Annotated in this window: 32 protein-coding genes, 3 tRNA genes and 1 pseudogene (2 of these 36 only partly in view); 6 read left to right on the top strand and 30 right to left on the bottom strand. The window is 59.2% G+C overall.

The features are described from left to right. Both IPI56_05145 and IPI56_05140 read right to left on the bottom strand, forming a co-directional pair. Positions 1–8,697: the 5' end (the start) of a hypothetical protein gene (locus tag IPI56_05145; protein MBK7545120.1), read on the bottom strand. The gene continues 26,904 nt to the left of window position 1, outside the view; the window shows 8,697 of its 35,601 coding nt (coding positions 1–8,697); its start codon is at positions 8,695–8,697; its stop codon lies beyond the left edge, outside the window. Between the two features lie 65 nt (positions 8,698–8,762). After that, complete coding sequence (locus IPI56_05140; protein ID MBK7545119.1) at positions 8,763–11,627, bottom strand: hypothetical protein; 2,865 nt, start codon at positions 11,625–11,627, stop codon at positions 8,763–8,765. A 426-nt stretch (positions 11,628–12,053) separates the two neighbouring features. Here IPI56_05140 and IPI56_05135 point away from each other — a divergent pair, with 426 nt between their 5' ends. Next, the gene (locus tag IPI56_05135) at positions 12,054–12,293 is read left to right on the top strand and encodes a hypothetical protein (protein ID MBK7545118.1); all 240 of its coding nucleotides are present in this window, start codon (positions 12,054–12,056) and stop codon (positions 12,291–12,293) included. A gap of 19 nt (positions 12,294–12,312) precedes the next feature. After that, on the top strand, positions 12,313–12,684 hold the full coding sequence (locus IPI56_05130; protein MBK7545117.1) for a hypothetical protein: 372 nt from the start codon (positions 12,313–12,315) through the stop codon (positions 12,682–12,684). Between the two features lie 25 nt (positions 12,685–12,709). On the opposite strand, the gene IPI56_05125 is transcribed toward IPI56_05130, so the two are convergent. The 13 genes from IPI56_05125 to IPI56_05065 all read right to left on the bottom strand — a co-directional run bounded on the left by IPI56_05125 (position 12,710) and on the right by IPI56_05065 (position 38,328). Then, positions 12,710–16,081, bottom strand: a complete 3,372-nt coding sequence (locus IPI56_05125; protein MBK7545116.1) for an efflux RND transporter permease subunit — start codon at positions 16,079–16,081, stop codon at positions 12,710–12,712. A gap of 5 nt (positions 16,082–16,086) precedes the next feature. Beyond that, positions 16,087–19,332, bottom strand: coding sequence for an efflux RND transporter permease subunit (locus tag IPI56_05120; GenBank protein MBK7545115.1), 3,246 nt, complete (start codon positions 19,330–19,332; stop codon positions 16,087–16,089). Positions 19,333–19,344: 12 nt separating this feature from the next. Beyond that, positions 19,345–21,240 carry a TolC family protein gene (locus IPI56_05115; GenBank protein ID MBK7545114.1) on the bottom strand — a complete coding sequence of 632 codons (1,896 nt, stop codon included), beginning with the start codon at positions 21,238–21,240 and terminating at the stop codon, positions 19,345–19,347. A gap of 34 nt (positions 21,241–21,274) precedes the next feature. Beyond that, positions 21,275–22,558, bottom strand: a complete 1,284-nt coding sequence (locus IPI56_05110; protein MBK7545113.1) for a hypothetical protein — start codon at positions 22,556–22,558, stop codon at positions 21,275–21,277. 27 nt (positions 22,559–22,585) lie between these two features. Continuing rightward, positions 22,586–24,547 carry a PorV/PorQ family protein gene (locus tag IPI56_05105; GenBank protein MBK7545112.1) on the bottom strand — a complete coding sequence of 654 codons (1,962 nt, stop codon included), beginning with the start codon at positions 24,545–24,547 and terminating at the stop codon, positions 22,586–22,588. Next, a complete protein-coding gene (locus tag IPI56_05100; GenBank protein MBK7545111.1) occupies positions 24,544–29,667 on the bottom strand; it encodes a hypothetical protein in 5,124 nt (1,707 codons plus the stop codon). The genes IPI56_05105 and IPI56_05100 overlap by 4 nt, the downstream gene beginning before the upstream one ends. 25 nt (positions 29,668–29,692) lie before the next feature. Continuing rightward, positions 29,693–31,219: a hypothetical protein gene (locus IPI56_05095; GenBank protein MBK7545110.1), complete on the bottom strand. Its 1,527-nt coding sequence runs from the start codon at positions 31,217–31,219 to the stop codon at positions 29,693–29,695. A 152-nt stretch (positions 31,220–31,371) separates the two neighbouring features. Next, complete coding sequence (locus tag IPI56_05090) at positions 31,372–32,763, bottom strand: sigma-54-dependent Fis family transcriptional regulator (GenBank protein MBK7545109.1); 1,392 nt, start codon at positions 32,761–32,763, stop codon at positions 31,372–31,374. Next, complete coding sequence (locus IPI56_05085) at positions 32,760–33,845, bottom strand: response regulator (protein MBK7545108.1); 1,086 nt, start codon at positions 33,843–33,845, stop codon at positions 32,760–32,762. Before IPI56_05085 ends, IPI56_05090 begins: the two co-directional genes overlap by 4 nt. Positions 33,846–33,849: 4 nt before the next feature. After that, positions 33,850–34,533 (bottom strand): response regulator transcription factor, encoded by a 684-nt coding sequence (locus IPI56_05080; protein ID MBK7545107.1) that lies wholly within the window; start codon positions 34,531–34,533, stop codon positions 33,850–33,852. Then, positions 34,533–35,624 carry a response regulator gene (locus IPI56_05075; protein ID MBK7545106.1) on the bottom strand — a complete coding sequence of 364 codons (1,092 nt, stop codon included), beginning with the start codon at positions 35,622–35,624 and terminating at the stop codon, positions 34,533–34,535. The genes IPI56_05080 and IPI56_05075 overlap by 1 nt, the downstream gene beginning before the upstream one ends. A 4-nt stretch (positions 35,625–35,628) precedes the next feature. Next, positions 35,629–37,080: a HAMP domain-containing histidine kinase gene (locus IPI56_05070; GenBank protein ID MBK7545105.1), complete on the bottom strand. Its 1,452-nt coding sequence runs from the start codon at positions 37,078–37,080 to the stop codon at positions 35,629–35,631. A gap of 87 nt (positions 37,081–37,167) precedes the next feature. After that, the gene (locus tag IPI56_05065; protein MBK7545104.1) at positions 37,168–38,328 is read right to left on the bottom strand and encodes an efflux RND transporter periplasmic adaptor subunit; all 1,161 of its coding nucleotides are present in this window, start codon (positions 38,326–38,328) and stop codon (positions 37,168–37,170) included. Between the two features lie 412 nt (positions 38,329–38,740). On the opposite strand from IPI56_05065, the gene IPI56_05060 reads away from it, so the two are divergent. Continuing rightward, positions 38,741–40,111 (top strand): hypothetical protein, encoded by a 1,371-nt coding sequence (locus tag IPI56_05060; protein MBK7545103.1) that lies wholly within the window; start codon positions 38,741–38,743, stop codon positions 40,109–40,111. 411 nt (positions 40,112–40,522) lie between these two features. Continuing rightward, the gene (locus IPI56_05055; protein MBK7545102.1) at positions 40,523–41,815 is read left to right on the top strand and encodes a hypothetical protein; all 1,293 of its coding nucleotides are present in this window, start codon (positions 40,523–40,525) and stop codon (positions 41,813–41,815) included. A 53-nt stretch (positions 41,816–41,868) separates the two neighbouring features. Here IPI56_05055 and rplA read toward each other — a convergent pair whose 3' ends face one another. From rplA to IPI56_04985, 14 genes and pseudogenes are all read right to left on the bottom strand, one after another. Then, positions 41,869–42,558 carry a 50S ribosomal protein L1 gene (gene rplA, locus IPI56_05050; protein MBK7545101.1) on the bottom strand — a complete coding sequence of 230 codons (690 nt, stop codon included), beginning with the start codon at positions 42,556–42,558 and terminating at the stop codon, positions 41,869–41,871. 75 nt (positions 42,559–42,633) lie between these two features. After that, positions 42,634–43,068 carry a 50S ribosomal protein L11 gene (rplK, locus tag IPI56_05045; protein MBK7545100.1) on the bottom strand — a complete coding sequence of 145 codons (435 nt, stop codon included), beginning with the start codon at positions 43,066–43,068 and terminating at the stop codon, positions 42,634–42,636. Then, entirely contained in the window at positions 43,068–43,598 is a 531-nt protein-coding gene (nusG, locus tag IPI56_05040) for a transcription termination/antitermination factor NusG (GenBank protein MBK7545099.1), read from the bottom strand. The genes rplK and nusG overlap by 1 nt, the downstream gene beginning before the upstream one ends. A 14-nt stretch (positions 43,599–43,612) precedes the next feature. Beyond that, complete coding sequence (secE, locus tag IPI56_05035) at positions 43,613–43,795, bottom strand: preprotein translocase subunit SecE (protein ID MBK7545098.1); 183 nt, start codon at positions 43,793–43,795, stop codon at positions 43,613–43,615. A gap of 307 nt (positions 43,796–44,102) precedes the next feature. Then, positions 44,103–44,177: transfer RNA gene (locus IPI56_05030), tRNA-Trp, on the bottom strand. Between the two features lie 140 nt (positions 44,178–44,317). Beyond that, complete coding sequence (gene rpmG, locus IPI56_05025; GenBank protein ID MBK7545097.1) at positions 44,318–44,473, bottom strand: 50S ribosomal protein L33; 156 nt, start codon at positions 44,471–44,473, stop codon at positions 44,318–44,320. Between the two features lie 4 nt (positions 44,474–44,477). Next, entirely contained in the window at positions 44,478–45,626 is a 1,149-nt protein-coding gene (locus tag IPI56_05020) for a hypothetical protein (GenBank protein MBK7545096.1), read from the bottom strand. A 6-nt stretch (positions 45,627–45,632) separates the two neighbouring features. Beyond that, positions 45,633–46,828, bottom strand: a pseudogene (tuf, locus tag IPI56_05015) (elongation factor Tu). Positions 46,829–46,848: 20 nt separating this feature from the next. Next, entirely contained in the window at positions 46,849–47,058 is a 210-nt protein-coding gene (locus IPI56_05010) for a PspC domain-containing protein (protein MBK7545095.1), read from the bottom strand. Between the two features lie 19 nt (positions 47,059–47,077). Further along, positions 47,078–47,150, bottom strand: a tRNA-Thr gene (locus IPI56_05005). 134 nt (positions 47,151–47,284) lie between these two features. After that, positions 47,285–47,355 (bottom strand) — tRNA-Gln (locus IPI56_05000). Between the two features lie 90 nt (positions 47,356–47,445). Then, the gene (gene tpx, locus IPI56_04995) at positions 47,446–47,967 is read right to left on the bottom strand and encodes a thiol peroxidase (GenBank protein ID MBK7545094.1); all 522 of its coding nucleotides are present in this window, start codon (positions 47,965–47,967) and stop codon (positions 47,446–47,448) included. A 61-nt stretch (positions 47,968–48,028) separates the two neighbouring features. Then, positions 48,029–49,516 carry a glutamate--tRNA ligase gene (locus IPI56_04990; GenBank protein MBK7545093.1) on the bottom strand — a complete coding sequence of 496 codons (1,488 nt, stop codon included), beginning with the start codon at positions 49,514–49,516 and terminating at the stop codon, positions 48,029–48,031. A gap of 1 nt (position 49,517) precedes the next feature. Then, positions 49,518–50,390, bottom strand: coding sequence for an ATP phosphoribosyltransferase (locus IPI56_04985; protein ID MBK7545092.1), 873 nt, complete (start codon positions 50,388–50,390; stop codon positions 49,518–49,520). 107 nt (positions 50,391–50,497) lie between these two features. On the opposite strand from IPI56_04985, the gene IPI56_04980 reads away from it, so the two are divergent. Together IPI56_04980 and IPI56_04975 are read left to right on the top strand one after the other, a co-directional pair. Beyond that, positions 50,498–51,238 (top strand): chlorite dismutase family protein, encoded by a 741-nt coding sequence (locus IPI56_04980; protein ID MBK7545091.1) that lies wholly within the window; start codon positions 50,498–50,500, stop codon positions 51,236–51,238. Next, positions 51,235–52,236, top strand: coding sequence for a zinc-binding dehydrogenase (locus tag IPI56_04975; GenBank protein ID MBK7545090.1), 1,002 nt, complete (start codon positions 51,235–51,237; stop codon positions 52,234–52,236). Before IPI56_04980 ends, IPI56_04975 begins: the two co-directional genes overlap by 4 nt. Positions 52,237–52,244: 8 nt before the next feature. Here IPI56_04975 and IPI56_04970 read toward each other — a convergent pair whose 3' ends face one another. Continuing rightward, positions 52,245–57,671, bottom strand: partial view of a hypothetical protein gene (locus IPI56_04970; GenBank protein ID MBK7545089.1) — the 3' end only. The gene runs 8,364 nt beyond the window's last position; the window shows 5,427 of its 13,791 coding nt (coding positions 8,365–13,791); its start codon lies off the right edge, out of view; the stop codon is at positions 52,245–52,247.

Here is a 57,671-nt window from a genome sequence, read left to right as displayed (position 1 = left end):
ATTGCCGTTGGTGGTTGACTCAAACCGTCCGCTGTACAACCCGGTTTGTGGATCGCGCTTCAAAGTGACAGACAGTTCCATCTCGGAGTCGGCGCCGTTGGTGCCGGCCAAACGGAATGTCAGCGTGATCGAGCCGTCGGCGTTCATTCGCACCAAACCGTCGGTTTCAGGTCGATCGACGCCCGCCAACTGGTTCAAAACAAAAGAGTCTGCCACGGACCGGCTGTACCCAGAGGCACCGATCACGCGGCCCACGTTGTCGTAGGCGTAATTAACAACCGACACCACGTGCGTGTAACGATCCTCTCCGGGCCGTAATGGGCGACCGGTCTCAATGTCCAGGGACGTCACGGTGTTGACCGCCGTCACCATGCGGGCCTGATTGTTGACCACTTTGAAGGTCTGATCCACTTCCGTGAACGTGCGCTGCGACGGGACGATCTCGTCCACCACGCCGTCCGGAACGACGCTCGTGTCGCTCCAAGCCATTTCTTTCGATTCGATGGTCCCGTGACCGGCCGAGGCCGTCAGATTGCCGAACCGATCGTATGTGAATTTTTGTGTGAAATTGGAAATGGTTTCCCCGCCATTGCTCTGTCGCGTGCGGCTCACCGAGGTGGTTTCCTGAAGCCGGGCCTGCCCGTAGATAATCACGTACTTTTGGTCGACGTGGTTTTCCTGGCTCGCGGTCTTGACCCGGACCTGCAACTGCCCGTCCGAGGACCGCACCGTCACCTTGTGCGTTTCCCCGTTCGCCCCCGGCACTTCAATCGTCATCCCACCCGCCGGCACCGATCCCGCCTCCACCGTCCGGCCGTTCGCCGTCAATCCCGTCACCACCGGTTTCCATTGGTTCGTTCCACCGTCAAAAGTCCACCGCATCACCACCTGGGCGTAGGCGTCCACCCCGTTCCCCAACGCGTGCACCGTCTCCACCGTCTCCCCGGACTGTACCCGCGTCACCGACTCCCGGTTTGCCGACAGCTTCCACAGCGTTCCGTCCGTCAGCTTCAACAGCATCCCCCCGTTCGCCATCTCGTAAGCCCGGTCGATCGACAACGGCATCGCCAATCCCGCCCCCGTGATCGATTTCGGCGTGATCTTCCCGCGCCCGTCCGAACCCACCACCACCGAAGAAACGATCGTCAACGCCCCTTGCGCCGCCCGCACATCCGTCGTCAAAACCAGCTTCTGCCCCGCCTTCGCCAAGGAAAGCGATCCACCCATCTCTTTAAACCACGCCCCGTTCTCCCCGTACGCCCTCGCCGACGCCGGCTTCGTCCCGTTCAGCATGAACCAACGCCCGTCCGTGGTTTGGAACGCCCGCGTCGCCCCCGCCGTGCCCCGGAACACGACTTCCTGGGCTTTCCCGCCGGCCACTTGAGCCGACACGTAGAGACGGTTTTCGATTTCCCCGTTCTCCCCTTTGACGCCGTGAATCTCAAATCCATTGCCCAAGGAAACAACACCGCCCTCGTTCTCCACCCGGACGCCGTCTTCCGTGAACCGGATCACCGTGCCTTCCGTAACCGCCGTGTACCCGGCGATTTCAACACCCAGGGCGAGGGTCAGTCGCGCCCCCACGCCTGTCAGCAGATATTCGCCGTCGCGACGCTCCACCAAACCGCGCACGGAATACCCGTCCGCGCCCTGGTGCAACACCATCGCGTCGGTGACGACGTTCGCCAATCCCGTTCGGGAAGAGGCCGACAGAGGGACGGGCAAGACGCCTTCCGCGCCGATCGACAAAACGCCGCTGAAATCCAGGCTGTCCGCCGTCGCGTTCAACATCCCGCGCACCCCGGCGTGCGAGGACAACAACGTCGCCGGCGTGAAATCCGAGCCCCCCGCCCCCGTTCGAACGAACAACGCGAGATTCCCGGAGATCCCTCCCCCAACGCGGCGTGTTCCCGCTTCGTCGTACATCGCCGTTTCTGGAAGACGATAAAGACCGCCCACCAGAAGCGTGGGATTCACCCGGCCGAAATCGACCAACGCGATGGCCTCAGGGCCGAAAAAGCGTTGCGTGTCCGCCGCCAGAGACAAACCGCTGTGTCCAGAGAGAAGCGAAATGGACCGATCTTCGTTCACCACCATGCCGCCGTTCCCGGCGACGTAACCGCCGAATTGCTCTCCCGCGTCCAAATCGAACCGTTGATCGCTTCCACCGAAAGGAATGGCCTGGTACCCGGTGCGGGCAAGGCTGTCTCCCGCGGGGGTGGTGGGACCCACCGCGGCGCTCGCCGCCGCGAAGGCCACCCGGACCCCGTTTTCCGACATTTCCATGGAAGCGATTCGTTTCCACTGGCCGTTGATTTGGATCGAACCACCGATAAATCGATTAAACGAAGAAGACTCTTCCGAAGGCCGCCAGGTTCCGTTCGACCACACTTCTGTGTAAGTTCGAATACGGCCGTTGGGCATGCGCACATCGATGGAACGACGGGACGCACCGTCCACGCCCCGGAGGGCGCCCTCGGTCCAGCGAACGGCCCCATCGGAATAAGCCCCCGGTTGGCCGGCAAACACCACTTCGGCCCGTCCTTTGGGATCAACACGGAAGGAGGTGACCACCAGGCCGCGCCGGGTACGCTCAAGACCCTCGATCGCCACCATGGCGGTACCGCCCAACGTTTCAAAAACATTTCCAAACATGCTGTTCCGGTCGTTTCCGCTGACTTCAAACGACACATTCCCGGCCACGCGCCAATCCATACCCACCGCGGGCCTCGTCAATTCCACCGTCACGTAACGGGAATTGCCCAAATGGATTCGTCCTGTGGCGCGCGTGCTCCAACGGGAACCGCCGCCAACGATTTGCACCCGGTATCGGCCGTCGCGCAAAACGCGGGTGTAGGACTCTTGTGCCGCCGCATCGAAAAGAGCGATTGCGCCACCTTCGCTGGGGATGGCTTCACGCTGGTATTCCGCGTCCGCCAAATCGCCGTTCACCAAAGTTTCACTCGGCTGCCCCGACGCCACGGGCGCCGGGCCGGTCGTGGCCGCGGGGGCCGCCGTCTCCACCGGGGTGTCGGTCGTGGCCGCGGGCGTCTCCGGCTCCGCCGATCCCGCAAAAGGATCGATGTTCAAAGATCCTTCCAACAAGAGCGAATCCAACAAATCCGTCCATCCCGTGGTTTCGCCTTCGGCGTCCGAAAATCCTTCCACACGGATAAGCCGTCCTTCGTCATCGTAAACGTTGCGCGTCACCTGGATCGTCCGGGTCACCTCGCCGCGGATCGTCTCCGAGGTCGTTCGGTTGGTCGACAGGACCAGCCGGGCTTCCCCGTTAATCACTTCGTAGATCTGGACCATGCGGCCCGTGGAGCTTCCCGTGGGGCTGATCACGGCCGGGGTCTCGCGGCCGTCCCGATCGACGTCCACCCATTCCAGCTCGCCGGGTTGGATCACCCCGTCCATGCGAGACTGGGCGACCTCTTCTTCGTCCACGCGGCCGTTGCCGTTGGCGTCCACCCAACCGTCGTGCCACACGTGTTCCGGATCCGACACGCCGACCTCTGAGGACTTGGTACCGCCCACCCCATGCGCCCCCGTCACTTTCCCATCGGCGCCGTAGGTGTAATGGGTCACGACAACGGACTCCGAGGTTCCTCCGTCGGCGTTTTTGGTGTGGCTGTCCGACAAACTGGCCATCAACTTCAGCTCGCCCATGTAGGCCGAATGAATTTGCGACACACGGCTCGTTGTAACGTTGTTGTAGCCGTCGTTGGCCGTCACTTCCAAAACACCGAAGGCCCCAATGGTCTTCCCCTTTTCGTTGTAGAAGTAGACCAGGGTCGACGTGGACACCGATTCGGAAACGCCGGGCACCGCCGGATCCGGCGACACTTGCCGCGATTTCTGCATTTGCAACTGAATTTGTCCCAAATGAACGCCGTAAACCTGGACCTGACTTCCCGTGTTGATGGGCAGGTACACCAATTTGTCCGTGTCCCCGTCTTGGTCTTCGTCGGTCCAAACCGGTGCCAATTGCGTCCTGGACGTGCCCACGCCGGTGGCGCCAAGTAAAGCGCCGTTTTGCGGGTCGTATTTATAGGTGATGGCTGTGTCGGATTCGCTCCACCCCGTGTCCGTCATTTCGGTGCGGGTGTGGGAAGTCTGCGTTTTGGGTTGCCCCAACCGCGTGTACGTCAAATCCGTGGTCGTGACCTGTTTCAGGATCTTGTTCGCCACGTCGGCCATCTCGTCCCGGTAATGAATCAATTGGCCGTTATCGTCGTAACGCATGTCGTCGCGCACGGAGACGATCGTCTTGTCCACCGTCGCGGGGACCTCGCGCGTGGCAAGACGCCCTTCTTGCATCATGTTCCACAACTCTTGGCCGGTGGTCTTACCGCTTGCCGTCGCTTTCTCGGTCAACAACGCGTCCAGAGCCTCCGCCGTCAAGGCTTCACCGTCCAAAATGTATTCCAGGGCCGTTCCCGTCCCCGCCGTGTGGACCGAGCTCGTCATCGCCACCATCCGCCCTGTCTTGTCGTATTTGATGTTGGACAAGGTCGTCTCCACCCGCGACCCGTCCGCGTTGAATGTGACCTCTTTGGAACCGATCAGGCGGTTCAGACTGTCGTACCGCAAATCCGACGTCGTCGCCACGTTCACGTCGTTGACGTCCACACGCCGGTAAACCGCGGTCAACACCCCTTGCGCCAACAGCTCGTCCACCGACACGTTGGTTTGCGCCTGCAGGAACGCCGCCAGCTCCAAGGGCGAAAGTTCCCGGCCGTTGTGTTGATAGAAAACCCGGACTTCGCTGCCGTGGCGGTGTGTGGTCGAATCCGAGCCCGCCAGGCGGCCCTGCTCATCGTAAGTAATGCCCGTCACATATACATCAACGTTCAACCCGTTTTTCCCGGTGCGGTCGACATAACCGATCATCTGCCCGAAATCGTTGTAAACGATGTCTTCCCGCGTCAATTGTTCCATGACGTCCAGGTCGATCCCGATCTTGTGCAGATCGGTCAACGATTTCACCATCTGGCCCAGGCCGTTGTACTCCAAACCGTGGACCGTGGAAAGACGCACCACCGTCCCTTCCCGCGCGGAAGTCGTGCCTTCCAAATACCGTGTGGCCTGGTTCAATTCGTTGTAGGTTTTCCGCGCCTGGACGACCGTGGACACGTCTTCCAATTCGGCCGACGCGCCCGGTTCCACGGGCGCCGGTCCCGATGCCACGCCGAAGGTCTTCGCGACGCTCATCAGGCCCAACTGCAAATTGCGTTCGTTGTAAGCCACACCCGAGGTCCGGGTGTAGGTGAAAGTTTGGTCCGTGGTCTTGAGGGATCCGCTTTTGAGCGCGCTCTTTTCGACCGCCGACAAGGACGACCAGGTCCTCTGCGCGCCCGCCAGGGCCACCAGCCGCCCCGAAAAACGAACTTCGTCGTAGCCCGTGGTTCGATCAAACCCGTCGTAACTGAACGCGTCGCTGATCAGCGTGTTGATCGTGTTCAATCGCGTTCCGTCCGTCAAGGTTCCGTTCTGCGACACGACCTGAAGGGTCGACGCCTGGCGGCTCAAATAATCGTAAGCGGCCTGGGCCTCCATCGTCGTGACCAGGGCCGGCGTCGCCGCGTTGCGCAGCGTGTCCTTGTAGCTCGTCGCCAGGGACCGGTTGTCGTAGGCGATGTTTTCCCGCACCGTCGTCACAGCCGCCTGCCCGTCCCGCGCCAAAACTTCGCTGTAGCCCGTCGCCCGGCTGTACCGGTCGAACCCCGAGGCGTTCCAGGTTTGCGTGAACGCCACACCGTTTTCCCGCCCCACCCGCTCGTACCCCGCCAGGGTCCCGTATTCGTTGTAACCCATCTTGGATTGATCGAACGAGGACGCCGTGTCCAGGTTCCAAACCACCTTCGCCTTGTTCAAGTCGAAGGCCACCCCGTTCAAGACCGTTTTCCCCTCCGACAACAACCGAACCCGGTCCGCCGCCGGCAAGTCGCTCCAGGCCACCAAAACCGCACCCACGTCGGGCACTTGCAGTCCCAAATCGTCAAAGGCCACTTGCTGTCCGTCGATCACGAACGTCAAGTTTTTCAACCACAACAACCGCTGTTCCGGATCCAGGGCCAGATCATCCCAGTTGCTGGGCAAAACCAGGGTCTCGATGCTCGCCCCTTCCGAGGCGTCTTCCTGGTGGTAGCTCCGCAAAACCCCCAACCGATTATAAAGTCCCCGGCTAAACTCGCTCACCGACCGGTGGTCCAAGCTCCCGTCTTTGTTCGTGGTGTGGGTTTCCTGCCGGTGGCTCACCGCCTGCCCCAGATCGTTGTACAGTGCTTCGGTGAAAAGAGTGTCGCGCGTCGTCGCCCGCAACAGCCCGCCGTCCGGATCATAAATCGAAATGGCCGCCACATCGCGGCGTTCCCGCACCTGCCCCCGAACGTCGTAAAGAATCGGCGATTGGGAAAGATCCGTCACCGTCCGAACCCCGATCGGATCCACCGCGATGTTGCGTTCCTCCACCCCCGACATCAAGCCGTTCACGTTGTAGACCGTGTCCAGCCGGTGGTTCGTCGTCACCGTCCCGAGGGGCTCCGCCGTCGTTTGGTCGAACGTCTTGATCCGCGCCCCCGCGTCGTAAGTGATGTTCTCCTGAACCCGCGTCGTCACGTTGTTTTGCGGGTCCGTCGAGCTCTCCGCGAAGGATTCCAACAACCCACGGTCCCCGTACACCCCCTCCCACGTCGCAAAACTGTTCTTCCCCCACACGTCCATCGTCCGCTGGGAGTAACCGTCCATTCGGTTCGAACGGTCGTAGGTCATGGTCCACCGGTCATTTTCTTGATAAGTGGAAAGAACTTGGCCGCCCGTCCCCAGGTCCGTGCTCCGCACTTTCTCCAAATACCGCGTCATACGCCCCAGCGCGTCATAGGCCCCGTCCCACTCCGTCGCGGTCTTCAAGTCCGGCTTGTCCGATCCCACCACGTTTTGCAGGTAGTGCAGCAGGTTCCCCGCCTTGTCGTACAGCATCGTCGTCCGTTCCGTGCTCGTCGTCACGTCCAACGGCGTCGTCGCGTCCGTCCCCAGCCGCCGACGTGTCTCGTTCATCCCCGTGATCAACCCCGCCCCGTTAAACCCCGCCGCCCGCCAATCCACCGTCTCCGTGATCGAGTCCAAATTGTTCGTGATCGTGTCACCGTAAGAAATCGTCCGGCCCCGCACGTCGTAGGCGATCCCCGCGCGGACCGTCGTGACTTCGTGTACGCCCGCGGCGCTTTCTTCTTTCTTCACCTCCACGGATCCCAACAACTGGTCGTTCGTGTTGTAACCGCTCGCCGTCCACGTCTTCGTCGATGCCAACCCCGGCTTGTCCGATGACTCTTCGCGTTCCACATGCCCGACGGCTCGACCGCGGTCATCGTAGGTCAGATCCGTCTTTTGCGTACGGGATGTGATCTCGTAAGTCACCGAGCCGTCCGCCAAATGCCCGCGCTGAATCGTGTCAATGGTTTCGCCCTTCGATTGTCCAAAACCGTTGTAAGCCAAAATGACCCGCTCTTTCTCCACCACCAACCCGCTGTCCGACCGGGCTACCGTTCGCTCTGTTTTCGCCCGCCCTTCCCGGTCGTGCGTCACCCACCGGTCCGTCTCCACCCGGCTTTCCAGAAGACCCGTTTGTTGCTTCACCTCATGCGAGAAAACCATCCGCCCGTTGCCGTTGTATTGCGCCCCCGATAATGTCGTGGTTTCAATGACGCCGGGGGCGGAATCGTCCCGCACCTCGTCCCGGAACCCCGTCATCTGGTGCAAATCGTTGTGGGTGATTTGGGAACGGACCGTTGATCGGTTGTGATCCAACGTCGTCGACACTTCCCGCAGGGTTTCCGTTTGTCCGACGGCCAATCCCCAGCCGTTGTAGACCATGTTGCTCCGCCGCGTGACCGTTACCGCTTCCCCGGCGCGGACCTCGCCGTTCATCACCCGCGCCCGCTCCGACCCCGTCAGCCCCACCCACGCCCGCTCCACCCCGCCCACATTCAGCGTCGTCCCGTCAAACGTCGCCTCCACATACCCCGTCGTCAATCCCGCCTCGTTAAACGTCCGCCCCGTCTGCACCACCGTCGTCCACTTGTTCATCGTCTCCATCAACCGCTCGCCCGTCTCCAACACCCGCTCCGCCCGCCCCGCCTCGTGCCGCAGATTCACAGACCCCGTCTCCCGCCCCATCAAATCGTACGTCGTCTCCCGCCGCTCCGTCCGCGTCATCAGTTCCGCCGACGCCGTGTCCTGCACCGTCTCCACGTACGTCCGCAGCAACCCCTGCCGGTCGTACGCCGCCCCGCTCCGCTCCACCACACGCGTGTTCGACTCCCCGCCCCCACGCGTCCGCGTCGTCTCCCGGTACCCCGTTTGATTGCCGAACGTGTCGTACGTCGCGTTCTCCACCGTCACCGTCGTCACCACGTCCGGCGCGTCACTGCTCCGCCGCGTCCGCTCGTACGCTTCCACCTGCGCCAACCCGTTGTACACCAGCCCCGTCCGCGCTTCCACGCTCCGCGGCCCCAACGTCCCGTTCCCGTGGTGGTCCTGCCGAATCTCCACATATCCCGCCGACCGGTTGAACGCGTCCACACTCCCGCTCCATTCCACCGCCGTCATCAAATCCGGGCTCTCCGCCTTCCGCTCCTCCGCCTCGTAAGCCACCATCTGCCCCAGCGGATGGAACTTGATGTCGTGCCGCACCGTTTCCGTCCATCCCCCAGCCACCCCAGTCCCGTCACGCGTCTCCGTCCGCTCCTTATATCCCGTCAAAGCCCCCTTCCCGTCAAAACCGCCTCCGTCCGGCCCGTCACCGTCACCTCATGCAAAGTCGCCTTCCCCTCGTCAAACACGAACGCCCCGTTCACCACCCCCGCCGCCTCCGCCGTCACCCGATGCGACGTCTGATTGAACGTCGCCAACCGGTTATAAGCATCGTACGTCGCCCCCGTCACTTCCAGGAAATTCACCAGATCCGGCGTCGCCGAAGACCCCGTCCGCTCCTTATACTGCCTCACCCCCACCCCGTCCTTCGTGTACCGCATCCCCCACGTCTCCGTCACCGTCGTCTCGTCCACCGCCTTCGTCACGCCCTCCTCAACCACCGTCCCCGCTCGCCGCGTCTCGTCACGCGACGTCTTCACCTGACCCAGCACGTTGTACGTCCCGCTCCACATACCCGTCTCCACCACCGCCGTCCCCAGTCGCTCCACACGCTCCCCGTACCGCGTCACGTCGCTCAACCCGTTGTATTTGATCCCCGTCCGGTGCGTCTGGCTTCCCACCGTCGCCCCTTCAGCGCTCGACACCTGCTCCATATGGTATTCCGACAGCCGGTTCTGCTGGTCGTACAGCATCCCCGTCCGCGTCACTTCCCCCACCACCCCCAACGAATTCAACGTCGCCTCGTGGCTCGCCGTCAGGTTCCCATCGACGTTGTAGCTCATCCGGTCCACCACACGCGACATCCAACTCGCCGGATTGTTGTTCTGAACCGTCTCCTCACGGTACGTCACCGCACGCCCAAACCCGTCCAGCACCGTCCCCGTCCGGATCGTCTCCGCCACGCTGTCCAGCTCGTCTTCCCCGTCCTTCCCCTCCGTCCGCCGCACCTCTTTGAAATCCCCCGCCACCGTCACCTGGCTCCGTTCCACCGTTTCCTTCAAATCCCGCAACAGCTCCCCCGTCACCCCGTCCGTCCCCCGCGTCCGCACCTCCGTCCGCCCGCCCACCACGTTCACGATGTTCATGCTCCGCGGATCCGTCGACCCCACCGCCCGCACGCTCCGCGCCTCGTCGCTCCGCATCACACGCGTGTCTTCCACCAAAACAATGTCCACCGCCCCACCGTCCGTCTCCACCCCTTTGATCCGCTTCGTCGTCGCGTTCCCGTCCTGCCGCCGCAACGCGTCGTAATGAATGTTCCGCACCTCCGACGTCACCACCAGCGCCCCGTAATTCACCACCTCGTCGTACCCCTGCAACTCGCCCAGCACATACCCCTTCCCCTCCCCCACCGCGTTCCATTCCTTTATGGAAGTTCGACCCTTCGAATCCGTCGCCTCCTCCCGGTAGCTCATCATGTTGTGTTTCGTGTCGAACACCCCGTTCGTGAACACGCGCGACTTCGTTTCCCCGTTCTCCGTCGTCTTCTCCGTGTACGCCAACAAATCGTCGTACACGTTGTATTCCCCACCGCTAAACTCCAACACCTGCGTGTGCCCAAACGCGTCCGTCGTCGTCTGCTTGTACGCCGCCGCTCGGTCAAATTTGTCGTACTCCCCGTCCCACACCACGTTCATCACTTTCCCTTGGAAATCCGTCGCCTCCCGGTCGTAATGAATCATGTTCTCAAACTCGTCATACCCCAGGTTCGTGAACACGTCCAACTCCACCTTCCCGTCCGGCCCCGTCGTCGTCTTCTTGTACCCCGTCAAATGGTGCGAACTTCGCCCCCAACTGTCCGTTTCCCCCGCTTCCTTCCGCGCGTCCCACCGCTCGTTCACTTCGTAATCCGTCGCCTCCCACGTCACGTGCGTGTCCAAACCTCGGCTCCGCGTCAATTCGTCGTACTTCAACAGGTTCTTGTCCCCGTCGTACTCGCCCCCCCACCACCACTTCTCCGTCTTCACCCCGTTCTCGTCAATCCGAAACTCGTCGAACTTCTTCATGTTCCCAGCACCGTCGTACTGGATGTCCCACCGGTGCAACTCCGTCTTCTCCCCCTGCGGCGTCACCGTCCACTCGTCCAACTTCTTCACCAACTGCGTCTTCGGCACCATCGCCTTCGCCCCATCGTGATAATCCATCTTCCGGTGCGTATAACTCGTCAGCCCCTTCACGTCCTTGTGCTCGATATCCATCGAAATCAACACGTGCGACCGGTTGTACCGCATGTTCGTGATGTTCTGCGTCACCAACTGACCGTGCGGATTCCGCGTCTTCGAATTGTAGATCCGGCTCGCCCGCCCATCGATCAGGTACGTCCGCTGGTACGTCCCGTCGTAGTTCTTCTTCACGTCCATCTTGAATTCCACCATCGCGCCAAACAACGACTTCATCTTCACCTTGATCGCTTCCATCACTTCCTTCACCGTCGCCGCCGCCAGATCCCCAGGCGTCAGAGCGCCTTCCAGACCGTCCATTTGCTGGTTCGCGACCAGCTCCCCGGCCGACCGCTTGTACTGCTCCCGGTACTTCTCCAACTCCTGGTACCCCCGGTTGTGCCGGTTTTGGTTCTCGATGTCCCGCCGCGCCTCTTGATTCGCCACCATCTTCTCCAGCGACTTCGGGTCCAGCCCCGGCTCCGTCGCCTCCCCCGTCAGCTTCCGACGGTCGTTCCACACGTTGTCGTGGAATTTGTAGGCGCTCCCTTTCTTGTCCGCGCCCACAAACTTCATCAATCGATCCAACAATCCAAGCTGCCCGGCAACAACCGGCCGCTTCGACACAGGCAAGAGGGGGAGGCTTGCCGTGCCGGCGCACACCGATTGCGTATAGAACACCACCACCGCCATCGCCACCGCCGCTCCGCGGCGCACGGATTCCAGGCTCGGTGTGTGTTTAACAAAATTCGGCGTACCATCGACGGGCTTGACCAACGCCCGCCAGAGGCGGCTAAGTGTGTTTTTCATAGTTTTCCCCCTGCGGCTCAGTGTCATTGCACTGTATATATAGCGGTTTTGGTCTTAAGATTCGGTTAAGTTCTGGTAAACAGCGTGTAAAACCGAGGTAAATTTCTTGCAAATAAAATATGTAGAAATTGTAACAAAGACAACGGATTCCATTTCTCCGTCGAGGTCCGATTTCATGAACCCCTTGGCCACCCTGTCCTTTCGTATGCGCCACTCTTGCCAAGAAAAAGCGCCCCCCAAGGGAGTCTTTCATTTCACATTCCAAGCGCGAGAAGCATTTCTCAACGACCTGAAAAGAAAACCTCTTTAAATTCCCCTTGACACGATTGGGTGCGTGTTATAGATTTACGCCATGTTCGGCGGCAGCGCCGATTCGTATTCATCCCGGGGCGTTAACTTCCCCGTCTATCGAGGAGGTTTCATATTATGAACAGTGAAAAACCGTTGAAATACATTCCTCTGGCGTTCAAGGGGCTGGGGCTTATCTCCGCCGTTCTGGGACTGGTGTTTTTCATCATCATTCTCGTCGGTGGCGGGACGCCGGACGCGCCCCGCGCAACGTCAATTCTGGCCCTGATCCTGGGGTTCTTTTACCTCTTGTTTTTCTGGACGATCGCGGAAGTGATTGGCTTGCTGATTCGCATCGAAGCCAACACCCGTAACTGATCCCAGGGACCGTTTGACCATGAGCGCCCGCCGTCCACCGTGGCTTTGGTGGGGGGCGGGCGCTCTCTTTTTAATCGCCATCGCGGGGTGGGTGTTTTGGGCCAGCCAACGGGAACGTCGCTTTAAGCCCCTGTCCGATCTCGGCTCCGCCAACCTTCCAACGGGATTTACACCGGGGGAACTCCCCCCCGCCACGGAGATCCCGCGATCCAAACCCGGGGCGGGGATTGATCCCCACCTCCAGCAAACCCTTCAAACCATCAACGAAATCAACCGGCTGAATCAAATCAACGCGGATTTGCGGCAAACCCCAAATCGCCCGGCCCCGCCGACGCCCCCGCTCCCCCCTCTTCCCGAACCGGCGGGGGGCGCATCAACCGAAACCCCTTAAGCAATTCCTGTGGTGTTGTGGGTGGTTAAACAACCCCAGCGGTAGAACCCGCCGGGAGGGGCGTGGCCGTCCGTCGACGGGCCAGCCACAATTCCATGTGATAATAGAGGCCCGGGATCATAAAGAGCGTCAGGAAGGTGGACACGGTGGCTCCCCCAATCACCGTCAAAGCCAAAGGGGCCCACAACTGGGAGGATTCACTCCGGGACAGAACCAGGGGGATCAGGTCCACGATGGTCGTGAGGGATGTGTTGAGAATGGGGGAAAGCCGAAGAAGGCTGGATCCCAGCACCGCCCGCTCCAACCGTTGGCCTTCTTGGCGCGCCTGATTCATCCGTTCGACGAGAATGATGGCCGCGTTAACCACGATTCCCCCCAACATAATCATGCCGATATAAACGCTCATGGTCACCGACGTCCGCGTGATCCAGAGCAGCGGAATGGAACCGATAAACGCCATGGGAATGGTCACCATAATCAATATGGCTTGGGCGTAGGATTCAAACAAACTCGCCAAAACGATAAACACCAAGGCCGCCATGATAAAAAAGGCAAAGCGGAACTCTTTTTCATTTTGAACCATGTCCGCGTAATCGCCCCCCACCTGGTAATAGTATCCCGTCGGAACGTCCAAATCCCGGATGGCCTTGATGCTGCGCTCGGCGGCGGTACTGAGGGCGGTTTTTTCCCGGTTGGCGCTGGCCTGGATGACCCTCTGTTTGTCCTTTCTCCAAACCTCACTTGGGGTTAGGGCGAATTCGAAATGGGATATTTGCTGGATTGGAATGATAGTTCCGTCGGGGGCCATGAGAGTGATGTAATGAATGTCCTCAAGAGACTTGCGAAACTGCTCTTTATCCCGAGCGATGATTTCAAGTTGCTGGGCGTCCTCAAAAAACCAGGAAGGCCTCAATCCTCGAATGCGGGCGTGAAGATCCTCGGCGATGTCTTTGAGCGTCAGATTAAAAAGCGCCGCGCGTTCTTTGTCAACCTTGACCTGCACTTCGGGCTGGCCGGGTTTGTAACGAAGCTTGACATCGGTGAGCCCCTTGACGGCTTGCAGTTTCTGAGAAATCGCGCTCGCCAAATCCCTCAACGTGTCGTATTGCGGGCCAAATACGTCAATAAAAAATTCCTTGGAGGCTTCGGGTTCCGAGAAGTAGATGAAAGAATCGTACTCTTGCCCGATGTCCGCGACTTTCGGGCGCAATCCTTGGATGATGTCCTGAACGGAGCGCGAGCGTTCGGACCGCGGTCGCAGAGTGACATACACTTTTGAGGACCACCCCTCGACACGGGCCGCGGCGGTCTTAACAGTTTCGGAGACCTCCGGGGTGTCGGACAAGACCTGTTCGACTTTGCGGACCACCTGGTCGGAAATATCCAATTTGGCTCCGGCGGGCAACTCGATGTAAATGATGAACTCGTTTTGTTCCGTCGTGCCAAGAAAATCCTTCTCCAAAACCGTGAGATACAGATATACCGAAACACCCGCCGCCAGGGCCATGCCGATGAAAATCCATTTTTGCCATCGGATCGCCGCCGAGCTCCAACGGAGAAAGGCCCGTTGCGGGCGCGCCCGCAGATAAGCCCATTCCGACTTTAACAATGGCCAAATCCGGCCGTACCAGGCGTGATGGGCGGACACCGCGTATTCCTTCCACAGGGGGAGCAAAGGGGTCCCATCGGCGGCGTTCAACACGGGCGCGGCGGGCGCGGGCCCCGCTGGAAACACGCGGCGCGCGTGGTGATGGCCCCAACGTCCCCACGCCCGACGGGTCGCCTCCGCGGCCCACGCCGTCGCGCGAAACACGAACGCCGGCGTCTTCCCCCTAAGCCAATTGATGATCAATGCCAATTTGGCCCTTTCCGTCTGTGATAAATACCCCTTGTGCGCCGGCAGGGCCAAGCGGGACGCCAAAAGGGGAACCAGGGTGACCGCCACCAGGAGGGAAGCGACCATGGAGAAAGCGATGGTGTAGGCCAGGCCGGAATAGAGGATTTTCACCTGTTTGTTGATGAACACGATCGGCAGGAACACGACCACCGTTGTCAAGGTTGACCCGATCAAGGAGGTGAACAACTCTTCCGTGCCTTCCACCGAAAGCACAACCCCGTCCTCTGATTTCCCTTCTTTGCGCGCGTGGCGCTTTTTATGGAGAATGTTTTCTAGAACGACGGTGGCGCCGTCCACCACGGTGCCGATGCCGAGGGCCAGCGCCGACAAGGTCATGATGTTGAGAGACAGCCCGATCGACAGCATGAAAGACAACGTGATCAACAGGGCGACCGGAGCCGACAAAAACACAACCAGGGTGTGGCGCCAATCCCGCAAAAAGAAAAATATAACCAATAACGTCAATACCATCCCCATGCTCAGACTGCTGGTGACGTTGTCCATCGCCTCTTTGATGAACACGGATTGGTCGGTGATGATGTCCATTTGGATCTGCGTACCAAGGATATCTTCTTGGACGGTGCGCGCCACTTTTCGGACCCGTTCGGCCACCCGGATCGTGTTCGAATTGTTCTCTTTCTGAACGTAGACCGAAACCGTGGGTTTGCGGTTCAAGCGCGCGTAACTCTGGGCGTCCAGGTAGAAATCTTTCACGTCGGCGACGTCCCGCAACTTAATTGAGGACCCCTCGCGGGTTCGCCGGACGTTCAAGTTTTTTAAATCCTCGATGGTTTTGTATTGCCCCATGGCCCGGACGAAGTGTTCGGCGGCGCCGTCCTCCCGCTTTCCCGTCAGCAGGTTGACGTTGTTCCGTCCGATGGTGTCGATCACCTCGCGGATCGGCAATTGGTAGGCCTCCAGCCGGTCCTGATAGAATTCGACCAGGATTTTCCGCTCCCGACCGCCCCCGACTTCCACGTTGGCCACCCCGTTGACCCGCATGAGCTTTGGTTTGATCTGGTTATCAACGATTTCCCGCAGGCGCTCGGGGGTGTTTTTATCGCTGGTGAGAGAGAGGATGATGACGGGGTAATCGTTCTCCGAGTAATGGGCGACGACAGGCTTTTCAATGTCTTTGGGCAATTTGTTTCGGATCTTGGCCACCCGCTCCTGAACCTCCAAGGCGGCGAAACTGAGGTCGGTGCCGGGCTCGTACGTGAGGGTGACGACGGACCGGTCTTTCCGGGAGACGGAGAGTACGGACCGGAGATGCTGGACGGTCGCCACCGCCTCCTCAATGATTTTGGTGACGAGGGTTTCGATGTCTTCGGGGGGCAGACCGCCCCGCACGCCCACGTAAATCGTGAGGGAGCCTGCCGCGGCGTTGGGAACGAGGTCGACGGGCAATTTCCACCAGGAAAACACGCCCAGGATCGCCAAACCCAGGAAGAACATCACGGTGGTGACGGGCCGACGGACGGCAAATGAGGGGAGGGACATGGGGGTTACTCGGCGACGGGTTCAGAACCTCTTTTTTCCCGCCACAGTTCGGAATGGTAATAAGCGAGAGGAAGAACGAACAAGCTCAGCAGGACGGATATTCCCAAACCGCCAAAGGTGACCACCGCCATGGGAGAGGCCAATTCCCCGCCTTCGGACAAGCCCAGAGCCAAGGGCAACACCGCCAACACCGTGGTCAGGGAGGACATCAAGACCGGCCGCAGTCGTGTCGAGCATCCTTCCACCACGGACTCCCAAAGGGCCACGCCTTCCCGTCGCCGCTGGTTCATAAAATCGATCAATATGATGCCGTAGTTTACCACGCTCCCGACCAACAAAATCATGCCCAAAAAGACCGGGGCGCTGAGGGGCGTTCCCGTCATGGCCAAGCTGATGGCCACACCCACAACCGAAAACGGTACCGTCACCATGATGATGAACGGGTGCCAAAGGGATTCAAATTCCGAGGCCATGATCATGTAAACCAGCGCCACAGCCAAGATCATCGCCACGACCAATCCCCCGAAAGATTCCTTGATCTGTCGGCTTTCGCCGGTCAAATCCACTTGATAATCCGCCACGCCTTGATACGTTGAAAGCAAAGCCTCGACGTCCTTGAAAACGTCCCGGGTTGACCTCTTGGCGATGTTGCCGCTCACCACGATGGCCCTTTGTTGATCCATGTGCTTGATTTCACTGGGCCCCTCCGCGGTGCGCAACAACGCCAACTCGGAAAGAGGGACAGCCATGCCGTCCCGCGACAGGACGGACAAACGGCCGATATCGTCCATGCTGGTCCGATCCTCGGTGCGCAGGCGGACGCGCACATCCACTTCCTGTCCTTTCTCTTTGTAATTCGTCGCCACAAACCCTTTGATGCCGATCAGCGCGGTTCGGGCGATCTCGGCGACCGAAAGTTGGTAGGAGGCGGCCCGCACCTTGTCGATTTCCACCCGCGTTTCCGTTGAGGGCAGGGCCAGGCTGGTTTTCACCCCGTAAACCCCCTTGATGCCACCCAGCCCGCGCATGATTTCCTCGGACATTTTCTTAAGAATGGTCAAATCGGGGCCTTTGATTTCCACCACGATCGGCGAAGAGGTTTCGAAAGCCGAAGCCAGAACGCTGTCCTGGAGAATGTACTGGACTTCCGCCCCGCTCAGATCCTGGGAGTCCAAGACGGTTTTGACTTCCTCAATGTATTCGTCGGTGGAACGGATTTTTCGATTGATGTTGACGATGGCCTGCCCCTCGTGGTCGCCCAGGGCTTCCACCGCCTCGCTGGCGTTGGAACCCACCGCGACGGTAGCCTCTTTGTAGCCCGGCACCTCTTTCAACAAGCCCTCCACTTTGCGCATCACCTCATCGGTCTTAACGAGTCGCGTCCCCACGGGCATCTTAATCTTCAAAATAAACTGCCCTTGGTCGACCTTGGGCATAAAAACCTTGTCTTGAATGGCCAGAAGGCCGAAACTCGCCAGCGCACCCAACAAAACGATTTGGACCGTCGTTTTGGGATGCCGCAAAACCCAAGCCAGGCTCCGTTGGTAAGCCATCATCCATCGACCAAAAGCTTGTTCCGACAAACCGCGGACAAACCAATCCGCAACCCGTCGAAAAATATTCGCGCGGGGGGGCGGCTCACTGAGCGGGGTTTCCCCCGCCGCCGGATTTCTCTTCATCAACCTCGTCAACCATTGGAAACCGATCGGGTGCGCCATCATCAGGGGCACGAGGGTGATGGAAATAAAGACCGAGGCGAACGACGCCGCGGTGACGATGAAGAACATGTCCTTAAAAACGAGTTGGGCCACCCCCTTCGCGAACAGGAGAGGAAGCAACACGGCCACGTTGGTAAGGGAAGAGGTGATCATGGACGGCGCCACTTCGTCCGTCCCGTCCATGGCCGCATCGGCGCCGCTTTTCCCCAGTTCGGTCTTGTGCCGGGCGATGTTCTCCGCGACGACGATCGAGTTATCGACCATATTCCCGATGCCCAGCCCCAACCCCGCCAAGGACAGCATGTTGATGGAAATGTCCTTCAAAAACATCCCGGTGAAAGTGATCAAGGTGGACGTGGGGATCGACATCGCGACAATGGCCGCAATGCTCCAACTGCGAAGGAAGAAATAAAGGACCAAGAAGGCCAAGAGGCCGCCCAAAATCCCGTCTTTCGTGACGCCGCTGATGGCCTGTTGGATGAAGACCGCCTCATCGTAGACGAGTTCCAACCGGACGCCCTTGGGCTCCAGCACCCCCGCCAATTCCCGCATGGCGAAACGAACCCTTTTGGCGGTGGCCAGGGTGTTGGCGTCGGCTTGCTTTTGGACGGCGATGGCCACGTTGTCGCTGCCGTTGTAGCGGGAGAAACTGCTTTTTTCCTTAAAGGTGTCCCTTACTTCCGACATGGATTCGAGATAAATGAGGCGTTGGTCTTTTACGGAATAATCCCGGTCCTTGTCCTCGCTGCGTCGCCCCCGCCAGCGCGGGCGGCTGTCCATTTCTTCGGGGCGCTCCACCCGCACCGGCAAACGGCGGATTTCGGCGATGTTTTGAAATTCCCCCATGGTGCGAATGAGATACTCGTAAAAACTGCCCTGGACCGTCCCCGCCGGATAGTTCAAATTGGAATCCTTGAGGGTGTCCACCAACATCGTCAAAGAAACATTTTGGGATTCCATCCGGGGCCGATCGACTTCCACCAAAATCTCCCGCTCCTCGCCGCCGGATATAACGGCCGATGCGACGCCGTCCACCTTTTCCACCCGTTGTTTTATGACTTGCTTGGCGATTTCGGTGAGTTGGCCCATGGTTTGATTTCCGCTCACCGAGTACACCATCATGGGCTGGGCGAAGGGGTTGATGCGGTTGATGATCGGATCGTCCGCTTCGGAAGGCAAGCGGTCTTTGATTTGGTCCAATTTTTCTCGGGCCGTGAGATGGGCGAACCCCATGTCGGTGCCCCAATCGAATTCCAGCGTGACCAACGACACCCCCTCTTTGGACAGCGACCGAGCGCGTTTGAGGTTGGGGACCGTGCCCACCGACTCTTCAATCACTTTCGTGATGAGGTTCTCGATTTCCTCGGGGGCGGCGTTGCCGTAGCGGGTGATGATCAGCAATTGGGGGAAGGAAATGGACGGGAAGAGTTCCCGCGGGGTGAAAAACCAGGAGATGATCCCCATCAGCCCCACCGCGGCGTAAAACATGGTGCCGGTGACGGGCCGGCGGACGATGAATCGCGCGAGGGACATGGGGTCCCGGGGTTACCGAAATTCGGGGATGGCCGTCAGGGGAACGCCCACCGCGCGTTCCAGCCCCGCCAGCGAGATCCGATAAAACGCCAAGGCCTCTTCGTAATTGGACACGGCGTCGGCGTAGGCGTTTTCGGCGGCCAGGGTTTGCTGAGGTTCGATCATGTTCATCCGCTCTTTCTGCTGAGCGATGTCCATCTCTTTGTCGCGATAGTCCAGCTCGACCCGAGCGCCTTTAATCTGAATTTTGGCCTTTTGGATGTTGTAATAAGCCTCGCGCACATCGACTTCCACGTTGCGCCGGGCCTGGAAACGTTCGTACTGCGCCCGAATGCGGCTGGCTTCGGCCTGCCGGGCGTCCCCCGCCGAGCGGAAAGAGTCAAACAGGGCGAAACTTCCGCTGATGGCCTTGACGTCCTGGGCCGTCGTTTCCGCGTAGTCGGGGGTCATGTGTTCTTTGGAGGTGGAGGCCTTGACGGTGTTCCCCCCCACGTAAAGGCTCGCCTGGACACCCATGTTCCAACTTCGTCCCAAATCCAATTCATCGCTTTCAAAGGCGCCGCCCGACCGGCCGAGGAAATAAGTGCCGTCCACGCGGAGCATATTGGCCGCGGCCGCCGCGCGATGGCCGAATTTTTGCGCCAGGAAGGCGTAATCAGCGGCCAATTTGTCGGGGCGGTTTTCGTAGGCGTATTGAACCAGGGATTCAGGAGGGACCCCCAACTCCACCAGGCTTTGCGGATTGACCGCGTCCGGCGGCGTGGAGAGCAAATCGGGTATCGCCTGTTCCATGTTCAGGAGGGACGCCATTTTAAGGCGCGCGATCTCCAGATCTTTCTCGTCGGAAAGAAGCCGGTAATACCCCTGGCTGAAAAGCGATTCCGCCCCCAGGAGATCCGCCTTGGTGATCAGACCCAGTTGTCCTTTTTTGCGGGCCAGTTCGATGATCTTCTCGGCGCGCCCCGACATTTCGCGGCGAATTTTCAACGACCGCTGGGCTTTGATCAAGTTGTAATAGGCCTTCACTATTTCAAAAGTGACCTCGGCCTTGACTTTGCGGATGTTTTGCTGGGCGCCCTGCATTTGCCACGCCGAAGACCGGTAGTTGTAGAAGTTACGTCCGCTGTGGAAAATGGGGATCCCGAACTCAAACCCGTATTCTTTTCTTTTGAATTTCGTGTTATCGGTGGACACCGTCGGATCTTCGAACAGCGTGCCTTCCGATTTCGAAAATTTGGCCGTCGCGGCGGGCAGGATGTTCCGCATGGCCTCAAGGTAACGGAATTTGGACACGCTGTATTCCCGTTCCGCCACTTTCAGCGGCTGGTGGTTGGCCAAGCCAACATCCAAGAAGTCTTTTAACACGGGATTGGAGGGCAAGCCCACCTGGGGCGTGGACAAGGGGGATTTTATTTCCCGGCCGGCCTCCTGGTCCTCCTGTTCGCTGCTGCGCGGGGCGGGACGCAGTTCCGCGACGAGAAAGTTTTCTTTCTGGGTCACGACGAAAGCCACCGGCTCTTTCGAACGAATGTCGATAAAATCCAGGGGCTTGGCCGCCCCTCCGGGCGCGGGGGCCATGCCCGCCTTGTACCCGAACCGAACTTCCTCGACCAAATCGTGAAACACCTTTTCGATCGCGGGTCGCTTGGAAATGGCTGGCTCGAGGAAATAAAGCACCAATCCCTGCCCCTTAGCCGTCATGACTTCCCGGTATTTTAGGGCCCGCGTGCTTTCGATCGTGACTTTCGCGAACCGGCCGGCCCCAAGAACGGTCACCCCTTCGATGACGTTTTCCTTGGGACGGGGGGCGGGGATGTCTTTTTTCGACGGTTTCGCCGCGCTCCAACCGAAGGTTGAGAACGCGGCGACCAGCGCGAGGGAACTCCATCGACGGGCTTGAAATTTCATGCGGGACTCCTCCGGTTGTCGTGGTCCGACGCGCCTACCGCGGACGACTTTCCTCTTGCTTCGTCTTCACGAGGGCCTGCTTCGCTTTCACATAGTTCGGATCGATGCGCAACGTCTTTTCCCACAATTCCTTGGCCCGGGTCAAATCCCCCTGGGCCCAGTGCGTCAAACCTTCGCGGTAGGCGGATTCAGCGGCTTCCCGCTGTTGCGCCCGGGAATCTTCCAACGCCTGTTGGGCTTTGGCGTCATCGGGCCGGGCCGCCAAATAGCGTTCGAAGGCCTCGTTCGCCTCGTCAAACCGACCCTCGCCCAAGTATTGCTGTCCGCGCCGATAATTTCCAGCCCCCCCGTCCGACAGAGGGTTGTCGCTGATCTGGAACCCGGGATCGCGGCCGTAAATTCGATTTAAATAATCCGCCGCGACTCGGTTCAACGGATCTTTATCCAGGACCGCCTGGAAACCCCGGGTGGCCTGGGCCCGTTGGCCTGTGGTGAAATGCCCCATGGCCCGTTCCAACATTCTCTGAACCTCCTCGGAACGCATCCGCGCCATTTCCTCAATATTGCCCCGCCGCGCCTTGTCGAGGCAAGCCCGGGCCTCCGGATTTTTTTGATCCAGGGAAATGGCCTCCGTGCAGGCTCTGATCGCTTCCAAATACAATTTTTGCCGCGTCATCTCCCGCCCCACGTCCAACAGAATCAGGAATCGGTCCAAGCGTTCCTGTTCCTGAAGGTTTTTGCGCGCCCGTTCCATTTTGGCTTTGACGTCCAACCGGCTGGGATTGAATTTGAACACCTGCTCCCAAGAAGCCACCGCCTTAAACCAGTCTTCCTTTAAGTAGGCCACCACCCCTTCGGCGTAATACCGATCGCTCGATTCCGCCCGGGTTTTGGAAACGGCCTTTTCCGCGCGAGCGAGAATATCGGCGTTCAGTTTCTTGACATCGGAATGAAGCGGAAGACGCGTGGCGATGTCGCGAACCCGATCCGAGGCCTCCACAAGGCGGTCCTGGGCCACGTAGGCCGTGACCGCGTCGAAATTGGGCCGTTCCGTTTCGCGCAATTTTTTGATTTTTCGATCCTGCAATTTGACCGCCGTCCTGAGCCCTTTTCCGGCCGCGGCGTTTAGAGGGTCGATCTGGAGGATGGCTTTGTAGAGGCGGATGGACTCGTCGTAACGTTCCTCGAAATAGGCGTCCACGGCGTTTTGCAGGAGTTCGACGGGCGAGGCGGAATCTCCCGAAGCCGCGCGAACACCCCAGGCCACCCCCAGGAGGGCGCCCAGCAACACGCGGCGGCGATCGACGATTGGCTTCATGGCGGAGTCCCGCTCTTTCTTCAGCCGTTAGGGTTGGCGACCGGCCCAAGGGTTTCCGGTCAGGCGCTCGTACATGCGCCGCGCCTCTTGGTTCTCGGAGTCAAATTCCAAGGCTTTCGTGGTCAATTCCAAAGCTTTGGCGCGATCGCCCGACAAGAACGCCTCGAGCGCGTCGCGGTACAGGCGCTGCGAATTCCCCGTGTTGACTTTTTTGGCCTCTTCGCGCACTTGATCGAGCAAAGTTTGAGCCTCGGCGTATTCGGGGCGGTACTTCAACGCTTTTCGCGCCTGGGCCTCGGCGCGGGAGTAATCGCCTTCCCGGGCGGCGTTCATTCCGGCGTTGTACGCGTCCTTGGCGATTAGATCCTTGGTCAAACTCTGCAAGCGACGAGCGTCGTTCTCTCCGGTGTCGATGGCCAGGACTTCGTTGAATTTCCCCAGGGCCTCTTCGTATCTCCGCTCGTTCATCAAAGCTTGTCCGGCTTCCATCAAAGGCTTGATCCGCTGCTCACGGGCGAGACGATCGGCGGCCTCGAATTCCTTGCGCAGCGCGTCATCCACGCGGGACAACATTTGCCGCGCCTCTTCGTGGTTGGGGTCCACGGCCACCACCCGTTCAAGGTTTTCCTTGGCGAGAACGAAGTTCCCCGAAGAAAACGCCTGGGCCGCCAACGTGTAGAAATTCTCCGACACGCTGCGGAAACGCTCGTCAATGCGGTTCAGATATGTTTTGGCGCCCATGTGATCGGGTTGGAGGGCCAGAATGGATTCAAATTCGCGCCGCGAATCCAGCATGCTGTCGATTTGGAACAACTGTTCGCCCCGGGCGAAGTGCTCGTCCACCTGGGCCTGCAATTGTTGCTGCCGGGTCTCGGTTTCCATCGCCTTGAAATCGTATTCGATGCGCTTGGCCAGCATTTTGGCCGGCTGATGCCACGGCGCCACGCTGAGGATATCGGTGGTCAACATGTAGGCGTCCACAAGATAGCCGTCGGCGTATTTCGCTTTGGCCCGGTCGAAAGCCTTCTCCACTTGATTGGCCACTTTCATTTGACGGAAAGCGCGCCCGAACCGGATGTTGAAACTCACGCGGTGACTGTCCCCGAACGTTCCCATGGGAACAAACGCGTAGTCCAGGTGCAACCGTTCGGTGCCGAATTGCAGGCCGTACGTCAACCCCGAGTCGGTGTCTTGGTCGCCTTTGAACCCGAGGCGGAACCCAAGCACCTCCCACAACTTGTACTCGCCCCCGATGTTGAAAAAAAGGTCTCCGTCCATCGGCAACACGCCGTCGAGGGCCAGGGTCATATTCTTGCCGAACAACGGGTAGGCCGTCCCCAATTTGATCGCGGACGGGAACGGGGTGCTCGCGCCATCGAACTTGATGCCGGTGCCGAAATTCTGCAAAACCAAACCCGTCCGCAATCCCTCAAACCGCGTGCCCCGCGCCTCGTACAAAACCCCGAAATCCCCCATGTACCCCAAGGCCGAATCCTGGTCCAGGATCTTTCGGAGGAATTTAACATTGACGCCCGTTTGAAGCCCGCCGAACCAAGGCAATTCGTCCCAGGGCCGGGCCCAACTGAGGGATATCAGCGTGTCGGAAGCGGGGATATCCCCGGTGAGGCCGTCAAAAGAGTCCCGGCCATTGATCCCGGAAATACTCAGATGGCTCAAGCCCACCGCCCACACATTGGCCGAATTCGTGGGCAGGGCGTAATAGACGACGTCCTGGGAAACCCCCTGGACCGAACTGTTGTGCATAAAACCCACTTCGTTTTGATACAACTCCGCCAAACCGGCCGGATTCCAAAACACCGACATGACGTCGTCCGTGGCCGCGGTCTGAGCGTCGCCCATGGCCACGCCGCGTCCCCCCACCCCCATCTTGAGGAAATTGGCGGAGCTCTTGCCGGCGTCCGCGGACAAGGACGCGGCCAGCCCAAAAAGTGTCGCCGTTAAAACGCACCGAATCTGTGTCGTAATCATCGGATGATCACCAATTTCCCCACCCGGCGGTCCTGGTCGTTCTCAATGGCGTAAATGTACACATCGGAGCCCACCGGCTCCCCGCCGTCGGTGTTGACCGGGTACCAGGAAACCAACCCCGCCCCCGAGTTTTCATGGAGGGTTTTAACCAGGCGTCCATCCAAGGTGAAGATTTTCACCGTGGCGATCTGCGCCCCGGGGAACACGAAAGTGATGCCGGCGCCGTTGTCTTCCGAAGCGCGGTAGGGCACCGGGAAGGGGTGAGCGTCCGTGAGGCTGAAGCTGGGCGCCCCCATCAAGGCATAAATTCCGAACGATTGGACCTGCAAACTTGCCTCTTTGAGGCCCGGGTCCAAAAGCGTCCCAGGCATCTTGATCCAAGCGCCCGAACGCTCGTCCAATTTGTAAATGGCCAGGCGGTCTTCGTAGATCGGACGTCCGCTGGGAACGTTGGAAAGTTTTCCATCGTTCGTGGCGCCGTCCTGATCAAGGAAATCGTACGGGAAGACGATCCGCACGGGGGCCAACACCGGGGTCGTCACCTTCGTCCCATCGGGTTCGTATTGGACGAACTCTTTGGCGGTCAACACCTGGTTGTATACACCTCCCGACCGACGCGCCATAGCGCCGTTGGCGCGGGTCACCATTTGGCCCACGGGATGACCGTCGCCGGCCACGTTGTCGTCAAAGGCCAAGCCGGTCGGCGCCAGCCCGAGGGCCCCCGCCGCCACCTCCAGCCGAACTTCCTGTCCCGGGACACCGCTGCGGATGGTCATGGGACCGCCGTCCGCCAAAGTGAAGAAAACCACGGAGAATTTCTCAGCGGCGGGCAGCCGGTTGCCGCCCAGGTCGCGGAGGTTGGTGGTGCTGGTGATAAACTCGTACCGCGCTCCGTATTCAAACGCGGCCGTCACCTCCATGACGGTGGTGGTGGCGTCGATGACATTGGCGTTGGAGGCAAAAGGCACGCTCACCGAGGTTTGGTTGCCCGCGGCGTCGTGGGTCTTAACAAATTGAACGGCCCCGGCGCCCAAGAGGTTCATCGGTTCGGTGAATGTAATCCGAAGGGGAGCGGTCGGATCCACCGCGGCGTAGTGAAATTCGTTCGCCGCCCCTTTCGGCAACCGGTGTCCAGTCAGAGAAACTTCCACAAAATGGGGCTCCACCACGTCTTTTTTGAAGTTGTAGGTGAAGACCTGAGGCGCGCCGGTCCAGTTCCCCGCGCGGTCCACACCAATGACTTTGAAATAGTAGGTTTCTTCATCCGGAATCGGCCCGAGATCCCCCACAAAGAGTGTTTTGCTAACAGTGGGGTGGTTAATAAATTTCACACCCGAAGTTGATTGGACGGGGACATCCAAAGCATTCGTTGAGAAACTGTAACTCCAACCAATGATCGGGCTTCGAGAAACGGGGTTCCCGTTGTCCACACCGCTCGGCCACCAAGTAAAAATAACGTTTTGGAAACCATATCGCTCGGGATTGACGTTCGGAATTTCAAATCCATCGGCAAAGGCTCGGACGGCGCCGGGATCGGGCCGTGTCAAATCAACTTTAACTCGGAAGTAGGATTGATTGGCTCCGGCCCCGGGCGGGAAATTCTCAATCAGCTTGGGGAGATCAACCGAGGCTGCGTTGAGGCGATCGCCCACAATATGAAGGTAATAAATCCCCTCCGTCGAACCGGTGCAGAACCGTAGCGCGGTGTTGTTAAGGGCGCCAACCCCGGGAACTGGGGCCCAGCAGGCGTCCGACGGCTCACCGATATCTCCATTCCATCCCGGTTGATTTTGGAAATCGACCAACATAGTGGGCGCCAAAGGAGCGCTCTGGTTAAACGCAACGTTATAGTGCCCAGAGCCGCTGGCCAAGAAGGAAATAGGCCCGTCGACAGCGTCCGTGGAATAATACACATCCGTGTCTCCGAGCACGGTCCGGGTGGCGTAATACACCCCCATAAAAGTATTCAATGTCACCACCGGCGGTCCGGATGGGAAAATCAAAGGCAATGCCGCACTGTAAGTTGTTTCTCGGCCCAATTGGTTGCGGGCGTAGGCGCGAAGTTTCTTGACTTGGCTGGGGTTGTTCACTAATCCCGTCACTTTAAAGAAATATAATTCCTCCTCCCCCGGATCGGTTGATTTTTCCGCAAGGAGGTTGAGAGGGGCCCAATCCTTTACGAACGGGTTTGAAGATTTAAGGCGAATGGCTTTGGCGCTGGCGTCCAGATAAAACTCCATAAAACCCAATGAGTTATTGAGATGATCAAGCATTTCAAAAGCGTACTCTGTTAATGGTCGGTTGCGCCCGATGGAAATATTCACGTTCATGGCGGTCGCACCCGCAAAACTTCGAACATCCAGTCCCTGCGGAACCTGAGCCAAAGTACAGGTGGCTGAGACAACCGTCGCCGAAGACGTGTTGCTGTCATTAATGTAGTCGGCCCGCACTTGGAAATAATGCATTGTGTCGGGGTCCAAATTGGGCACCGAGGAGGAGAAAAACACCGCTGGCGTGTCGTAAGAGGTCGACGCAACCGCCAAAACGCTGACGCTGCTGTGCCGCACCCGATAATTCGTGATGGGATTGTTGGATTGCCCGCTCCAATTTAAGGTCAATTGGAATTCGTCGGGAGTTACGTAGTCCAGAATAAGCGGCGATTGAGGGAACGTCGCCACCTGGTAGGCGGGCTCGGTGGCGGGGTGGTCCGGGTCGAAGAGGGTGGCAATCCCCTCGTGGCTGATTGCGCGAGTTTTAAAATAATAGAAAGTGTTCGGAATCAGCCCTTCGTATGTGGCGAAAACATTCCGTGTCATGGAAGACGTCAGCACGGGCAGAATATTGGGATTGTTCGCTATAAGAGACTCATACAAGGTGCCCGGGGAGTTGGCATTGCTTGACCACCGCGCCGTCACAGAGGTGATGTGGACGAAAGGCACCAAAAAGTCCGGGGTGCCGGCCAAAGTGACCCGGGCACTGGAAATAGAAACGTTGCTCCACCCGCTGGAAGGATGACGCACCGTTTCCACCATCAACGTGTAAGTGCTGTTTTTTATCAGATTGGACGGCGTCACCCCGGAGAGTGTTGGCAGATCGATCGGGAAAACGCTCCCGAAACTGCTCCCGCCGTCGGACCAGGAAAATCGGTATTGGGTGATGGCGTTGTTTTTCGCGACCCCGTTGGTGGTGGCAGACGAAAAAGTGATGGCCATCGTGTTTTCACCCGGCGTCACGGTCAAAAGGCGGGCTTCCAAGGGCCTCGTGAACGTCGAACCGATAACCAGGTAGGGGCTGTCGGTTTTATCGCTGCCCGCGATGGGCAAGGCTTTGACGCGAACGAAATACTCTTGGTTGGCCAAAACATTGTGAATGGGGGCTTCAAATGTGTACTCGAAAGCCCCGGGCACCGTTTGCGTCGCCACCAGAGTGGCAAAGTTATCGATCGATAGCTCGACCCGGTACGAGGTGGACGCGCTGTTGCCATTGGCCCCCCAAACCACTTTTACTTTGCTTGTGGGATCGGCCGTCACACCGAAAGACCCTGAATTGGGCGTGTTGGGAGCCGTGTAATACGCTGGGAACAGAATACGACTGGCCGCTTCGGAATAAGTGTTTGTTCCCAATCGATTGAAAGCCGTCACGGAGGTCTTATAAAGGGTGTTGCTGTCCAAGGACGAAAAAGTGTGATCACCCGGTTGACTCCCGGCAAAGAACACCCTTTGTTGGCTGGCCACCGAGGCAAAGTCGTCCTTGGAAATTTGGAACAAATAGGAATAAGAGCCCGGCACCGGACCGCCCGCTCCGTTGTTGGCCAAGGGGTAGAGCCAATTTAGGGTCATGCTGGTGGTGTCGCCGCCAGTGACCTGGGGAAAAGGATTCAACACGCCCGTGACCAGGGGGTAATTCGGAGCGGAAAGGGTGGCTGTGGACAATAAACTCGGGTGAGGATCGTAAAGGGCCGCCCGAACATAATAAGTCGTGTTGGCAAAAAGGCCTGTTAGGGTTGCACTGTAACTGGCGACCGATGTCGTCGCGACCGTTGAACTCCAGGGATTATTGCCATCGGAGCTCCACTCCGGCCGGGATTCGGTGCCAAATTCGTTGTTGGTGACCGTGACGGAAATTGAAGACGGATCCGCCCCGGTCAATACAATGCCCACCCCGGCGGCTCCGGTGGTTCCCGAGCCGAGGCTATACGGTGTAAAGACAACCGCAACCCCCCGCGTGCGCACGCGGGCGTAGTAAAGAGTGTTTTGTTGCAGCGGGTCCCCACCGTCACCAAACCTGACCGTCAAGTTCCCTGAAGCAATAGAATTATTTGATTTTTGTTTTACGCCAACCGTAAAATCAATGTCTCTCGCTACCTGGACCTCATAAAACAAATTGTCGGGATTGGGGTTTTGCATATTAAAAGTCACATCCAATTGCTTGCTTTTGTTTGCAACCGGAAGAACGCTCACAATGGTTGGAAGCCGCGGCAAAGTGGCGCGGGTTTGAGTGAAAATGCGGTAAGCTTCCCCCCGTGGGTCGGCGTTGCCCGGGTCGTGGGCCCGAATGCCGAAGGTGTAGGAACGGTTGTAGGACAACCCCGTGGCCACGTGATTTAATGTGGTTCCCACACCCGTTGGCGAGGGGACAACACCGGCGACATCGGTTGTGGCCCCGGAATTGAACTGCGCCTCGCTCATCGTGGCGCCTTGCAACTGGCGAATGCGGTACCCCCCCACCGTCACACCGCCGGGCGTGTCGTCATGGAAAATCGCCGGTTCCACCCAATCCAAACGAATTTGCGAGTCGTAGTTGAGGGTGGTGGAGGACAAACTCAAACTGGCGACGTTGTTGGGATAGTACATCACCGACTGCACCCCCCCCGCGCCTTTGAAAGCCCCCCCGACGGAGACGCCGCTGTTCTGAATATAATCGACGGATCCCGACAGGGTGTAAACCCCGCCCGTGGCGTGAAAGTCCCCGCCGGCGTTGACTTCGTCGCGGGTCAGGCGCTGGGTCCCGTTGGAGGATTCCCAAGCCTGCGCGGAAGATGCCGCCAGGAGCAAACCAACGGCCGTCAACGCCCCGAAGGAGCGCCGCGCGAGCCGCGTGTGGTTTGCAAGTTGCTTCATTGCTCCCCCGTTTTAAACGCTCACATCAATGCTGAAACACCATCGCCCGAAAATCACCCGACCCAGGATTGACGGGACCGGTTCCCGCGTTATAGACGGTCACGGTAACGGTGTTGGCCCCGGAGACATGAGCATTGAGGAAAAGGCTCGCCGCCCACCCGCTGGGAGGTGTGACGACCACCCCATCACCGGCCGCGGCCCCGGTGACAGTGATTGTGAAAGTGTCACTGGTATCCGCCGTTAGGTTGGGAACATCATAGTTTCGAATGGCCGAGAGGTATTTCGCCAAGGCAGTTCCCCCCGACCCCACCACCAAATCCCCTTGCATCGTCACTTGATCGGGGAACACAAACGCCGTCCCGCTGGCGAAGGTTCCCCCTTTGACCTTTGAAGCCGCCAAGGCATCCGCCGCGGTGGCGCTGAAATCCGCGTTAACGATTGTTCCATCTTGAATTTTCGCCGAGGTCACCGCGTTGTTCGCCAAATCGCCGCTCGCGATCGTGCCGTCGAGAATCTTGGCCGAGGTCACCGCGTCCGCCGCCAACTTATTGACGTCGATGGCGTTGTTCGCCAAATCGCCGGTCGCGATCGTGCCGTCGAGAATCTTGGCCGAGGTCACCGCGTCCGCCGCCAACTTATTGACGTCGATGGCGTTGTTCGTTAAATCGCCGGTCGCGATCGTGCCGTCGAGAATCTTGGCCGAGGTCACCGCGCCAGCGGCCAAATCGTTCGCGTCCACCGTCCCATCCGTAATCGACCCGCCAAATCCACCGCTGACCGTATTGGCGCCCACCGCCAGATCCGCTGCCGCTATCGTCCCATCCAAAATCTTGGCCGAGGTCACCGCGCCGTTGGCTAAATCGTTCGCATCGACCGTCCCATCCGTAATCGACCCGCCAAATCCACCGCTGACCGTATTGGCGCCCACCGCCAGATCCGCTGCCGCTATCGTCCCATCCAAAATCTTAGCCGAGGTCACCGCATTAGCGGCCAGATCGTTCGCGTCCACCGTCCCATCCGTAATCGACCCGCCAAATCCACCGCTGACCGTAATGGCGCCCACCGCCAGATCCGCTGCCGCTATCGTCCCATCCACTATTTTTGCCGAGGTCACCGCGTTGGCGGCCAATTCGGTGGTTCCCACGGCCCCTGCCGCGACGGCCAAGGCAAAAGGTGCGGCAACCAATTTTTGGCGGGATGGCCCGAAATTGCTTCCGTCAATCCGAATTTGGAGATAAACATTTTGATTGGTCAAAAAGGGGATGCCCGAGACATCAATAACGGCATTAAAAACACCGTTTACCACATTCACGTTATTGACCGTTTTATCACCACCCAACTGACTGCCCGCCCCCACGGAGGCGTTATCCCAAAAGGAGAAAGTGATGTTCTTTGTGCCATTAAATGGAATGCCACTCGAATCCGTCAATTTCCCTTGATAATTGATTTCCGCGGGAGCCGCCGCGAACAGCGTGGGGGAAACCATCACGCCCAAACCCAAGGCGACCAGCGCCCGGGAAGCGGATTTGAAAAAGGGTTTAAAGTTTTTCATAACGTCCTCGCTTTTTTCTCTCTTTCCGCCCCAAGCACATGGACGGGGGTTTCCACCCATCATTCTTGCGACACATCAGCCATTGGTTCAAGTATTCACATCCACTGAGTTGAAAACGTAAGATTATTAAATAAAAAAAGCCCAAAAAAGCCCTATTTTGGGTTGTTTTCTTCCATCCCGATCTCTGTAAGTTTATGTTCAAATTCCTCTAAATCAAGGTCCAACTCGCGGGCGGCGGCCTTCTTGTCCCCCTTGTACTTTTGCATGATTTGCGTGATGTGCTCCTTTTCCACCCGGCGAATCACGTCATTTAGAGCGCCCCCCAGCACGTCGCTGACCCTGTCCAAACCCGACCGGGTGTTTTGCACGCTCATTGGAAGGTGCTCCGGGAGGATGACATCGTCCGCCAAAAGTGCCGCGCTGCGCAGGGCGTTTTGAAATTCCCGCACGTTCCCCGGCCATCGATAGGCCTTGAGCACGGCCAAGGTCTCGGGGGCGACCGAAAGCCGTTGTTTTTGAAGCTGTTTCCGCAACACATCGACCTGCGAGAGAAGGAGCGCTTCCAAGTCCTCCGTTCCCCGCAGACGCAAAGGGGGCAAGTCCACCACAAAAACTTTAAGCCGGTGGTAAAGGTCCTCGCGAAAGGTCCCCGACCGAACCGATTTTTCCAAGTCCGCGTTGGTGGCCGCCAGGATGCGCACATCGAGGGTCAGCGGTCCCTTGCGGCTGCCCAGGCGTTCGATTTTCGGTTCCTGCAGAAAGCGGAGCAATTTCACCTGGATCTGCAACGGCAGGTTGCCGATTTCGTCGAGGAACAGCGTGCCACCGTTGGCCTGCTCGAATTTACCGGCGCGGGCCGCGTCGGCCCCCGTGAAGGCGCCCCGCTCGTGCCCGAACAACTCACTCTCGATAAGGGACTCCGGCAACGCGGCGCAATCGACGACGACAAAGGGCTTGCCCTTCCTTTGACTTCGTTGATGGACGGCCCGGGCGGTCACTTCTTTGCCGGTGCCGCTTTCCCCCAGGATCAAAACGGTGGTGTCCGTGGGCGCGACTTTGTCCACCAGATTCATGATCTTCAACATCTCGGGGCTGCGCGCCACAAACTCTTCGGCCGCGGCGGCACCGGGGGTGGAGCCGGCCTTGGCCGGAATTCGCCGGGCCACTTCCCCCACCTCCAAAGCCTGGTGGACCACGGCGGCCAACCGATCGGCCTCCAGCGGTTTGATCAAATAGTCCAGAGCCCCCAGCTTCATCGTCTCCACCGCCGACGACACGGTTTGGTAGGCCGTCATGATGATGACCGGCAGTTGGGGGTGGGTGTCGCGAATGCGCCGAAGAGTCTCCACCCCGTCGATGCCCGGCATTTGAAGGTCCAAGAACACCAATTGGGGGTTTTGCTTTTTCAACACCCGCAAACATTCGGTGCCGTTGGCGGCGGACACCACGTCGTAGCCCGCCTCGCCCAGGATGCGGTGGAAGATCATTCCAACGGAGGGCTCGTCGTCCACCACGAGGACGCGGACTTTGGTTTCTTTGGTCACGCGGCGGTCACCACAGGCAAATGGATGCGAAAGGCCGTGGGCGCGCCCGGCTGGAGTTGGATGGCCCCCCCGTGGCTCTCGATCACCCGCCGGGCAATGGCCAGCCCCAGACCCGTGCCCCGTTCCTTGGTCGTGAAAAAAGGCTCAAAAATTCGGGCGCGCGTCTCCGCGGGTATTTCCGGACCGGAATTTCGAATTTCGATGTAAACCCCCCCCGGCTCTTTGCCGGCCCTCACTTCAATGTCCCCTGGACCTTTCATGGCCTCCGCGGCGTTGTCCAATAAGTAGCCCAACACCTCCCCCATCAACTCCCGATCGAGCGGCACGGAGGGGATGGGCTCCTCGTAACGTTTTTCGATCCGCACGTTTTGGAGCTGGGCGCGGGATTTGGCGGCCTCGAGGGCGTCGTTCACCAGGTCGTGGAGGTCCTCGGATCGGAGCCGGGGTTGGTAGTCGCGGGAAAATCGGATGAAATCGTGGGTCATCCGCTCCAGGGACTTCACCTTTTCCTCGATGGCCAGGGCGACCTCTTTTCGCTCGTCGGAGGTGTCAAAATGTGTTTTCAGATATTGGGCGCACATCTGAATAACGTTCAGGGGGTTGCGCATCCGGTGAGCCAACCAGCCCGACACCGACCCCAACGCCGCGAGCCGCTCTTTCTCAATCAATTGCGCTTGCACCCGCTTAAGCTCCTGCGCGAGGCGTTGCTTTTCCAAACAGCGCCCCACGGCGGCCAACACGGCCTCGCGGGTGAACGGCTTGGTGATGTAATCGTAGGCGCCGTAACGCAGGGCGTCGAGGGCGGATTGGAGCCCCCCGTAGGCCGTCATCAGCACCACTTCGATTTGGGGGTAAAGCGATTTGACGCTTTTGAGCAGCGTCATACCGTCCATCACGGGCATGCTGATATCGGAAAGAACGAGTTGAAATTCCTCCGCGGCCAAGCGGTCCATGGCCTCTTTGCCGTTGACCGCGGCGTCGACGCGGTAGCCCGAATCGGCCAGGAGGTCGACGCAAAGCTCCCGGAACCCGGCTTCGTCGTCCACCACCAGCATGCGCGGCGGCTGGCCGGGGGCGTCCAAGGGCCTACCCGTCGAAGCGATAGCCGAAGCCCAGGACGGTGGCGATTTTTTCGCCGTGGTTCCCGAGCTTTCGGCGCAAATGGCGGATGTGGACATCGATGGTGCCGGTGTTGCCCGGGGTGTCGAAACCCCACACGGCGGTCAGAAGACTCTGGCGGCTGACGGCTTTTTTCTTTTGGCGGAGCAATGTGGTAAGGAGGTCAAATTCCTTGGGGGTCAAATCAATTGTTTTGTTTTTTGCTCGGACCACGTGCTTGTCCAAATCGACTTCCAGCTCTCCCGATTTGAGCGTGGAGGATTCCGGGTCCGCCCGATCGAAACGGCGCAAGAGGGCCTTGATCCGGGCCAACAGTTCCCGTTGGCTGAAGGGCTTGGTCATGTAATCGTCGGCCCCCATTTCAAGGCCCATGACTTTGTCCATTTCTTTGTCCTGCACCGTCAACATCAGGACCGGCACGTGCCGTCCGCGCTCGTCCTGGCGGATTTGACGGCAAAACTCCAGCCCGCCGATGCTGGGCAACCAGACGTCCAACACGATCAGGTCGGGATTGTTCTCGTAGAGTTTTTTGAAAGCCTGGTCGGTGTTGTAGGCCGTCAACGTTTGGAACCCGTGCTCCTCCAAAATATCGGAGACCAACTGGCAAAGCTGGATGTCGTCGTCCACCACCAGGATTTTTTTTCCGGGCACTATTTGTCCTCGGGGCTTTTAAGCCCGAAATCAAACCCGTGCAAGATATCCGGCGCCGGGGTCACATCGGAAGCGGCCGCCGAGGGGGCCATCGGCTCCGTCGGCCCCGAACGACGGTCCATCACGTAGGTGCTTTTCTGGAACGATTTCGCGTAACTCTTCAATTCGCTGGCCGTCGAGCTGATTTCGCCGGGGTGGGTGTACCGTTTGTCGCCGTTGGACACAATCACCAGCGCAACCCCGATAAAAGGAAATTTTTGGGCCTCCCCCTTCCGATCTTTGCCGTGGATGTACCCGTTGCGCCGATCTTCCTCGTCATAAAGGTTGGGCACCGCGGCGTCGAAACGATGGATAATTTCTTGGCAAGCGTCTTCGGCGTGCGAGGCGGGCAGGATGACGATGAAATCGTCCCCCCCCACGTGGCCCACGAACCATTGGCCCACCACGGACGTGGATTGGGCCGCCCGCCCTTCCACCGCCATGACGATGCATTGCGCGGCCAATTTGATGGCCTGGTCGCCACGTAAAAACCCGTAGCGGTCGTTGAACGCCTTGAAGTTGTTGAGGTCGGCGTAGACGACGGCAAAGGGGTCCTGGTTGTTCAAACGCCGCTCCATCTCTTGAAGTATGCTGGTGTTGCCCGGAAGGTGGGTGAGGGGGTTGGCGTCCAACTCGCGCAGATTGCGGCTGAGCGCGTTTTCCAAACGGGCGAGCAACCGCTCCGTGTCGATCGGCTTGGTGAGATAATCGTCGGCTCCCGCGCGCAGGCCGGCGATTTCGTTGCGTTTGTCGGCGAGGGCGGTCAACATGACGATCGGCACCGTGCGCAGGGTGCTCGTGCGCCGCATGGAACGGCACAGCGAATATCCATCGGTGTCGGGAAGGTCCACGTCCAAAATGATCGCGTCGGGCGGGTTTTCCAAGGAAGCCTTCAGGGCCCCCTTTCCGTTGTACGCCATGGAGACTTCAAATCCGTTTTCTTCGAGGAAATCCTTCAAAAACTCCGGCAGATTGGCCTCATCATCGATCACCAAAATACGCGGCCGGGGGCCGGGTCCGTTGGGGGGAGCGGGGCGGGGTTCGTCGGCCATGGCGTCACCCAAAAATTTTGGCGGAGGTTTCCCCAACGGGAGAAACCGCGGTCGCCTTGGGCAAGGAGAAGGAGAAAACACTACCCCGGCCCAGTTCGCTTTCGACCCAAATCTTGCCGCCGTGCCCCAACACGATGCCCTTGGAAATCGCCAGCCCCAAACCGGTCCCCTTGGGGCCCCCGAACCGTTCCCGGGTGCCGGGCACCTGTTTGAAACGCTCAAACAACTGGCCGACGTGCTCTTTGGGAATGCCGATCCCCGTGTCTTCCACGGCGATGATCACGGCATCGGGAGCGTCTTTCGCCCGCAGGGTGATCGTGCCCCCCTCGGGGGTGAACTTGTAGGCGTTGGACACCAGGTTCGTGATGACCTGCTTGATTTTTTCCTCGTCGGCAGGAATCACCGGGAGGTCCCCCGGGGCCTCCAGCCGTCCCGTGAGACGCTTTTTCTCAAACAGGGGCTGGAACAAACCCAGAATTTCCTCGAGGGCCTTGGGCGATTGGAAGGGCGTTTTGCGGATTTCCACACGCCCCGCCTTGATTTTGGCCAAGTCCAAAATGTCGTTAATGAAACCCGTCAAACGGGCGGTGCTTTCTTGAATGATACCGAAGGCCTTGGTGCGTTTTTCGGGCAAGATCTGTTCCAAGGGTTTTCGGGTCAACAGTTCCACATAGCCGGCGATGGCGGCCAGGGGCGAGCGGAGCTCATGGGACACCGAGGAGACGAACTCGTCCTTCAGGTGGTCCAGCTCCTTCAATTTTTCGGCCATGATGTTGAACTCGTCGGCGAGGAACCCGAATTCGTCCTTTCTCTCGATCTCGATGCGGGTATCCAGGTTCCCGTCCCCGAGGCTTTTGGCGCCCTCGGCCAGGCGCGCGATGGGCTCCGTCAACTGGGCGGACATCCCCACCGCCGCGAAGATGGCCAGGACCAACCCCACAGCGGCCACAAGGAAAACGATGCGTTGGACCTCGTTGACTTTCTCCCCGATCGTGCGGTCAATGACATCCTGAAAAAACCCCAACCGGACCACCCCGATCACACCGTTGACGGTGACATCCGAGGACCATTCCAGGATGTCGTCCCCGCTGGACACCCGGACCACGCGGGGCGAAGAGGTTCGTTCCGCCGCTCGAGAGAAAAAGGGGTATATTTTATCGAACACGGCGTTTTCCCCGATCATCAATTCGAGCCGCTCGTTAATGAACACCGCGTACGCCAGGCCGGGGACGGTTTTCTCGATCGTTTTGACGTAATTGGAGGCGATGATGGGATCCCGGACTTCCTCCGCCTCTTCGCAAACCTGGCGGAAGTTCATGAGGGTGGTGTGTTGGTTTTGTTGGAGTTCGTCCCGGAAGAGCTTGTGCAAAAAGAAAATCGTCCCCGCGCTGATGCCCGCCACGAGGACAACAATCAGGAGAACGCTAAAAATCGTAAGTCGCGCGCGCAGTTTCATAGTTTGAGGGCCTTGGCTGTCCCCCTACATATATGCGACAAACGGACCAATTTCAAGGGATTTCGCGGGCGAGGGCTCCGCCCCGGGTTAACTCTTTTCGATGACTTTGACGGGGGATCCGGCCTTGAGGTCTTGGGGACGCTGGGTGATCACCAAATCCCCGGCTTCGAGGCCTTGGCTGATCAGGGAGAACTGGCTGGACACGTAACCCACTTCCACGTCGCGGGCCTCGGCCTTGTTGTCCTTGGTCACCACATAGACGCGGCTGCCGGAGGCGGTTTTTTCCACGGCGTCGTTGGGGACGAAGAGGGCGTTGTCCTGCTCAAAAATAGTGATGCGCGTCCGCGCGAACATCCCGGGGAGCAACAACCCCCCTTCGTTGGGTATTCGAGCCTCCACCGTGAGTGTCCGACTGCCGGGAGCGACAATGGGGCTGATTTGTTCAACCTTGCCCGTGAAATCGGTGTTTTGATAGGTGTCGACCGTGAGAACGACCTTTTGGCCGGGAAAGATTCGATCGATTTCTTTTTCAATGACCCCCACGCGCACGACAACGTTCTCGATACTGACTAACGTAGCGATCTTTTTGGCCGGAGTAACGAATTCGCCCACTTCGGCGTCTTTATCACCCAAGATCCCGTCCCGGGGGCACCGTAAAATTGTTTTCTCCATTTCCAGGGCCGCCAAATCGGCCTGGACTTTTGATTCCTCCAGCTTGTTCAGGGACACCCCGCCGATGGCGTAGAGTTTCTCCATCTGTTCCAGCTCGAGGCGGGATTTTTTCAATTTCAAATAAGGGTCCCGTTGATTGAGGCGGGCGATGACGTCGCCTTTCCGAAGCTTGTCCCCCTCGCGATATTCAAACAGATCAATGCCGCCTTCGGTTTCAAACCGCAGGGGGATTTCGGAACCGCCCTGAATAGTGCCCACCGCCACCATGATGTCTTGAAAATGGTCCGGCTTGGCCTCTAAAACGTTAACGGCCACGGTCCCGCTGCCTATGGAGGTTTTGGCCTTTTTCTCTTTTTTCCCGCTGAAAACGAGGTCCACCGCCTTGGAAGCCCCCCAGATAAAAAGACCGCCGCCAATCACCAGAATGGCCATAAAAGCCAGCTTCCGCTTCCGCGCGAAGGGGACAATGGTGGAGGATATAAATCCGGAGGCCTTGGCTTTCAGCCCATGGACGGAACGTTCGCCGTGCCTTTTCTCGTGGTGCGTGTGTGTGGTGTGACCGCCCGATTCGCTCAAAGTCGTTTTCCTCGCCTGATTTGAAGTCCGGCCCGGGGCCGGCGCGCCACATATATATACACCCGCCGCCACGGAAAGTTCCAGGGTTTTGGGAGGGCTTGACGTTATCACTTTTCCCCGGGGTTGCCAAGGGCGCGGAAAAGATCAGTTGACAAAAAAAATGGGGTCTTGCTAAACTAGGGTTGGTTCAGGAACTTCATGGGCGGGGGGCCCGGAAGCCGGGCCGACGGCGATGGCGCCCCCCCCTTCATAGAGGGTCAGGAAGACCAGCGGGAGGACGTCGCGGAAGTTTTTCGCCGCCTCCCCCACCAGCTCCCTGTCCCCCTACGGCGGTTCCCACCAATGTTCGGCGATTGTCAGAGAGCGTCGACGACGACGCTCAACGACTCCAACGAAGGAGGATACACACCTAATGAGGAAGCTACTCGCTGTCTTCGCCGCTTTGGGAATGGCCGGTTCGGCCTTCTCGGGCGATCTGTTGGGCCTGAAAAACCTGTCTGTGGATGGTTCCATCGAATACCTCGGAAAGCAAGCCAACAACCAAACCGATGCCGACGACGGGAACGAAGACTCCACCGGCGACACCGCCAGCCGTGTGCGCTTGGGCTTGAACGCCCAGGTCACCGAGGGTGTCTCGAGCCGAATCGAAGTCGTGCGCTACCCGGATTGGGCAGGCAACCCAGCCATGTTTGGTGATGACACCGAAAGCGTAAACGATGAACTCGACAATTTCGAGGTCTTGAACGCCTACCTCGAACTCGACAACATCCTTGGCTTGGACAAAGCGAAGATCGGGCGCCAATACGTTGGCCGCCCCGGCGACCTCATCGCCTACTTCGGCCCCTTCAACGACGACTATCTCTACGTGACCTCCCTGTCCTCGTTGGTCCTATCCAAGAAAGTCGGTCCAGTGAACGTCAACGCCGTGCTCGCCAAAGCGAATGACGACGACTTCGTCGCTTTCGACACCGATGATGGCGACGGCTCAGGCGACGAAAACATCAACTGGATCACGGCCTCCTCGGACGAGCTGATCAAGGTCGAAGGCGCCACCTTCCCCTTGGAAATCGGCCTGTACCAATGGCTGGATCAAAACACCGACAACGCCGATGACAACCAAACGCTCAATATTTACGACCTGCGCGCGGGCGCGAACCTATTGGACAACGCCCTCAAGCTCAGCCTCGAGTACGCCATGAACGCCGGGCAGGACAACAACGGCGGCACCGCGGTGGACTACAAAGGCAACGCTTTGGTCTTCAAAGCCGCCTACGACAACGAGGACAACGGCTGGGGCGTGAAAGCGCTCTACGCCAACGCCTCGGGGGACGACAATGGAGCGGACACAAAAGACGAAGCCTTCCACTCCATCAGCTCGGACTTCCGTTACGGCCAGATCCTCAGCAACGACACCAACTTCTGGAGCAGCTACGCCGGCAGCAACCTCACCGGTTATAGCCTGTCCGGTGGGTTGGACACAGACTCCCAAGGTCCCGGCTTGAACATCATCGGGCTCGGCGGGAACTACAACCTCCCCATCTTGGACAAAAAGTACACCGTTTACGCGGATTACTTCATGGCCAAGCTGAACGAGACTGGCAGTTTCCCAGACGACATCGGCAACGAGATCGACTTGACCGTGAAATACGTCCACAACGACAACGTGTCGGTCAAAGCCGGTTACGCGATGCTGATGCCCGGCGATGGTCTGAACGGTACGGGCGCCCCGGACGACGACATCACGAAACTCTGGGCGAAGCTGATGGTGAAGTGGGGCAAATAAGCGCCTCGCTTTAAACCTGTTTAACCCGAACCCCCGCCCGGCGACCCCGGGCGGGGGTTCTTTTTTCATTTAAGATCAATTTTCTTCGCCTTCCCCTTTCAAATCCCCCTTGGAGGCGTTCCGCGCGTGATTTTAAGACGGTTCGCGGGGCCGGACCTGTTCGATCCGGCCCGTGGGAAGTGGAGGGCCGGAAGTTGGTCCGGCCTCCGTCGTAAAATCAAGCGCGGGCCGAAGGGGCGCGTTTCTTTTCGTCCCTTTTCTTTGCGCGTCCAAAGAAAAGGGACCCGGGTCCAGGGCGGAGCGCCTGGCCAGGGTCGAAGGGGGTGGAGCCCCCTTCAATACCCTGAAATACGATTGGTTATTGCCTGCCCAAGTAAATCTCGATGGCCGCTTTTTTTGTAGAATTCCGTCATGAAAAAAATTCTTTTCGTTTTCCCCCTTTTCGTTTCCCTGGCCTTTTCCGAAACATCGACGTTAAACATTGGTGTCGATTACAAACTCACCGCCGTGATGAGTGACAACGACGCCGTCGTCCCCGCCGCCGGGCCCTCTTTAAATTATTACACCCATCAAATCCGCCCCTATGTGACGACTCAATTGAACAGCCAGGTGGAGGCGGTCTTCCGGCTGCAATCGATCAATCTGTGGGGGCAGGAATCCAGCACCGGTCCGGCGGGCACGCGGTTCCCCAAAGCCGACGGAACCCCCTGGGTGGAGAACGCTTATCTTCGAATCCCCGGCCTGGCCTGGGACCGACTGGACTTGATCCTGGGCCGGCAGCCCCTCCTCGTTGGGGACGGCACGCTGGTCTCGGATGACAACGCGGGCATGAACGCCTTGAGGGCCAAAATCGCCCTCCCCAAAGGGATGAGCCTGGACCTTTTTACCGCCAAAGTGGCGGAAGCCGCCGGAGGCAACAACGATTTTGATCTGAAAGGGGCGGTTTGGGAAGTGGCCCAGGGCGATACCCACTGGGAATTGGCTTGGATTCAAGAATCCAACGGCGCCCCATCGGTTTACCCCCTCGCCGGGACGACCACAGCGGTTTCCCACATTCAAAGAACTTTTTATGACCTTCGGATTTTCGGCGATCTGCGGGACGCTTATTACAAACTCGAATTGGGCCTTCAAGGCGGTGCGATACGGCAAGCGACCGGCGGGGACATCGCCCTTTCCGGCGTGGCCCAGCGTGTCGAGGTGGGCGCCCAAACGGACACCGTCCGATTCGGCCGCTTCGGCGTTTGGGCCGTCTACGCCTCCGGCTCGGGGGATGACCCGTCCACCCCCACCGAAGACGAAGCTTTCCGCGCCACCTTCGCCAAGCGGTGGGACGGCCTGAGGCGCACCGGCCTGGGGCAATATTACGCGGCGACCCTCTCCGACGCGCACGACCCGGCCTCGCCCTTTTCTTCCGAATCGACGGGATTGCCGGCGGGCGCGTCCGGCATCAAAACCATCGGGCTGGGGCTTTCCACCGTACAAAAAGTCCGCTGGACCGCATCTCTGGGTTATTACGTCTACGATTCCAAGCGGAAAGTGGCGGGAAAAAACAGTCTCGGGGCGGAGTTGGACGCCGTGCTCGAGTTTCGCCCCACCGACGTTGGATTTCGCTTCGGAGCCGCCACCTTTTTCCCCGGCGACCTGTACGATCCTTCGGCCGCCAAGGTCACCCGCCTCACCGCGGAAACCACCTTCCACTTCTAAATAAAAAACGCCCGCCCCCGTTTCCGGAGGCGGGCGCGGGTTTCCTCGAAGATTTATTTCGCCGCTTGGCTTTCCACAAAAACCGGCACGCCGGGCCCCATGGTCGAGGTCACGGTGATGGTTTTGATGTAAGTGCCCTTGGCCGTGGCGGGCTTGGCGTGGTTGACGGCGTCCAGAAAGGTCTGGGCGTTGGCCACCAAATTCTCCGCGTCGAAGGATTTCTTGCCCAGGATGGAGTGGATGATTCCGTAGTCGTCCATCTTGAACTCAATGCGGCCGGCCTTCAGTTCCTTCACCGTGCGGGTCACGTCGAACGTCACGGTGCCGGATTTCGGGTTGGGCATGAGGCCCTTGGGACCCAAAACCTTGGCCAACTTGGTCAGGTCTTTCATGGCGTCCGGGGTGCACACCAGGACGTCGAAATCCAACCACCCTTTGGAAATTTTCTCAATCACGTCGGCGTCGCCGGCTTCGTCGGCGCCGGCGGCCTGGGCTTCTTTCACTTTTTCACCCTTGGCCACAACGACGACGCGCTTGCTCTTGCCGGTCCCGTGGGGCAGAGAAACGGTGCCCCGGACTTTTTGGTCGCCTTTGGAGGCGTCCACGCCCAGACGCACGTGGATCTCCACGGTTTCGTCGAATTTCGCGTTCGCGACGGACTTCACCAGGGCGAGGGCCTCCGCCAAGGGGTAACGCTTGGTCACATCCACTTTATTAGACAGTTCTTCGGTACGACGGCTCATGGTTTCCTCTTTTCTCCCCCGCGCCGAGCGGCTCCCTCCTTCCCGTTGGGACGAGGTGTCGGGGAGTTTTTTAAATCAGTCCGCGGTCTCCACGCCCATGCTGCGGGCGGTGCCCTTCACCATCCGAACCGCCGCCTCAAGGGTGGGCGCGTTCAGGTCGGGCATCTTTTGTTTGGCAATCTCCTCCTGCTGTTGGCGGGAGAGCTTGCCGACCTTCGTCTTGTTCGGTTCCGCGCTGGCCTTGGCCAAACCGGCGGACTTCTTGATCAAGGCGGACACCGGCGGCATTTTCGTGATGAAGGTAAAGCTTCGGTCTTCGAACACCGTGATGACGGCGGGGATGGTCATGCCCGCCTCCATCGTTTTCGTCCGCTCGTTGAACTGCTTGCAGAAATCCATGATGTTGACGCCGTGTTGGCCGAGCGCGGGACCCACGGGCGGCGCGGGGTTGGCTCCCCCGGCGGGGATTTGCAATTTGATTTGTGTTTTGACTTTCTTCGGGGGGGCCATTACAGTTTCTCCACTTGTAAGTAATCCAGTTCGACCGGCGTCGACCGGCCGAAGATATCGACGGTGACACGCAGTTTCGCCCGATCCTCGTTCACTTCCTCGACAATGCCGTAGAAGTGACGGAAGGGGCCTTCCTTGATGCGAATCTTTTCGCCCTTATCGAACAACACGGCGGGCCGGGGCTTGTGATCGGCCGGCGCCTCGGTGAGTTGCAGGAGGGACTGCATTTCCCCCTCCGGCAGGGGCGTGGGGTTGACCCCGCCCAAAAATCCCGTCACCCCGGCGGTGTTGCGGACCAGCCAGTAGGTTTGGTTGTTGACGTCCATGTCGACCAACACGTAGCCGGGGAAGAATTTGCGTTTGCGGACCTGCTTTTTGCTCCGCCGCATTTCCACCACGTCTTCGGTCGGGATCAACAGTTTGAAAATCTGGTCGGCCAGTTTGTTCTGGACCGCCGACTTTTCGATCAAGGTCTTGACCTTGTCTTCGTGCCCTGAATAAGTGTGAATGACGTACCAGCCACGCGCCACGGGGGTTCCTTTCCTTAAATGATAAAGGCGAACACGCGGGTGATGATCAAGTCGATCACCCCAACGTAAATTGCGAACACGATCACCAACAGCACCACCAACCAGGTGGAGGCGATCATCTGCGGCCGGGAGAGCCACGACACTTTTTTTAGCTCTTCCCAAGCGTCCTTCAAAAATTGAAAAAATTCACGAATCACAAAAGAATTCCTTTCCGCACGTTTTCGCGCACCGCCAAGACCGCCGATTGAGTTGTCCACTACGGGGTTTGAAACGGAAGGTCGGCAAATGATACCGATTCTTTGTTTCCCCGTCAATACGTTTCGAACCAAAATGGAAGGGGCGGTCTCCGCGTCGTCACGCTCCAACCACTTCCCCGCCCCCACCCCTCGGTCGCGGAAGGACTCTGGTCCCCTCCAAGGTCGCAAGGAACTCCCCCCAATTCATGCGCTTGACATCCGTCAAGCGCTTCGACCCGACCCATTGGTTCTCGTCCTTCAATCAACATGGCAGGGGCGGAAGGACTCGAACCTTCAGTCCCGGTTTTGGAGACCGGTGGTTTGCCAGTTAACCGACGCCCCCTAAATTCGACCGATGTCCTTCTCGTGCCGGTGGTTTGTGCTTTTGGGGCGAATGCCCCTCAACCATTTCCTCGGCCGCCCCGGCCCCGGTCACCAGTTAACCGACGCCCCGACACTCGCGCCACGGCGCGAGGCACCCGACTACTTCGTCTCTTTGTGCGGGGTGTGCTTGCCGCAAGTCTGACAGAATTTTTTAAGCTCGAGCTTTTTCTCGCGCCGGCGCCCGCGGACATAATGGTAATTGCGGTTGTCGCACACGGTGCAGGCGAGCATGAACACGAAACGATCGTTGGCCATTGTCTTATTTTCCTTCTTTCAGTTGTTTCTTTAAAAGTCCGTACAGCGGCGCTTCGGGGTGGCTGCCCGCCGCGTAAAAGCGGGTCGCCGGGGTTTTAATCTTCCCGTCGTAAAACTCAATCGCGGTTTTAGGGACCCCCGGACGGCTAAACGTCGCCCCCAACACCTCGGTGTCCTCCCCCCACTCTTTCATCACCTCGCCGGTGGTCGGCAATTTGGACAGGAGATCCGCGCACCGCTTCAATATTTTCGGGTCGGTGACTTCCACCCATTTCACGAAAGGGCCGCCGATGGATTCCCGCCTGGAAATAAAAACGCTTTGACAATCCCCGATGTCGAAACCGATTCGCTGTTCCGGAGTCCCCCGCGCGAGCGCGCCCCGCGCCGACTCCCAAATCATTTTTTGAAGCTTTTCCCCTTCCTTGTTTCCGGCGTAAAAAGAACCGTCGGTGGTGGAGACGGCGTTATTGTAAAACACGACGGCGGTTTCCGTCCCGTCTTTTCCGACAAAAAACAATTGCGTCAGAGGCACTGTGGGGGCGAAAGAAACGAACATTTCCCCCTTGAGCGGCAATTTGTTCACCCACCCCGCCAGGAGCGCCACGTTTTTGGCGTCGGTGATATCCGCGCGACGGTTGGGCGGGTGCTGCGCCGTTTCGTAGGTCGCGTGGTGAAACTCCTCCACCCGGACCGCCACCGGGGATTTGACCCGCAATCCTTTTTTCGGGACCGGTCGGGCGTTCTTTAAAATACCGTAAATCTCTTTTTCCTGCGGTAAATCCTCATAAAACGACGTGGCCGGGGACTTGACCCAGCCGTTGTAAAGTTCAACGGTAATCGGCGGTTTGTCGTAATGCCAGTGAAAATCCGCGCGAATCAATTCCACATCGCCCATTTTAATCATAACGCTACCCGCGGGCGGCAGGCTGTTCACCAGGAACCCCAACCGGGTGATCGTTTCGCGGTTTCTGATCACCGACACCCGTTTTTTATCGGGATTGTCCCGCGAATCGGAGATTTTTTCGTACCGGGCGACCACCACCGAAGAAACCGTTTTGGGGATGTTGAATCCTTTGGCTTTGCCCAGAACGGTTCCTCCCCCCGTTAACATCAAGCCCACAGCGATCGCAAGGACGCGCCGCGGGGCCGACACGACTTTTTACGCCAAGATTTCGGTGACGACGCCGGCGCCCACGGTGTGGCCGCCTTCGCGGATGGCGAACCGCACGTTCTTCTCCAGCGCCACCGGCACCATCAGCTCCACTTCCACTTCCACGTTGTCCCCCGGCATCACCATCTCCACACCGGCTTTCAACTTCAAACTCCCCGTCACGTCCGTCGTCCGCACGTAAAACTGCGGCCGGTACCCGTTGAAGAACGGCGTGTGCCGCCCGCCCTCTTCCTTGTTCAAAATGTACACCTGCCCCTTGAACTTCTTGTGCGGCTGGATCGACCCCGTCGCGCAGATCACCTGCCCCCGCTCGATTTGGTCCTTCTCAATCCCCCGCAGCAGGATCCCCACGTTGTCCCCCGCCTGCGCCTCGTCCATGATCTTCCGGAACATCTCGATCCCCGTCACCACGGACTTCCGCGTCTCCTGGATCCCAACGATCTCCACCGCGTCCCCCACCTTCACCCGGCCGCGCTCAATCCGCCCCGTCGCCACCGTCCCACGCCCCGTGATCGTGAACACGTCCTCCACCGACATCAAGAACGGCTTGTCCAGCTCACGCTTCGGCTCCGGAATCGCCGTGTCCAGCGCCTCCAGCAACTTCAAAATCGACTTCTCCCCGATCTCGCTCGGGTCCCCCTGCATCGCCTTCAACGAGCTCCCTCGGATCACAGGCACCTTGTCCCCGGGAAAGTCGTACTTCTTCAGCAGGTCCCGCACTTCGATCTCCACCAGGTCCAACAGCTCCGGGTCGTCCACCAAATCCACTTTGTTCAAGAACACCACCAGGTTCGGCACGTTCACCTGCCGCGCCAACAGCACGTGCTCCCGCGTCTGCGGCATCGGACCGTCCGCCGCCGACACCACCAAAATCGCACCGTCCATCTGCGCCGCGCCCGTGATCATGTTCTTAATATAGTCCGCGTGCCCCGGGCAGTCGATGTGCGCGTAGTGCCGTTTGTCCGATTCGTACTCCACGTGCGACACCGCAATGGTGACGATCTTCGAATCGTCACGCACCGTTCCCCCTTCGCGATGTCCTGGTACGACTTCACCTGCGCTTTCCCCTGCTTCGACAACACCTGCAGCAGCGACGCCGTCAAGGTCGTTTTCCCGTGGTCCACGTGGCCGATCGTCCCCACGTTCACGTGCGGTTTCTTGCGCTCAAATTTGGGCTTCGACATGGTGTTTCCTCCGGATGATGTTAAACCGCCGCCCCTTCGGGGCGAAGCGGAACGACGACCCACGCGACCAGATAGGCCAGGACCCCGGTGCCGAAACAAAGCAACAGGGCGACAGCGGCCAGACGAACCAGGGCCGGGTCGACGGTGAAATACTCCGCCAAACCGCCGCAGACGCCGCCGATCATGCGTTCTTTGGGGGAACGATAAAGGCGTTTGGCCGTCGCGTTCATGAAAACCTCCAACAAAATCAGCTGGGAATCGGGATTGAACCGACGACCTCACCCTTACCAAGGGTGTGCTCTACCAACTGAGCTATCCCAGCAACAGGGACGTGATTATAACACTTTAACGGCAAAATCCCCACAACCGATTGCGGCCAAGGGAACCTCGCCGCGCCGAGGTTCCCGCCCAAGAACCATCAGAATTTATTTTTGGCCCAGAGGGCAAAAATAAATTCTGCCGGACTAGGATTCGAACCTAGACGACCAGGTTCAGAGCCTGGCAGGCTACCGTTACCTCATCCGGCAATAATTGGGTGCGGTGGGCAAACAAAATCGGCCGCGCGATTTAACGCGCGGCCGATTTTAGCAAAAACCGCCGAACTTAGGAACGGGGCGTTAAACCGCCACCGGTGACTTTAAAACGTTCAAAGCCGCTTCGTAGTTGGGATGGCTGGTCATTTCGGGAACGTATTCAACATAGGTCACAACGTCCTGGGCGTTCACCACAAAAATCGCCCGGGAAAGCAACCGAAGTTCTTTGATCAAAACGCCGTAGGCCTGACCAAAAGACCCGTCCCGGTGATCGGACACCGCCTGTAAATTCTTGATCCCTGCGGTTTGGCAAAAACGCCCTTGCGCAAAGGGAAGATCCATGCTGATGACGTAGGTTTGGACCCCGGCAAGTCCCGCCACGGCTTCGTTAAATTTGCGGGTTTCCTGATCGCAAACGGGGGTGTCGAGGCTGGGGACGGCCACAAAAAGCCGAGTTTTGCCCTTGGAGGATTCAAGAGTCACCGCGCTCAAATCGCCGGCCAACACTTTGAATTCCGGGGCCTTTTGTCCCACGCGAACCGCGGCTCCCTGCAGAGTTAAAGGATTGCCTTTAAAAGTGGTCCCACCCGCGCGTTCAACGCTCATATTTAGTCTCCTTGGAATTGATGTAAGGTCTTATTATGACAAATTTTGTCCGGTATATCCACTATAACGCACCAGCGTTCAATTTATCCAAGGTCGACTTCATCCGCTCCAGGGATCGATCCCGACCGAGCACCTCCAACATATGAAACAGGCTGGGCCCCTGGGTTCGACCGGAAACGGAAACCCGAACCGGGTGAAAGACCGCGGCGTTCTTGATCCCCCGGCGGAGGGCCAAGGCCTTTGCCCCTTCTTCCGTGGATAGCGCTGTAAAATCCTGCAAGGACGCGTAGGTTTCAATCGCGCCTTTGAGGACTTCCGAGACGTCGGGTTTTTTCAAGACCTTCTCAACGGAAACCGGATCGTATTCCACGTTTGACTTAAAGAAAAAATCGATCAAGCGGGGCACGTCGGTCAACAATTTCACCTTTTCGTGCTCCAAAGCCACCGCGGCCTCGATTTCCCCCCGCCGGGATTCCTCTTGCCCGTTCATGAACCCGGCTTTCTGGATGAAAGGCATGGCGCGCTCCACCAACTCCCGCACGGGCATTTTTCGAATGTACTCGCCGTTCATCCAAATCAACTTGTTGGGGTCGAAAATGGCGGGGCTCTTGCCGCACCGCTCCACGGTGAATTTTTGGACAAGTTCGTCCTGTGTGAACAAATCTTGGCTGTCCTCTGTGGACCATCCCAAAAGGGCCAAGTAGTTGCGCGTGGCCTCCGGCAGATAGCCCGCGTCCCGGTACTCCTCCACCGCCGTCGCCCCGTGGCGCTTGGAGAGGCGTTGACCGTCGGACCCCAAAATCATCGACAGGTGCGCGAACACCGGGGGCTTCCAACCCAGCGCCTCGTCGCACAAGACTTGCCGGGGTGTGTTGGACAGGTGGTCGTCCCCGCGGATCACATGGGTGATGTCCATGAGGTGGTCGTCCACCACGCAGGCAAAATTGTAGGTCGGCACACCGGAAGTTTTCACCATCACAAAGTCTTCAATGAGATTGTTTTCCCATTTCATCGGGCCGCGAATAATATCCTCGAAATGAACCCAGCCCTCTTGCGGTGTTTTGAAACGCACGGTGAACGGTTTGCCCTCTTTTAACAGCGCTTCGCGTTGGGCGGGGGTTTGATCGCGGTAGGGGCTGACAAATTTGGGAGGGCGTTTGAGTAATTGGTTGCGCTCCTTTTGCTTTTCCACCTCTTCCGGCGTGGCGAAGCAAAGGAAAGCTTTCCCGGCGGCGACCAGTTCGTCCGCGGCGCGTTTGTAATGGGTCAGCCGCTGCATCTGGAAATAAGGGCCGTGGGCGCCCTTCGCGGCGGCCGGGTCGGAGGCCGACAACGGGCCCTCGTCCCAATCGAGACCGAGCCACTTCAGACCGTTGAAAATCGCCTCGACCGAAGATTGGGTCGATCGGACTTCGTCGGTGTCCTCGATCCGGAGCAAAAACGCTCCCCCGGTGTGGCGGGCGTGGAGCCAATTAAAGAGGGCCGTCCGAGCGCCCCCGATGTGGAGGAACCCCGTGGGAGAAGGCGCAAAACGAACGCGAACCGTCATTTTAGTAGATGATCTTGTTGAGGGGGTATTCGATAATGCCTTCCGCGCCAGCACGCTTCAAGGCGGGAATCTGTTTTTTGACTTCCTTCTCGGGCATGATGACCTCAAGGGCGACCCAGCCCTCTTCGGTCAACTTCGAGATGGTCGGTTTGCGCAGCGCCGGCAACAACGCCGTGATGTCGGCCAAGCTTTTTTCGCGGAGGTTCATTTTGATCCCCACCAGGCCCTCGGCGGCCAGCGCGCCTTGCAGCAGGATCGCCATGTTTTCAATTTTTTGACGCTTCCAGGGGTCTTCCCAGGCCTTCGCGTTGCAAATAAAGCGTGTGGAGGACGTCAACAATTCGTCCACGATGCGCAGGCGGTTCGCCCGCAGGGACGAACCGGTCTCGGTGAGCTCCACAATGGCGTCGACGAAACGGCCGGCCTTGGCCTCCGTCGCGCCCCAGGAGAATTCGACTTTCGCTTCCACCTTGTTGTCCGCCAGGTATTTCTTGACGATATTGACGACTTCGGTGGCGATGCGTTTGCCCTGCAGGTCCTTCACGGACTTGATCGGCGACGCCTCCGGCACGCACAGCACCCAGCGGACGGGCCGGAACCCCGACTTGGCGTAAAGCAATTCGCACACTTCCTTGACCTGCGCGCCGGATTCCATGATCCAATCCTTCCCCGTCAACCCGGCGTCGAAGACGCCGTCTTCGACGTAGGTTGCCATCTCCTGGCTGCGGACCAGCATGATTTCCAATTCGTCGTCGTCGGAGGTCGGAAAATAGGAGCGATCGCTGGCGTGTACCCGAATGCCGGCTTTTTTGAAAAGTTCGATGGTCGATTCTTGAAGGCTGCCCTTGGGCATGCCGAGCTTGAGCTTGTTCATAGGATCTCCGAAAAGGATTTGAGGCTTGGGATTTTAGCAAAAGAGGACGATTCCCGGGTTACCCGCCCAATTTGGTAATATTTCTTTTTTCCCACAGGAGGCAATCCATGAGTCACCCCACGTCCCAACCCGCCGCTCGACCGGAGACCGCCGGCGCGGCGCCCGCGGCGCGCCAGTTCGTCAATTTCACGTTTTTCAAAATCGACCCGGCCTGGCGCCGCCTCTCGGAAACAGAGCGCGCCACCGGGCGCAAAGAAGCCGTCGAAGCCCTCGCGCCGTTTTCCTCCTCCGTCATCACCCTGGCCTATTCCACCTTCGGTTTCCGCCCGGAGACGGACTTTTTCCTCTGGCGCATTTCCTACCGGCTCGAGGATTTCGAAGAGATGTCCGCGGCCCTGCACCGTACGAGACTCGGCGGGTATTTGCTCACACCCCACGCCTTTCTCTCCCAATCGAAACGGTCGACTTACGTCGACAAACTCAACCCGGAGCACGAGGGCCAACGCACGAAAATCCAGCCGGGGCGTTACAAATACATCTTCGTCTATCCTTTCGTGAAAACCCGCGAGTGGTATCTGTTGTCGAAGGAGGACCGCCAGAAAATGATGGACGAGCACATCATGGTCGGGAACCGCTTCCCTTCCGTGAAGCTCAACACCACCTATTCTTTCGGACTCGACGACCAGGATTTCGTGGTCGCCTTCGAGTCCGATCACCCCGGGGATTTTCTCGATCTCGTCATGGCCCTGCGTGAAACCCAGGCCAGCCGCCACACCCTGCGGGACACCCCGCTCTTCACCGGCGTGCGGCGGTCCCTTGAAGAAACCCTGAACCTCGTCGCCGGATGAAGGCGGTCTTTTTCGCCGAACACGGCGGAATCGATAAATTGACCTGGGGGGATTTTCCCACCCCCGTTCCGGGGTCCGGCGAAACCCGGGTGCGGGTCAAAGCCTGCGGGTTGAACCGCCTGGACCTGCTGCTGCGCCAGGGAACGCCGGGGCTCCCCGTGCCTTTGCCGCACGTGTTGGGAGCCGATGTGGCGGGAACAACCGACGACGGCCGCCGCGTGATGGTTGCGCCCGGGCTCTCCTGCGGCGCCTGCCCGGCCTGCGCCACCGACCGAGACCACCTCTGCGACCGATTCGACATCCTGGGTCAAAACACCAACGGCGGGTACGCCCAATTCGTGGTGGTGCCCGATCGAAATCTCCTCCCCTTGCCGGACACGATCCCTTTCGAAGCGGCCGCCGCCTTTCCCCTCGTCTTCATGACCGCCTGGCACGCGCTGGTTTCATTGGCGGGTTTGACCCGGGGCGAAACGGCGTTGATCCACGCCGGCGGCAGCGGGGTGGGCACCGCCGCGATTCAAATCGCCCGGGAGCGGGGCGCGCGGGTCATGACCACGGTGGGGGCCCCCTGGAAAAAGGATCGGGCCATCGCCCTGGGGGCCGAAGAGGCGGTGGTGCGGACGGAGGAGGATTGGGCGACGGCGGCGGCGCGATGGACGGAAGGGCGCGGGGTGGACGTGGTGCTCGACACGGTCGGGCAAACGACTTTCGCCACCGACCTGCAATGCCTTCGGAGAGGCGGCCGTTTGGTGGCCTGCGGGTCGACATCCGGCCGGGAAGCGTCGTTCGATCTTCGTTCCCTTTTTGGGAAAAACATCACGGTTTTTGGAACCCGTTTGGGCCCGCGGCGCGCCTTGGAGGATGTTTTCGCGCTCTTTAAATCAGGACAATTCAAACCCGTTGTCGATCGGGTGTTCCCGCTGGCCCAGGCCGCGGCCGCCCAGTCCCACCTTCAACAAAATAAATCCTTTGGGAAAGTTGTTCTTACGACGGAGTAGAAGGCTTTTTACGCCTGGTAGCGCAAAACCCCTTCCTTTCGAAGCTCTTCGGACACCCGCCGCGCTTGATCCCGCACCAAACCGCCCATGACCGCCACCAACTCGGCGGCCAACCGGTCGGCCCAGGACCCCAAATGCCACGACACGCCCGGTTGATCAAGGCGGAACAGGAAGGGGTTCGACAATTCCGGAATGGTATTGAAAAGGCGCTCCGCGTCCACGCGCGTTTGTGTTTCGCTGTGGGTCGTGAATCCTTCCAGGGAACGGGCGAACACTTTTTGTCCCCGGGTTCGGGCGTGGATCGCCAATGAATCGAAATCCGTCGCCAAGCCGGCGCGCTGGGCTTTTCGGCCCAGGGCCTCAATGACCTCCGGAAGGGAACCATTCACCCCGGTCTCGGTGAGGAAGACAAAACGCCCCCTCGGCTTCAATTCGTCCCCCAATACATTCAGTCCGGAGTTCAAACGGGCTATTTGTTCCAATTGGGTCGTTTCGGAGGCCGTCATATCCCGTTCGGGATCGACCATCCCCGGGGACACATGAATCAAAACATCCCCGTCCCGGAGGATCGCCTCGTCAAAGACAATCTTGGAGTCTCGGAGCCGAACCCCCTGCAAAATCGCATGGCTGTAGAACCGGGCCGAACGGTTCAACGCCGCCGCCAAATTCCGCCGCCCCAACCAGGAAACCCCCATCTCCCCGAGCAACCGGATGTCCAAATCTTGAAAAGCCGGAAGAAGGGGATCCGCCCACTCGGCCTTTTTCTTCGATCGACCATCGTCGGCCAGAGTCAAGGCTCCCCCCAACGCGTGCAACCGGCCGACCAACCCGAAGACGCGATCCAGCGTCTCGGCGGCGTTCCGTCCCGCCGGGACTCCGCTGTTCGCTTCGGTTAGTATTTTTAACACGTCCCGCGTCAGGCGGGCCCGGAGCGATCGCCGGGGGTCATCCCCCCCTTCCCGCTCGATCAACTTGAGGAGGTTCGTTTCGAAGGAGTCCCGACGCTCGATCCAGGACGCGTCGGTCGAGGCCTCAAAGACCGCCTCCCACTCCGGCCCCGTGTTCGACCGACCTTCGGTTTTCGCCGTTTCTCCCGACAGACCGTTAACCCAGAGGGCCAATTTTTCCCGCCGGGATCGCCCCGCCTCATCCACATCGTCCCGCACGGTTTCAAGAGTGATCACCCGGGAAAGCGGCTGAATACGGCCCTCGGGAGCCAGGATTTTCAAGGCCTCCGCAACGGGACCTCGGGCGGGGCCTACCGTCGGAAGACCGAGCTCCGTTTTCGTTCCAAGGCGCGCCGCCGCCGCCAAACCGTGGGCGCGCGCGACCGCACCACCCACAGAGTCTTTAAAAATCGCCGCGTCCTCCATCCCTTCGACCCCTTCGGCGGAGAGTCCGAACTCCTCCAACACCCCGGCCGGCACACCTTCGGCCCGCGCCAAAGCGTGGCGGAGCGCGGCCTCCAAAAGGGTCTCGAAATACCCCGGGTAGACGGATTCAGACGCCACCCAACGATTCAAAGTGTCCTGGTGAATTCGGACTTGAACACGCCCCGAAGAGTGGTCGCGAACGGTCAACACGAACCGGTTTTCATTCGACGAGAAAGCCGCGCCGGACACCACCGTGACATCCCGGACCTGAAGGCGCGGATCGGCCAACCGGCGAACGACGCGATTGACGCGCCCCTGCAATTTTCGGTCGACGGGCGCCACCGCGTACCCCGCGGCTTGAAGAACCGCGTTCAACATCCATCTCGTCCAATGGGGCAGGCCGTAGGGACGCGCCCCCCGCGTCACCGGACCTGGCCCCTGGGGAGACGCCAACATCCACGCCACGATATTTCGACCCTGCGCGGCGTTCAACATAAATCGACTTTTTCCATCGGCGGGGGAAGCGGGGGTCCAGGCCCGCAACGCCCGACCAAGCAATTCGCCCATGGGGAAACGCCCGTAAAAACCACGGGCTTGATCCATCAACCATCCCATCGCTTTCTGGTCTCGACGGGATCTCTCGAGAAGAGCGGTCACGTCCAAAGCGTCCGAACCCGCCAATCTGTCCAAGGGGACCCCGGACGGACGAATGGCCAAAGCGTGCTCGATTTCCATCAGCCGGCGTGTGATTTCCCCCGCCAAGCTCTTCAGGGACGCGTCAAACACTTCCAAGGTGCCGGGCATGACGCGGGTGTATTCATCGGAAGAGACGGCCGAAGACAATCCCACCACGCGATGGAACTCCGCGCGGGCGATCTCCGCCAAATCGTCCGGCAGAGTTTGGGTGATAAATTCCTCCATGGTCCGGGAGCGTTCCGCCTCGGCCGCTCGGGCCTTTCGCGCCGCCTCCTGCATTTGTTTAGGGGGCACTTGGTCGCGGAACCGTTGCGCGGCGGCGGCCGCTTCGGCCATGCGTTCGTCGACATAGACTTTCAACCGGGAGGCGAAAACCCCCAATTCACGCGCGTTCGCGATCACCAACCGATCCCGGAATTCGCGCCCCACATTTTTTAACCACACATCCGGGGATTGCCCGTCGGCCTTCAACACTCTATTAACCTCTTTAAAGACACCGTGCTCCCGAAGACGGTTGCTGTAGAACCACAAAGCCAAGGGCCACCGACGCCCTTCCATTTCAATTTCCACCAACAAGGACACCGCCACTTGATTCAATTGTTCGATTACGTCTTTGTCCAGGGGCAAACGGCTCGTCAGTTTCAACCAATACAACTGAAGGTCGGTTTCCGGATCGTGGTAGGGCACCGCTTTGCCCTTAACGACACCGCCGGCGAATCCGGCCGACAGGGTCCCCACAAGAACGACCCCGGCCCCCAAATCATTCCCCAAGGTGTTCCAACCGGTCGCCGCGGCGGTGGTGATCGTCTCAAGATTCAGTCCACCGAGACCGGCAACCACCCCAAAGGCCAAGGCGACCCACAGGCCCCCAATAATTCCTTTACCCCCAACGGACCTCGGGGTTTTCGCGTCAATGCGCCGCAACAGCAATTTGGCCAGCGCTCGGTTTTGTTCGAAAGCCTCCCCGTCCATTTGGCCGCCGCTCATCAACCGGAAGGCTTCCGTGCGAAGCGCCATCAACAAGCGGGGGGTGTCGGCGTACAGATCCACCCGGTCGGAAAGCGTCCCCCAGATTTCCCGCCGTTTTTTTTCGTCACTGTGAATGGGTTCAAGCAGACGCTCCGCCACCGCCTTCACATCGGCCCTCATTTCACGCGTCAGTTGCCACCGGGACCGCACCGTTTCATGACGAACCAAGTAGGCCAGGGCCCCCCGTTCCGCCAGTTTGTACATATCGATGGTTTCGGTGTCCGCCATGACCGGTAAAAAGTCCGCGGCGGGGACGTTCACCACCGCCAAGCGAATGTCCACGATCATCCGCTCGGTCTTGGCCAACGCCCTTTCGGCGACGGCGCGCAGACCTTCGAACCGTTTTGATCGCGCCACGCTCTCGCCCACCAGATCCGAGGCGATTTCCTCGAAGAAATACCCCGCCATGTGTTCCACCGGTACCAAAACATCCTGGGCGTTGTCCGGAAACCCGCGCCATTCGGCACGCAATCGCCCCAGTTCCAGACCGGCCGTGGCCATCGCCGCCGTCACCGCCCGCCGATTCCCCGATTGCATGGCCCTCCGAACCCGCGCGGTGTGGGTTTGGGCCAATTCCAAAGCCCGCAACACCTCGACCCGTTGAAGAATCCGGAACAGGGCCATTTGACGGGGGCCGGGGGTGTCGTTCATCAGGTAGCGCAACGATCCGGAAAAAGCCTCCAGGGCGGCCGGATTCCGTCGAATGGAAAAAAGGAATCGATTCAAACGATCACCGAAAGCGGCATCGTTTTCAAAAGGCCCGCGCAGGTCATCAATCAATTCAAAAACGCGCGGCAAGACAACGGCCGACGCGGCGGTTCCGCCGAGCGTGGCGGCGAGCAGCGTCCCGCCCCAGGAGTCGCCGGGAACAATGGGAAGATCAAGCATCGCCGCAATATCCGCCGCGGACACCGGGGACGACCCCGCCAAGAGAAGCGAGAACAAAGCCCCCGTCGCGACCCACCGCAGGGCGGAGCGCCAAAGGGGGCGGGGCGCCGGCGCGGCCGCGTTGGGACCCGGGCCCCAAAGAGCGCGCATTTCCTCAACCAGTCTCCCGGGGAGAATCGACTCCGGGCTCAGCATCGACAGATCGATCGGGCTCGAGGCCGGGCGACGAACGTTCGGGGGGGCGGGAAAAGCGGGCCATTGAAAGGATCCGAAGAACCGGAGCGCCTTGCGTTCAAAATCTTCACGCACCACGGGCCAGCGGTATTCCAACCAAATGAAAAACTCCCTCTTAAGACGGCCCCCCCAGTACCCCATCGCCGCCAGGAAAGCCAGGCCCGCAACGACCGCTGAAACCAAAACCGCGTTCCCCCAGCGCCCCTCCCCCAACCAAGCGATAACAGTCTGGGCGTCCGGAGTCAGCCCCGCCAACCCGGCCTCAAAAATGGAACGATCAAGAACGCGCCCGTCCCCTATAAAAGCCGCGGCTTGAACGTCGTTCGTAAAGCCCCACAACACAAGAAAACCGGCCAATGGCGCCAACAGCGCGGAGAGCATCCCCCCCGTTCCACCGGTGTCTTTTTCATCCGTTTCAACCGAAAGCTCGGTTTCACCGCCCCCAAGAACGATGGCCGAAAAGACCAAGTTCCCGTCCGCATGGTCGACCCGGCTCACCGGTCTGGGTTTCACCGCCCCTTTGCGGGAGGCCCTTTCTTGTCGGTTCAAATAATCCTGGTAAGGGCGGGGGTCGGTTTCAAAAAACAACCCCGCCAAAACCTTTTCTTTGGTCCGCAGGTATCCGCCGAAAATATTAATCCCGTTTAGAGGGTTTAACAACAAGGGCTCATTCGCGTCGGGATAAAAGGGTCCGACGTCGGCCAAGCGCAGGGTCGGCAGTGGCCCCAGCAATGTCTCTTTTGCTTGAATGGAGATGCCATTCCATTCATCGAATGTTCCCTCAAAGACGACGACACGCGCGGAAGGATCGATGGTTTTCGCGCGATTGAAATCATCGGCCTTCAGCGTCTCCAACCCCGCGTATTCTGTTTCCGAAAAAATCCCGTTAAGTTCTTCGACGGCCCTGGGGTCCTTCTCAATGGCCACCACCCGTCGAGCACCCAACCGCAGGGCCGCCCAGGTCAAAATCCCGTTGCCCGCGCCGTCGTCTTCGACCACGGCGTTAACGAATTGGGAAGCGTTGGCCTGCATGGCCACCAGGAAAGGAACAACATAGGGGCCGAAATCGACTCCGCGCGGGACGAGGAACCCGAGGTTGTTGTCGCGTAATTCCTTTTGAAGATCCTCTTCCATCGCGAGGCCCTCCCCGGGGGTCTCCTCCGGCCGGACGGCCAACAAAGCGCCGACCCGAAGATAGCTCACAGGCATGTCGCT

The sequence above is a fragment of the Elusimicrobiota bacterium genome (assembly GCA_016706425.1).
In the GTDB taxonomy this organism is placed as follows: Bacteria; Elusimicrobiota; Elusimicrobia; order FEN-1173; family FEN-1173; genus JADJJR01.
The sequence above is the reverse complement of the archived record's forward strand: the minus strand, read 5'-3'. Positions and strand labels throughout refer to the sequence as shown.

Coding starts and splice junctions, on each gene's coding strand:
- IPI56_05115 (MBK7545114.1), bottom strand. CDS start 21,240: ATGAAATTTCAAGCCCGTCGATGGAGTTCCCTCGCGCTGGTCGCCGCG.
- IPI56_05100 (MBK7545111.1), bottom strand. CDS start 29,667: ATGAAGCAACTTGCAAACCACACGCGGCTCGCGCGGCGCTCCTTCGGG.
- IPI56_05120 (MBK7545115.1), bottom strand. CDS start 19,332: ATGTCCCTCGCGCGATTCATCGTCCGCCGGCCCGTCACCGGCACCATG.
- IPI56_05130 (MBK7545117.1), top strand. CDS start 12,313: ATGAGCGCCCGCCGTCCACCGTGGCTTTGGTGGGGGGCGGGCGCTCTC.
- IPI56_05070 (MBK7545105.1), bottom strand. CDS start 37,080: ATGAAACTGCGCGCGCGACTTACGATTTTTAGCGTTCTCCTGATTGTT.
- IPI56_05140 (MBK7545119.1), bottom strand. CDS start 11,627: ATGAAAAACACACTTAGCCGCCTCTGGCGGGCGTTGGTCAAGCCCGTC.
- IPI56_05110 (MBK7545113.1), bottom strand. CDS start 22,558: ATGAAGCCAATCGTCGATCGCCGCCGCGTGTTGCTGGGCGCCCTCCTG.
- IPI56_05135 (MBK7545118.1), top strand. CDS start 12,054: ATGAACAGTGAAAAACCGTTGAAATACATTCCTCTGGCGTTCAAGGGG.
- IPI56_04990 (MBK7545093.1), bottom strand. CDS start 49,516: ATGACGGTTCGCGTTCGTTTTGCGCCTTCTCCCACGGGGTTCCTCCAC.
- IPI56_05055 (MBK7545102.1), top strand. CDS start 40,523: ATGAAAAAAATTCTTTTCGTTTTCCCCCTTTTCGTTTCCCTGGCCTTT.
- IPI56_04980 (MBK7545091.1), top strand. CDS start 50,498: ATGAGTCACCCCACGTCCCAACCCGCCGCTCGACCGGAGACCGCCGGC.
- IPI56_04985 (MBK7545092.1), bottom strand. CDS start 50,390: ATGAACAAGCTCAAGCTCGGCATGCCCAAGGGCAGCCTTCAAGAATCG.
- rplA (MBK7545101.1), bottom strand. CDS start 42,558: ATGAGCCGTCGTACCGAAGAACTGTCTAATAAAGTGGATGTGACCAAG.
- IPI56_05125 (MBK7545116.1), bottom strand. CDS start 16,081: ATGTCCCTCCCCTCATTTGCCGTCCGTCGGCCCGTCACCACCGTGATG.
- IPI56_05010 (MBK7545095.1), bottom strand. CDS start 47,058: ATGAACGCGACGGCCAAACGCCTTTATCGTTCCCCCAAAGAACGCATG.
- rplK (MBK7545100.1), bottom strand. CDS start 43,068: ATGGCCCCCCCGAAGAAAGTCAAAACACAAATCAAATTGCAAATCCCC.
- IPI56_04975 (MBK7545090.1), top strand. CDS start 51,235: ATGAAGGCGGTCTTTTTCGCCGAACACGGCGGAATCGATAAATTGACC.
- IPI56_05105 (MBK7545112.1), bottom strand. CDS start 24,547: ATGATTACGACACAGATTCGGTGCGTTTTAACGGCGACACTTTTTGGG.
- IPI56_05060 (MBK7545103.1), top strand. CDS start 38,741: ATGAGGAAGCTACTCGCTGTCTTCGCCGCTTTGGGAATGGCCGGTTCG.
- IPI56_05095 (MBK7545110.1), bottom strand. CDS start 31,219: ATGAAAAACTTTAAACCCTTTTTCAAATCCGCTTCCCGGGCGCTGGTC.
- rpmG (MBK7545097.1), bottom strand. CDS start 44,473: ATGGCCAACGATCGTTTCGTGTTCATGCTCGCCTGCACCGTGTGCGAC.
- IPI56_05075 (MBK7545106.1), bottom strand. CDS start 35,624: ATGGCCGACGAACCCCGCCCCGCTCCCCCCAACGGACCCGGCCCCCGG.
- tpx (MBK7545094.1), bottom strand. CDS start 47,967: ATGAGCGTTGAACGCGCGGGTGGGACCACTTTTAAAGGCAATCCTTTA.